The sequence below is a fragment of the Microbacterium sp. NPDC056234 genome (assembly GCF_042267585.1).
GTDB lineage: Bacteria > Actinomycetota > Actinomycetes > Actinomycetales > Microbacteriaceae > Microbacterium.
This window is the reverse complement of record NZ_JBHJTE010000001.1, coordinates 113,666-170,283: the sequence shown is the minus strand read 5'-3', so window position 1 is coordinate 170,283 and position 56,618 is coordinate 113,666. Positions and strand designations below refer to the sequence as shown.

52 protein-coding genes (2 of these 52 running past the window's edge) are annotated in these 56,618 nt (G+C 69.2%); 29 read left to right on the top strand and 23 right to left on the bottom strand.

The genetic code is table 11. From position 1 onward, the window contains the following. Positions 1-387, bottom strand: partial view of a response regulator transcription factor gene (locus ACFCYE_RS00770; protein ID WP_376175638.1) — the 5' portion only. The gene continues 285 nt to the left of window position 1, outside the view; 387 of the gene's 672 nt are visible here — the first part of the coding sequence; the start codon lies at positions 385-387; the stop codon falls past the left edge of the window. Between the two features lie 87 nt (positions 388-474). Here ACFCYE_RS00770 and ACFCYE_RS00765 point away from each other — a divergent pair, with 87 nt between their 5' ends. Genes ACFCYE_RS00765 through ACFCYE_RS00755 form a run of 3 tightly spaced genes read left to right on the top strand, consistent with a single transcriptional unit; the run spans position 475 to position 3,304 of the window. Continuing rightward, positions 475-1,107 carry a M15 family metallopeptidase gene (locus ACFCYE_RS00765; RefSeq protein WP_376175637.1) on the top strand — a complete coding sequence of 211 codons (633 nt, stop codon included), beginning with the start codon at positions 475-477 and terminating at the stop codon, positions 1,105-1,107. Next, positions 1,104-2,312 carry an alanine racemase gene (gene alr / locus ACFCYE_RS00760; RefSeq protein WP_376175636.1) on the top strand — a complete coding sequence of 403 codons (1,209 nt, stop codon included), beginning with the start codon at positions 1,104-1,106 and terminating at the stop codon, positions 2,310-2,312. Before ACFCYE_RS00765 ends, alr begins: the two co-directional genes overlap by 4 nt. Continuing rightward, positions 2,309-3,304, top strand: coding sequence for a D-alanine--D-alanine ligase (locus tag ACFCYE_RS00755; protein ID WP_376175635.1), 996 nt, complete (start codon positions 2,309-2,311; stop codon positions 3,302-3,304). Before alr ends, ACFCYE_RS00755 begins: the two co-directional genes overlap by 4 nt. 170 nt (positions 3,305-3,474) lie before the next feature. On the opposite strand, the gene ACFCYE_RS00750 is transcribed toward ACFCYE_RS00755, so the two are convergent. Then, complete coding sequence (locus tag ACFCYE_RS00750; RefSeq protein WP_376175634.1) at positions 3,475-5,991, bottom strand: DEAD/DEAH box helicase; 2,517 nt, start codon at positions 5,989-5,991, stop codon at positions 3,475-3,477. A 99-nt stretch (positions 5,992-6,090) separates the two neighbouring features. Here ACFCYE_RS00750 and ACFCYE_RS00745 point away from each other — a divergent pair, with 99 nt between their 5' ends. Then, positions 6,091-6,276 (top strand): hypothetical protein, encoded by a 186-nt coding sequence (locus ACFCYE_RS00745; protein ID WP_376175633.1) that lies wholly within the window; start codon positions 6,091-6,093, stop codon positions 6,274-6,276. A 9-nt stretch (positions 6,277-6,285) separates the two neighbouring features. Here ACFCYE_RS00745 and ACFCYE_RS00740 read toward each other — a convergent pair whose 3' ends face one another. Beyond that, positions 6,286-6,948 (bottom strand): DNA alkylation repair protein, encoded by a 663-nt coding sequence (locus tag ACFCYE_RS00740; RefSeq protein ID WP_376175632.1) that lies wholly within the window; start codon positions 6,946-6,948, stop codon positions 6,286-6,288. A 39-nt stretch (positions 6,949-6,987) separates the two neighbouring features. Here ACFCYE_RS00740 and ACFCYE_RS00735 point away from each other — a divergent pair, with 39 nt between their 5' ends. Next, positions 6,988-8,481: a glycosyltransferase gene (locus tag ACFCYE_RS00735; protein WP_376175631.1), complete on the top strand. Its 1,494-nt coding sequence runs from the start codon at positions 6,988-6,990 to the stop codon at positions 8,479-8,481. Beyond that, the gene (locus ACFCYE_RS00730; protein ID WP_376175630.1) at positions 8,478-8,702 is read left to right on the top strand and encodes a hypothetical protein; all 225 of its coding nucleotides are present in this window, start codon (positions 8,478-8,480) and stop codon (positions 8,700-8,702) included. Before ACFCYE_RS00735 ends, ACFCYE_RS00730 begins: the two co-directional genes overlap by 4 nt. Here the strand turns inward: ACFCYE_RS00730 and ACFCYE_RS00725 are convergent. Further along, positions 8,664-9,404, bottom strand: coding sequence for an EAL domain-containing protein (locus ACFCYE_RS00725; RefSeq protein ID WP_376175629.1), 741 nt, complete (start codon positions 9,402-9,404; stop codon positions 8,664-8,666). The genes ACFCYE_RS00730 and ACFCYE_RS00725 overlap by 39 nt on opposite strands. Positions 9,405-9,482: 78 nt before the next feature. Between ACFCYE_RS00725 and ACFCYE_RS00720 the strand changes: the two genes are divergently transcribed. Further along, the gene (locus tag ACFCYE_RS00720; RefSeq protein ID WP_376175628.1) at positions 9,483-10,499 is read left to right on the top strand and encodes a diguanylate cyclase; all 1,017 of its coding nucleotides are present in this window, start codon (positions 9,483-9,485) and stop codon (positions 10,497-10,499) included. A gap of 6 nt (positions 10,500-10,505) precedes the next feature. Here the strand turns inward: ACFCYE_RS00720 and ACFCYE_RS00715 are convergent, their stop codons facing one another. Then, complete coding sequence (locus tag ACFCYE_RS00715) at positions 10,506-11,543, bottom strand: aromatic acid exporter family protein (protein ID WP_376175627.1); 1,038 nt, start codon at positions 11,541-11,543, stop codon at positions 10,506-10,508. 137 nt (positions 11,544-11,680) lie between these two features. Between ACFCYE_RS00715 and ACFCYE_RS00710 the strand changes: the two genes are divergently transcribed. From ACFCYE_RS00710 to ACFCYE_RS00690, 5 genes are read left to right on the top strand one after another with little or no spacing between them, the layout of a single operon-like run. Continuing rightward, positions 11,681-12,712, top strand: coding sequence for an iron-siderophore ABC transporter substrate-binding protein (locus ACFCYE_RS00710; protein WP_376175626.1), 1,032 nt, complete (start codon positions 11,681-11,683; stop codon positions 12,710-12,712). Continuing rightward, entirely contained in the window at positions 12,709-13,755 is a 1,047-nt protein-coding gene (locus tag ACFCYE_RS00705; RefSeq protein ID WP_376175625.1) for a FecCD family ABC transporter permease, read from the top strand. Before ACFCYE_RS00710 ends, ACFCYE_RS00705 begins: the two co-directional genes overlap by 4 nt. Before the next feature lie 5 nt (positions 13,756-13,760). Beyond that, positions 13,761-14,813: a FecCD family ABC transporter permease gene (locus tag ACFCYE_RS00700; RefSeq protein WP_376177110.1), complete on the top strand. Its 1,053-nt coding sequence runs from the start codon at positions 13,761-13,763 to the stop codon at positions 14,811-14,813. After that, positions 14,810-15,610, top strand: a complete 801-nt coding sequence (locus ACFCYE_RS00695) for an ABC transporter ATP-binding protein (protein WP_376175624.1) — start codon at positions 14,810-14,812, stop codon at positions 15,608-15,610. The genes ACFCYE_RS00700 and ACFCYE_RS00695 overlap by 4 nt, the downstream gene beginning before the upstream one ends. Continuing rightward, on the top strand, positions 15,600-16,550 hold the full coding sequence (locus tag ACFCYE_RS00690) for a siderophore-interacting protein (protein WP_376175623.1): 951 nt from the start codon (positions 15,600-15,602) through the stop codon (positions 16,548-16,550). The genes ACFCYE_RS00695 and ACFCYE_RS00690 overlap by 11 nt, the downstream gene beginning before the upstream one ends. 118 nt (positions 16,551-16,668) lie before the next feature. Here ACFCYE_RS00690 and ACFCYE_RS00685 read toward each other — a convergent pair whose 3' ends face one another. Then, entirely contained in the window at positions 16,669-17,802 is a 1,134-nt protein-coding gene (locus tag ACFCYE_RS00685) for an epoxide hydrolase family protein (RefSeq protein WP_376175622.1), read from the bottom strand. 63 nt (positions 17,803-17,865) lie between these two features. Between ACFCYE_RS00685 and ACFCYE_RS00680 the strand changes: the two genes are divergently transcribed. Both ACFCYE_RS00680 and ACFCYE_RS00675 read left to right on the top strand, forming a co-directional pair. Then, positions 17,866-18,855 (top strand): helix-turn-helix transcriptional regulator, encoded by a 990-nt coding sequence (locus tag ACFCYE_RS00680; RefSeq protein ID WP_376175621.1) that lies wholly within the window; start codon positions 17,866-17,868, stop codon positions 18,853-18,855. A 28-nt stretch (positions 18,856-18,883) separates the two neighbouring features. Beyond that, positions 18,884-19,939: a DUF998 domain-containing protein gene (locus tag ACFCYE_RS00675; RefSeq protein WP_376175620.1), complete on the top strand. Its 1,056-nt coding sequence runs from the start codon at positions 18,884-18,886 to the stop codon at positions 19,937-19,939. A gap of 41 nt (positions 19,940-19,980) precedes the next feature. Here the strand turns inward: ACFCYE_RS00675 and ACFCYE_RS00670 are convergent, their stop codons facing one another. Then, positions 19,981-20,823: an alpha/beta fold hydrolase gene (locus ACFCYE_RS00670; protein WP_376175619.1), complete on the bottom strand. Its 843-nt coding sequence runs from the start codon at positions 20,821-20,823 to the stop codon at positions 19,981-19,983. Positions 20,824-20,914: 91 nt separating this feature from the next. On the opposite strand from ACFCYE_RS00670, the gene ACFCYE_RS00665 reads away from it, so the two are divergent. After that, positions 20,915-21,475 (top strand): TetR/AcrR family transcriptional regulator, encoded by a 561-nt coding sequence (locus tag ACFCYE_RS00665; protein WP_376175618.1) that lies wholly within the window; start codon positions 20,915-20,917, stop codon positions 21,473-21,475. 106 nt (positions 21,476-21,581) lie between these two features. Continuing rightward, positions 21,582-23,117, top strand: coding sequence for a sodium/proline symporter PutP (putP, locus tag ACFCYE_RS00660; protein WP_376175617.1), 1,536 nt, complete (start codon positions 21,582-21,584; stop codon positions 23,115-23,117). A gap of 138 nt (positions 23,118-23,255) precedes the next feature. Here the strand turns inward: putP and ACFCYE_RS00655 are convergent, their stop codons facing one another. Continuing rightward, positions 23,256-23,939 carry a rhamnogalacturonan acetylesterase gene (locus ACFCYE_RS00655; RefSeq protein ID WP_376175616.1) on the bottom strand — a complete coding sequence of 228 codons (684 nt, stop codon included), beginning with the start codon at positions 23,937-23,939 and terminating at the stop codon, positions 23,256-23,258. 134 nt (positions 23,940-24,073) lie between these two features. On the opposite strand from ACFCYE_RS00655, the gene ACFCYE_RS00650 reads away from it, so the two are divergent. The 5 genes from ACFCYE_RS00650 (at position 24,074) to ACFCYE_RS00630 (ending at position 31,457) form a co-directional block, all read left to right on the top strand. Then, positions 24,074-24,418, top strand: a complete 345-nt coding sequence (locus ACFCYE_RS00650) for a hypothetical protein (RefSeq protein WP_376175615.1) — start codon at positions 24,074-24,076, stop codon at positions 24,416-24,418. A 65-nt stretch (positions 24,419-24,483) separates the two neighbouring features. Then, positions 24,484-27,312, top strand: a complete 2,829-nt coding sequence (locus ACFCYE_RS00645) for an AAA family ATPase (RefSeq protein ID WP_376175614.1) — start codon at positions 24,484-24,486, stop codon at positions 27,310-27,312. Between the two features lie 196 nt (positions 27,313-27,508). Further along, entirely contained in the window at positions 27,509-28,366 is an 858-nt protein-coding gene (locus ACFCYE_RS00640) for an ABC transporter ATP-binding protein (protein ID WP_376175613.1), read from the top strand. Positions 28,367-28,374: 8 nt separating this feature from the next. After that, positions 28,375-29,409, top strand: coding sequence for an iron-siderophore ABC transporter substrate-binding protein (locus ACFCYE_RS00635; protein ID WP_376175612.1), 1,035 nt, complete (start codon positions 28,375-28,377; stop codon positions 29,407-29,409). After that, a complete protein-coding gene (locus ACFCYE_RS00630) occupies positions 29,406-31,457 on the top strand; it encodes an iron ABC transporter permease (protein WP_376175611.1) in 2,052 nt (683 codons plus the stop codon). The genes ACFCYE_RS00635 and ACFCYE_RS00630 overlap by 4 nt, the downstream gene beginning before the upstream one ends. 24 nt (positions 31,458-31,481) lie before the next feature. Here the strand turns inward: ACFCYE_RS00630 and ACFCYE_RS00625 are convergent, their stop codons facing one another. The 7 genes from ACFCYE_RS00625 to ACFCYE_RS00595 form a co-directional block, all read right to left on the bottom strand. Beyond that, positions 31,482-32,063: a GNAT family N-acetyltransferase gene (locus ACFCYE_RS00625; RefSeq protein ID WP_376175610.1), complete on the bottom strand. Its 582-nt coding sequence runs from the start codon at positions 32,061-32,063 to the stop codon at positions 31,482-31,484. Between the two features lie 124 nt (positions 32,064-32,187). Beyond that, a complete protein-coding gene (locus ACFCYE_RS00620; protein WP_376175609.1) occupies positions 32,188-32,859 on the bottom strand; it encodes a response regulator in 672 nt (223 codons plus the stop codon). Beyond that, a complete protein-coding gene (locus ACFCYE_RS00615; protein WP_376175608.1) occupies positions 32,856-35,396 on the bottom strand; it encodes an ATP-binding protein in 2,541 nt (846 codons plus the stop codon). Before ACFCYE_RS00615 ends, ACFCYE_RS00620 begins: the two co-directional genes overlap by 4 nt. Further along, positions 35,393-36,001 carry a potassium-transporting ATPase subunit KdpC gene (kdpC, locus tag ACFCYE_RS00610; protein ID WP_376175607.1) on the bottom strand — a complete coding sequence of 203 codons (609 nt, stop codon included), beginning with the start codon at positions 35,999-36,001 and terminating at the stop codon, positions 35,393-35,395. Before kdpC ends, ACFCYE_RS00615 begins: the two co-directional genes overlap by 4 nt. Positions 36,002-36,022: 21 nt before the next feature. Then, positions 36,023-38,164: a potassium-transporting ATPase subunit KdpB gene (gene kdpB, locus ACFCYE_RS00605; RefSeq protein WP_376175606.1), complete on the bottom strand. Its 2,142-nt coding sequence runs from the start codon at positions 38,162-38,164 to the stop codon at positions 36,023-36,025. A gap of 1 nt (position 38,165) precedes the next feature. Beyond that, the gene (gene kdpA, locus ACFCYE_RS00600; RefSeq protein WP_376175605.1) at positions 38,166-39,845 is read right to left on the bottom strand and encodes a potassium-transporting ATPase subunit KdpA; all 1,680 of its coding nucleotides are present in this window, start codon (positions 39,843-39,845) and stop codon (positions 38,166-38,168) included. After that, on the bottom strand, positions 39,845-39,934 hold the full coding sequence (locus ACFCYE_RS00595) for a potassium-transporting ATPase subunit F (RefSeq protein ID WP_376175604.1): 90 nt from the start codon (positions 39,932-39,934) through the stop codon (positions 39,845-39,847). The genes kdpA and ACFCYE_RS00595 overlap by 1 nt, the downstream gene beginning before the upstream one ends. Positions 39,935-40,212: 278 nt before the next feature. Between ACFCYE_RS00595 and ACFCYE_RS00590 the strand changes: the two genes are divergently transcribed. Beyond that, a complete protein-coding gene (locus ACFCYE_RS00590) occupies positions 40,213-41,286 on the top strand; it encodes a VanZ family protein (protein ID WP_376175603.1) in 1,074 nt (357 codons plus the stop codon). 3 nt (positions 41,287-41,289) lie between these two features. Here ACFCYE_RS00590 and ACFCYE_RS00585 read toward each other — a convergent pair whose 3' ends face one another. Continuing rightward, the gene (locus ACFCYE_RS00585) at positions 41,290-42,102 is read right to left on the bottom strand and encodes a MerR family transcriptional regulator (RefSeq protein WP_376175602.1); all 813 of its coding nucleotides are present in this window, start codon (positions 42,100-42,102) and stop codon (positions 41,290-41,292) included. Next, positions 42,099-42,629, bottom strand: a complete 531-nt coding sequence (locus tag ACFCYE_RS00580; protein ID WP_376175601.1) for a VOC family protein — start codon at positions 42,627-42,629, stop codon at positions 42,099-42,101. Before ACFCYE_RS00580 ends, ACFCYE_RS00585 begins: the two co-directional genes overlap by 4 nt. Before the next feature lie 103 nt (positions 42,630-42,732). Between ACFCYE_RS00580 and ACFCYE_RS00575 the strand changes: the two genes are divergently transcribed. Further along, positions 42,733-43,428, top strand: a complete 696-nt coding sequence (locus ACFCYE_RS00575; protein WP_376175600.1) for a GTP pyrophosphokinase family protein — start codon at positions 42,733-42,735, stop codon at positions 43,426-43,428. A 136-nt stretch (positions 43,429-43,564) separates the two neighbouring features. Here ACFCYE_RS00575 and ACFCYE_RS00570 read toward each other — a convergent pair whose 3' ends face one another. Together ACFCYE_RS00570 and ACFCYE_RS00565 are read right to left on the bottom strand one after the other, a co-directional pair. Further along, positions 43,565-44,779, bottom strand: a complete 1,215-nt coding sequence (locus tag ACFCYE_RS00570) for an amidohydrolase (RefSeq protein WP_376175599.1) — start codon at positions 44,777-44,779, stop codon at positions 43,565-43,567. A gap of 22 nt (positions 44,780-44,801) precedes the next feature. Continuing rightward, on the bottom strand, positions 44,802-45,446 hold the full coding sequence (locus ACFCYE_RS00565; protein WP_376175598.1) for a TetR/AcrR family transcriptional regulator: 645 nt from the start codon (positions 45,444-45,446) through the stop codon (positions 44,802-44,804). A 158-nt stretch (positions 45,447-45,604) separates the two neighbouring features. Between ACFCYE_RS00565 and ACFCYE_RS00560 the strand changes: the two genes are divergently transcribed. From ACFCYE_RS00560 to ACFCYE_RS00535, 6 genes are all read left to right on the top strand, one after another. Beyond that, complete coding sequence (locus ACFCYE_RS00560; RefSeq protein ID WP_376175597.1) at positions 45,605-47,272, top strand: ABC transporter substrate-binding protein; 1,668 nt, start codon at positions 45,605-45,607, stop codon at positions 47,270-47,272. 70 nt (positions 47,273-47,342) lie between these two features. Further along, positions 47,343-48,167 (top strand): ABC transporter ATP-binding protein, encoded by an 825-nt coding sequence (locus tag ACFCYE_RS00555; protein ID WP_376175596.1) that lies wholly within the window; start codon positions 47,343-47,345, stop codon positions 48,165-48,167. Next, positions 48,164-48,967 carry an ABC transporter ATP-binding protein gene (locus ACFCYE_RS00550; protein ID WP_376175595.1) on the top strand — a complete coding sequence of 268 codons (804 nt, stop codon included), beginning with the start codon at positions 48,164-48,166 and terminating at the stop codon, positions 48,965-48,967. Before ACFCYE_RS00555 ends, ACFCYE_RS00550 begins: the two co-directional genes overlap by 4 nt. Continuing rightward, positions 48,967-50,058: an ABC transporter permease gene (locus tag ACFCYE_RS00545; protein ID WP_376175594.1), complete on the top strand. Its 1,092-nt coding sequence runs from the start codon at positions 48,967-48,969 to the stop codon at positions 50,056-50,058. The genes ACFCYE_RS00550 and ACFCYE_RS00545 overlap by 1 nt, the downstream gene beginning before the upstream one ends. 3 nt (positions 50,059-50,061) lie before the next feature. Further along, a complete protein-coding gene (locus ACFCYE_RS00540) occupies positions 50,062-51,144 on the top strand; it encodes an ABC transporter permease (protein WP_376175593.1) in 1,083 nt (360 codons plus the stop codon). Next, positions 51,141-53,360, top strand: a complete 2,220-nt coding sequence (locus tag ACFCYE_RS00535) for a glycoside hydrolase family 3 N-terminal domain-containing protein (RefSeq protein WP_376175592.1) — start codon at positions 51,141-51,143, stop codon at positions 53,358-53,360. Before ACFCYE_RS00540 ends, ACFCYE_RS00535 begins: the two co-directional genes overlap by 4 nt. Positions 53,361-53,380: 20 nt before the next feature. Here the strand turns inward: ACFCYE_RS00535 and ACFCYE_RS00530 are convergent, their stop codons facing one another. The 4 genes in view from ACFCYE_RS00530 to ACFCYE_RS00515 are tightly spaced (at most 10 nt apart) and all read right to left on the bottom strand, a layout consistent with a single transcriptional unit that may run on beyond the window. Beyond that, entirely contained in the window at positions 53,381-54,295 is a 915-nt protein-coding gene (locus ACFCYE_RS00530; protein WP_376175591.1) for an NAD(P)-dependent alcohol dehydrogenase, read from the bottom strand. Beyond that, positions 54,292-54,936: a response regulator gene (locus ACFCYE_RS00525; RefSeq protein ID WP_376175590.1), complete on the bottom strand. Its 645-nt coding sequence runs from the start codon at positions 54,934-54,936 to the stop codon at positions 54,292-54,294. Before ACFCYE_RS00525 ends, ACFCYE_RS00530 begins: the two co-directional genes overlap by 4 nt. Further along, positions 54,933-56,036, bottom strand: a complete 1,104-nt coding sequence (locus ACFCYE_RS00520; RefSeq protein ID WP_376175589.1) for a histidine kinase — start codon at positions 56,034-56,036, stop codon at positions 54,933-54,935. Before ACFCYE_RS00520 ends, ACFCYE_RS00525 begins: the two co-directional genes overlap by 4 nt. A 10-nt stretch (positions 56,037-56,046) precedes the next feature. Next, a protein-coding gene (locus ACFCYE_RS00515) for a DUF2306 domain-containing protein (protein ID WP_376175588.1) crosses the window boundary here: on the bottom strand, positions 56,047-56,618 show its 3' portion. It continues 106 nt past the right edge of the window; only the last 572 of its 678 coding nucleotides appear in the window; its start codon lies off the right edge, out of view — the gene reads right to left on this strand; the stop codon is at positions 56,047-56,049.

Genomic DNA, 56,618 nt, shown 5'->3' with positions numbered 1-56,618 from the left:
GACCTCGAGCACGGGTGGCCGGACATGGGCGCGCCGGCGATCCAGCGCGCGCAGGCGCAGAACCAGTTCGCGCAGCTCGAACGGCTTGGTCAGATAGTCGTCGGCACCGAGCTCGAACCCTGATGCCTTGTCGTCGAGCCGATCGGCGGCCGTCAGCATCAGGATCGGGATGCCACTGCCGGAACCGACGATCCAGCGAGCGACGTCATCGCCGGACGGGCCGGGGATGTCGCGGTCGAGGACGGCGATGTCGTAGGCGTTGATGCTCAGCAGCTCCAGCGCGGTGTCACCGTCGCCGGCGATATCGGCGGCGATCGCCTCGAGACGGAGACCGTCGCGGACGGCCTCCGCGAGATAGGGCTCGTCCTCGACGATCAGCACGCGCATTTCTGCATCCTACGCAGGCGCGCATATCGGGAGCATATGAGAAATCGCATACGCCCTCGCAACACGGCGGTGCGTTCACTGGTGAACATGAGTCACCCTTCTGCATCTCGCCGCGCTCGCCGTCGAAGAGCGCTCGCTCTGCTCGGAACCGTCGCCGTCGCCTCGGCGGCGACGGTCGCCGTGCTGCAGGCGATCCCTGCGGCGAACGGTTCGGTCCTGGTTCCCACCGGAGCGCCGATCGCCCAGGCCTCGTATCAGCCGACGTCCGCCGACGGGTTCATCCCCGAGAACGGTCGCCCGACGGTCTTCGACGACACGTCGCCGGCCGTCGCCAACCTGAACCGCGAGCTTCTCGACGCCCTCCGTGCGGCTGCCGAGCGGGCGGAGCGAGACGGCGTCGAACTGCGGGTGAACAGTGGGTGGCGGGCTCCGGAGTACCAGCAGTGGCTGCTCGACAACGCGACCGCCGAGTACGGCTCCTCGGAGGAGGCTGCGCGCTGGGTCGCGACCCCGTCGACCTCGGCCCACGTCACCGGCGATGCCGTCGACCTCGGCCCCGACAGCGCACTGGACTGGCTGTCGCAGCACGGCGACCGCTTCGGCCTCTGTCAGATCTACGCGAACGAGCGCTGGCACTACGAACTGCGACCGGATGCCGAGGCGAACGGCTGCCCGCGGATGTATGCCGATCCGACCGACGACCCGCGGATGCAGTCGTGAGCCTCGTCCAGCCCGGCACGGATGCACGACGCGGGAACGGATGCACGACCGATTCGCCGCGCATCGCCGTGCAGGCGTTCCCGCGTCGTGCCGCTGCCCTGGTGCCGTCCAGCCGGATGCAGCCGCCCACTCTTCGGATCGACTCGTCCGCCGTCGCTGCCAACATCGCCCGGGTCCGCCAGGCGACCACGAGCGACATCATGGCCGTCGTCAAGGCGGACGGCTACGGACACGGCGCCGTCGCGGTCGCGCAGGCCGCGGTCGCCGCCGGTGCGACCTGGCTGGGCATCACCGACGTCGCCGAGGCGGTAACGCTGCGCGAGGCGGGCCTGGAGCAGCCCGTCCTCGCGTGGCTGAATCCCGCCGGAGCGGATGCCGCACTCGCCGCCGACCTGCGCGTAGATGTGGCGGTCGGCTCGGCGGAGGAGCTGCGCCAGCTGATCGCCGGTGCCGACCGTCCGCTGCGGGTGCACCTGCAGATGGACACCGGAATGTCGCGTGGGGGAAGCCCTCTGGCGGAGTGGGGCGACCTGTTGCGCATCGCGCGGGACGGCAGGGCGCAGGGACGCATCGCCGTCGTCGGCGTCATGGGGCATCTGCCGCTCGCCGACCGTGCGGATCCGGCGGCGAACGCCCCGGCCGTTCTGCGCATGAGGCAGGCCCGCGACGCGGTTCTGCGGGCGGGATTCGGACCGCTCACGGTGCATCTCGCGGCCACGGCCGGCGCGCTCACCGACTCGGAGACGCACTTCGACCTCGTCCGCGTCGGCGCCGGGCTGGTCGGCATCGACCCGTCGGACACGGTCGTCCTCCGCGGCGCGGGGACGTTCACCGCGCCGGTCGTGCACTCCATCCGCGCCTCGGCCGGGACAGCCGTCGGATACGGCGCGCAGCACGTCGCGCCGGCGGACACGCACCTCAGCGTCATCGGGGCCGGGTATGCCGACGGCATCCCTCGCTCGCTGGCGTCCGGTGCGAGCGTCGAGATCGGCGGGAGGCGGCATCCGATCGTCGGACGCGTCTCGATGGATCAGATCGTCGTCGACACCGGCGCCGTCGCCGTCGCACGCGGAACCATCGCGACCGTGTTCGGCCCCGCGGGCACCGCAGCGCCCACGATCCAGGAGTGGGCCCATTGGGCGGAGACCATCCCGCACACCATCGTCACCGGCATCGGGCCGCGAATCAGAAGGAGCACATCATGAACCAGCACGTCGTCGTCATCGGCGGGGGAGAGAGCGCGGAGCACGACGTGTCGCTCGCATCGGCGGCCGCCGTCGCTCTGGCGTTGCGCACGCGCGGCTGGGCGGTGGACGCCCTCACGATCGGACGGGACGGCATCTGGTGCTCGGAAGCCGGTCCGCTCGGACTCGGCGTCGCGGATTCGGTGGCCGCGGCGGTGGCCATCATGGGACGAGCGGATGCGGTCTTCCCGGCAGTGCACGGCGAAGTCGGAGAGGACGGGGCGCTCGCCGCGCTGTGCGCGCTGGCGCACGCACCCGTGGTCGGGTCGGGGCTGGGGGCCGGCGCGATCGGCATGGACAAGTGGGCGACGAAGCTCGTCGCCGACGCGGTCGGCGTCCGCACCGCGCGGGGGCGGCTCATCTCGGCATCCGATATCGGCGATGAGGAGTTCGAGGGGCCGGTGGTCGTGAAGCCGGTGTCGGCCGGGTCGAGCTTCGGGGTCTCGCTGGTGCAGGATGCCGGTGATCTGCGTCACGCGCTGCACACCGCGGCGGAATTCGATCGGCGGATCCTCATCGAGGAGGTCGTACGGGGGCGGGAGGTCGATGTGGCCGTTCTGCGAGAGGCGGACGGTACGCGCTGGGCCGCGCCGCCGCTCGAGATCCGCACGAGCGGCCTGTTCGACACCGCGACGAAGTACGACGGTTCGGCGCAGTTCACCGTGCCGGCGGTTCTGGATGCCGCGGAGCACGCGGCCCTGGTCCAGGCAGCGCTCACGATGTTCGACGCGCTCGGCTGCTCTGGCGTCGCGCGGATCGACTTCTTCCTCACCCCGGACGGCCCGGTGCTCAACGAGGTGAACGCCATGCCGGGGATGACGGCGGCCTCTCAGGTGCCGCGGATGTTCGCGGCCGCAGGCGTCGGCTACGAGGAACTGGTCGAGCGGTTGGTCGCGGGAGCGCGGGTCCCGGGCGGACGACGCATCCCGGCAGCGGCGGACACCGCGCGCTGACGGGACGTCGCGCCCTGCTGAACGGGCGATCGGGTGCGGCTTTGGGGGCCGACACGCCAGATGTCGGACGTTTTCGTCCGAACGGTCCGACAAGTGGTGTGTCGGCCCCCATTCCGGCCGGCCGCATTGCGCAGCTGCACCGCGCCCTTCGGCCCGGCCGGCGCTCCGGACTACAGGCGGTCGACCGCCGTGACCCTGACCACGGCCTCGCCGGCCTCGTCGGAGGCGGCGAGGTCGATCGTCGCGGCGATGCCCCAGTCGTGATCGCCGGCCGGGTCGTCGAGGATCTGGCGGACCGTCCACTCGGTGCGCCCCTCCGTGATGAGCAGCAGCTTCGAACTGCGGGCATCCCCGCCGGTGAGGATCTCGTCGTGATCGGCGAAGTAGCCGTCGAGCGCGGCATCCCACGCGGCGGCGCCGAAGTCCGGATCCAGCTCGACGAGAGCATCCACGTCCTCGCGGGCCGCCAACTGGACACGGCGGAACAGCTCGTTGCGCACCAGGATGCGGAAGGCGCGCACATTCGACGTCAGACGCTTGGGCGCTGGGGGGACGATCGGCTCGTCGTCGGGGCGATGGAGGTCCACGATGCCGTTGTCCGTACCGGCGCGCAGCTCTTCCCACTCGTCCAGCAGGCTCGAGTCGACCTGGCGCACGAGCTCGCCGAGCCACTCGATGAGGTCGCGCAGATCCTCGGTCTTGAGGTCCTCCGGAATGGTCTGGGATGCTGCGCGGTACGCATCCGAGAGATAGCGCAGGACGACGCCCTCGGAGCGGGCGATCTTGTACTGGGCGACATATTCCCCGAACGACATGGCTCGCTCGTACATGTCGCGCACGACCGACTTGGGCCGCAGATCGAAGTCCCTGATCCACGGCTGCGCCGCGTTGAACGTCTCGAACGCGGCATCCAGAAGCTCCTCGAGGGGCTTCGGATACGTGATTTGCTCGAGCAGCTCCATGCGCTCGTCGTACTCGATGCCCTCGGCCTTCATCGCCGCGACGGCCTCGCCGCGCGCGAGGAACTCCTGCTGACTGAGGATCGCCCGCGGGTCGTCGAGCGTCGACTCGACGATCGAGATCATGTCGAGCGCGAACGTCGCGGATTCGGGATCCAGCAGCTCGAACGCCGCGAGGGCGAACGGCGACAGCGGCTGGTTGAGGGCGAAGTTCGGCTGCAGGTCGACGGTCAGGCGGATGCCGTCCGCATCGTCCTCGACGATGCCCGACTCGCGCAGCGTCCGGTAGATCCCGAGTGCGCGGATCGCGAGCACCCGCTGCTTCGCACGCGGCTCGTGGTTGTCGAAGATCAGCGAGCGCACATTCGCGAACACGTCGCCGCCTCGGCCGATCACGTTGAGCATCATGGCGCTCGTGATCTGCATGTGCGAGGTCAGCGTCTCGGGTTCGGCGGCGACGAGCTTGAGGAACGACGGCTCGCCCCACGACACGAAGCCGTCCGGCGCCTTCTTGCGGACGATCTTGCGCTTCTTCTTCGGGTCGTCTCCGGCCTTCTTGATGGCGGCGACATTCTCGGACTCGTGCTCGGGCGCCTGCGCGACCACTGTCCCCGCTGTGTCGTACCCCGCGCGCCCTGCGCGCCCGGCGATCTGGTGGAACTCGCGGGCGTTCAGCTGACGCATCCGGGTGCCGTCGAACTTCGTCAGCGCCGTGAGCAGCACCGTCCGGATCGGGACGTTGATGCCGACGCCGAGCGTGTCGGTACCGCAGATGACCCGCAGCAGCCCTCGCTGGGCGAGCTGCTCGACCAGGCGCCGGTACTTCGGCAGCATCCCGGCGTGGTGCACCCCGATGCCGGCCCGCAGGAATCGTGACAGGGTCTTGCCGAACGACGTCGTGAAGCGGAACTCGCCGATCAGATCGGCGATCTCGTCGCGCTGCTCGCGGGTCGCGATCTTGGTGCTCGACAGCGCCTGCGCTCGCTCCATGGCGGCGGCCTGCGAGAAGTGCACGACATAGATCGGCGCCTGGCCGGTCGACAGAAGCTCTTCGACCGTCTCGTGGATCGGCGTCGTCTCGTAGTAGAAGTGCAGCGGGACGGGGCGCTCGACACCGGTGACCGTCGCGGTCTGGCGGGACGTCCGACGTGTGAGATCCTCTGCGAGCGAGGTGACGTCGCCGAGCGTCGCCGACATCAGGATGAACTGCGCCTGCGGCAGCTCCAGCAGCGGCACCTGCCACGCCCAGCCGCGGTCGGGGTCGCCGTAGAAGTGGAACTCGTCCATCACGACCTGGCCCACTTCGGCATCCGCACCCTGTCGCAGCGCGAGGTTCGCGAGGATCTCGGCCGTGCAGCAGATGATCGGCGCATCGGCGTTCACCGCCGAGTCGCCGGTGACCATTCCCACGTTGTCGGGTCCGAAGATGTCGACGAGCGCGAAGAACTTCTCGCTCACCAGGGCCTTGATGGGTGCGGTGTAGTAGCTGCGGCGTCCGTCGACGAGGGCGGCGAAGTGCGCGCCGATCGCGACGAGCGACTTCCCGGTGCCGGTCGGCGTCGACAGGATCAGGTTGTTGCCCGAGACGATCTCGATCACGGCTTCGTCCTGCGCCGGATACAGCTGGATGCCGGAGGACTCCGCCCACTCGACGAACGCCAGGTACACGGCATCCGGATCGGAGCCGTCCGACAGGACAGCGGGGTCGAGCCGCGCAGAGGAAGTCATGGTCCTTCGATCATCCCCTACCGTTGGCTTCCGCTATCACGGTCCCGTCCGCGTTTCAACGGTCTGTGCGCCTTCCTGAGCCCGCGGGAGAGTCGGCGCATGAGCACCAACGACACCTTCACCCCAGCCGCAACCACCGACGGACAGGCGATCTGCGAGCGCCTGGATGCCATCCACGCCGATCTGCAGACTCTCATCGCTCAGCAGGGCAATCAAGGGCTCGGATGGGACGGCGCGCAGACGACCACCGACCCCGAGCGCCGCCCGGACGGCACCCCGGTCTGACCCGGGCTCTCAGCCTTCGCGGCGGCGGACGATCTCGTTGATCCAGATCGGCGCGAACGGCGACGTGCACCCGGGGGCGGTCGGATAGTCGGCGAGGACCTGCAGCTCCTCGCCGATGCCCAGCGCTCGCGTGCGCAGCGCCGGGTGGTGGATCCCGATCTGCGCGAGCGTCTCGTTCATCGCCCACTGCAGACGAGACGGGGCATCCTTCATGTCGCGCTCGATGATGTCGAGCAGGTATCCGAGATCGAGGCCATCCGGGTCCTTCGCGACCCGCACGCTGGTCAGCGACCAGGCAGCCGCGGCGACCGTCGGGTCGGCGTCGTCGAACCAGCGCAACCGCAGCTCTTCGGCGTGCGGGGACTTCTTCGCGAGGTAGTTGACGAACCAGTCGTTGACCTTCGGCACCTCGGTCTCGCGCACCATCGCGTCGAGCTCGTCGGCCGTGAACGCCTTCACCGTGCAGATGAGCATCGACAGCAGCCGCGGCGCCGTCTCGCCGGTCTCCCACAGCTCGACGGCGAGCTCGTGGTCGGTCTTGATCCGCTTCGCGAGCGCGCGCATCTGCGACAGGTTGATCCCGTGATCGTCGCCGCGCTTCTCATTCGCGGCGCGCATCTTCGGGTCCTCGAGAGCGGCGAGATCCGCCAGCGCCTGGTCCAGTCGGGTCATGATCCCAGCGTACGTCGCCGACATCACAGGAAGCGGGCAATGCGCAGCAGCTCAGCACCTGTGGCAAGGTGGGACCAGGGAACAGACGTCGGAGGGGCGCTTGTGAACAGGGTCTTCCAGCGAACCGTCGGGCTCGCGGTCATCGTCATCGTCGTGCTCGCGGCGGGGTTGCTGTGGTGGGGGATCGCCGCGACAGACCCGCCGACGCTGTGGGCCCCGGCGCAGCTCACGCTCGCCGGTGTCTGGGAGGTGATGTACAGCACCGAACTGCCCAACCTCGCCGTGCTGGCGACCGCCCTCGGAATCGCTCTGCTGCTCGTGCTGCTGGTCGTCGTCAGCGAACGCATCGTGGCGAGCCGCTACCGCCGCGCGGGTGCTGAGGTGACGAAACTGACCCTCGCTCCCCGTGCCGTGATGGCCCGAACGCGGGGAGTCTTCGCCGGAGACGTCACCGTCACGGTCCTGATCCCGGCGCACAACGAAGAGGCGTCGCTCCCGGAGACCCTGCGCTCCCTGCGGCAGCAGACCACTCCGCCCACGCGTGTGATCGTCGTCGCGGACAACTGCACCGACGGCACGGTCCGCGTCGCGCGGGAGCACGGCGCCGACGTCTTCGAGACCGTCGGCAACACGCACAAGAAGGGCGGCGCGCTGAACCAGGCGCTCGCCGATCTTCTTCCGGTCCTCGGCGACAACGACGCCGTCATGGTCATGGATGCGGACAGCCAGATCGGCGCCGGATACCTCTCCGAGGCGATCCGCCGCTTCACGAACGACCGCGCACTCATGTCCGTCGGCGGCCTCTTCTCGGGCGAACAGGGACACGGCATGCTCGGCCAGTTCCAGCGCAACGAGTACTTCCGCTATCAGCGCGAGATCCAGCGTCGTGAGGGGCGCGTGTTCGTGCTCACCGGCACCGCTTCGGTGTTCCGGGCCTCCGGTCTGCGTGCGGTCGCGGAAGCACGCGGCACGCAGTTGCCCGGTCGGCGCGGCGACGTCTACGACACCTTCGCGCTCACCGAGGACAACGAGCTCACGATCGCACTCAAGTCGTTGGGCGGCCTCACGATCTCGCCGCCGGAGTGCAGTGTCGTCACCGAGCTCATGCCCACCTGGCGGATGCTGTGGGCTCAGCGCCTGCGCTGGCAGCGCGGCGCCCTGGAGAACCTCGGCGCCTACGGCGTGACGCCGCAGACTCTGCGCTACTGGGCGCAGCAGATCGGGATCGGGTACGGCGTGCTGGCGCTGTTCTCGTACTTCGCGCTCATCCTGCTGATGATCATGTCGATGGACACCTGGGTGTGGTTCCCGTTCTGGCTCGGCATCGGTGTGCTCTTCGCCGTGGAACGCGTCGTCACCGTATGGCGCGGCGGATGGCGTGCCAGGATCGTCGCCGCCCTGGTGATCCCCGAGCTCGTCTACGACTGCTTCCTCAACCTCGCCTTCCTGAAGGGCGTGTTCGAGATCGCCTTCGGACGCAGCGCGACCTGGAAGCACGTCGAGCACGGCTCCGCGAGAGGAGCGACGGCATGATTCTGCAGGCGATGGATGCTGTGCGCACCGGCTTCCTGCTCCCCGAGTCGATCCTGCACACCGAGTGGTTCAGCGTCTTCGCGACGTTCGTCGCGATCAACACCGTGATCTACGTCGTGCTCGGCGTCATCAAAGTGCTGCCGAAGGTGCGCCGGCGGAGCCGTGGCGGTGCGAGCCGACGCTCAGAGACCCGGAGCATCCACCCCGACGCTGCGGCGTAGCTCGCGCAATGCATTCGCCATCTCCGGCGCGGGGGTGGGCATGCCGAGATGGAAGCCCTGCGCGAGGTCGGCGCCGATCTCGCGAGCCAGATCGACGTGATCGGGCTCGGACACGCCCTCTACGAGCAGACTGGCCTGCGCCTCCCGCGCGGCGGCGACGAGAGGGCGCAGACGCGCGCGAGCATCCGGGTCCGAGCGCAGCTCCCAGAACAGGGCGCGGTCGATCTTGACGACGTCGGGCCGGAGTGTCGCGATCCGGGCTTCGTCCGCCTGGGCGGCCCCGGCGTCATCGACGAGCAGCTGACCCCCCAGACGCGTGATCAGCTCCCGGATCATGGTCAGATCCGCCGGCGTCTCCCCCTCGAACAGTTCCATGCCCCACGGGCGGTCGGATGCGGCAAGCAGAGCCGGGAGCTGGTCGTGCAGCATCGTCGTCCCCGAGGCGTTCATCGTGATGAACAGTCCAGTCGGCAACGGCGCAGCCTCGGCGACGGCGAGCTCGATCAGGTGCAGCTCGAGCCACTCGCGTCGCCCCGCGGCTTCGGCATCGGCCAGGCGCACCAGCGGGGCGGTGCCGTCACGGAATCGGGCCAGTGCCTCGAAGCCCACGACGGACCAGGACGCCAGATCCACGATCGGCTGGAAAACGATCTGCGCGGTCGGGTCGTCCGGAACGGGGGACAGCGGGCCGCGTGAGGTCACGATTCAGTGTAGCCCCGGCCGAAAGCCGTACTCTAGAGGCGGAGGGCTCTGGGGAGGGTCCCTTGAGAGGACTCGATCATGGTCGTACAGGGGATTCGCGCCTCGGACGCCGAGGAGCTGCGCTGGCTCAGGACCGGCTGGCTGCGGCACGCTCGTGAGCGGACATCCATCTACTCCGTGGTCACCGCCGGCTTGACGCTCCTGTTCTCGATGCTCGGCGCGCTCGAGCTGTTCGAGACCGATCTCACGCCTTTCGAGGTGGGGCTGTCGATCGGCATCCTGGTCGCAGGGCTGTCGGTCACCGCCGCCGTCGTCTTCCTGGGCGTCGAGCTGGTGAGCTGGCTGGGGCTGCTCCTGGTCGGGTTGCATGCGGTCGTGTCGGTGTACTACCTGGGCTTCTCCGACGAACGGCAGAACGCGATCGCGGCGCTGCAGGAGCTGCCGATCATGGCGATGTACTTCTCCTGGTTCTACGGTGCGCGGATCGCCCGCGTCGGCGAGCTCGCGATCCTTCTCATCGTCGGAGCCGCGGCCGTCTCCGGACCGTTCACGGGGGAGATCGGCGGCCCACCGGGTCCGATCGGACCGGCGAACCTCATCGGCGCCGCGCTGTTCACCTGGCTGTGCCTGGAGGCCGGACTCTACGTCCGCCACCGCATCCGCCTGGAGTCGAACACCGACGAGCTGACGGGCGTGCTCAACCGTCGTGGGTTCATGGCGAAGGCGCAGATGGAATTCCGTCGCGGCGCGCGTCACTCGCGACCCGTCGCGATCGCGGTGCTCGACCTCGACAAGTTCAAAGAGGTCAACGACACCGCCGGCCACGCGGCAGGCGACGACGTCCTGCGCGTGCTGACGGCCCAGTGGATGTCGTTGTCGCGCACGACCGACATCGTCGGCAGGCTCGGTGGGGACGAGTTCGCCATGGTGCTCCCCGAGACGGACGCGGAGCAGGCGGAGGCCGTCCTGCGTCGGCTGCGTTCATACGCGACGCACCCGTGGTCATGGGGCGCGATCCTCGTCGAGCCGGGTGAAGCCGTCGAAAGCGCTCTGCAGCGGGCGGACGCGGCGATGTACGACAACAAGCGGCGCTGATCGGGACTAATCGTCCCCGACGAGCTCCCCGCGGATGCGGCGGAGATCCTCCAGCAGCGATCCGATCAGGATCCAGTGCGCCGAGGCCGGGGGTGCCACCTCGAGCGGGGCGGTGAGTGCGGGGATCGCCGAGGTCAGGGCATCCGGTTCCGTGGCGACGTCCGCGATCTGCACGGCCAGACGCACGTCGTGCCCCGCACGGCGCAGCTGCTCGGCGATCGCGTGCACGGTCGGCTCGTCGCCGAGCGAGTCGTCGTAGTGGTCGAAGTAGGCCCGCGTCATCCCGATCACCTGCGTCACGATCGGCGAGAGCCGCGTCAGCAGGTCGCGCATCTCCCGGAACTCGTCTCGATGCGACGAGCGGCGCGGATTGAGCGTGAGCGATTCCTCGCCCGCGGCGATGGAGGCCTCAGCGGCAACCTGCATGGGGCGCAGCAATCGTGCCTGGAGCATGAGCTCCTGCAGTTGCGCCGGCGTCCGCGCGATCGACAGGCTCTCGGCCAGCCGGTCGAGGCTCGCCGCAAGCTCCCCGCCCAGCAGCCCCAGGTCGCGCCGGGCCGGCGCGACGAGCACCGGCGGGACGATGAGCGCATTCACGATGATGCCGATGACGACTCCGATCAGCGTCTCGACGATGCGGTCGAGCGCGTACTGCGGACTGTCGGAGCCGAGTGCGAGCACGAGCATCGCCGAGATGGCTACCTGGTTGCCCGTCCCGGGTGTCGCACGGAACGCCCAGGCGACCAGCATCGCGACGACGATCGCGAGCAGCACCACCCAGCTCTGCGGACCCAGCACCAGCGTGAGAGCGACCGCGATCAGCACTCCGGCGATGACGCCGATGCTGCGCTCGAGCGCCTTGGCCAGCGACTGATTCACGCTCGGCTGCACGACCAGCAGTGCGGCGATGGCGGCGAAGACGGGCAGCGGCCCGGGGATCAGCCATCCGGCGATGAGCCAGGCGGCGAGCGTCGCGACGGCCGATTTCACGACCTGCAGCAGAGGTCCGCGCTTCGCACTGCGTACCGCCGCCGTCATCCGCATGGCTCCACGGTAGTCCGCACGCTCTGTGACGTCTCGAACTGAGGACACCCTAACCATCTGTTAGATTAGGGCAGGCTTACCAAAGCATCCGGCGCATTCGCGCCTCACCCGAATCCTCGCACCCGAAAGGGAATCCTGTGCGCACCTCTCGACTTCTCGGCCTCGGCGCCGCGGCGGTGCTGGCCGTCGGCCTCGCCGCCTGCTCGTCGTCCGCCCCCACCAGCACGGATGCGGGCGCCGATGCCGCCGCAGCATCCGACGGCACCTTCCCCGTCACGATCGAGCACGTCTACGGCGAGACGACCATCACGGAGAAGCCCGAGCGGGTCGCCACCGTCGCCTGGGCGAACCACGAGGTGCCGCTGGCCCTCGGAATCATCCCGGTCGGCATGAGCAAGGCCACCTGGGGAGACGACGACGGCGACGGCGTCCTGCCCTGGGTCGAGGACAAGCTCGAAGAGCTGGATGCCGAGACCCCGGCGCTCTTCGACGAGACGGATGGCATCGACTACGAGGCCGTGGCCGACACCCGGCCCGACGTCATCCTCGCTTCGTACTCCGGCCTGACGCAGGAGGAGTACGAGACGCTCTCCAAGATCGCACCGGTCGTCGCACAGCCCGGCATCGCCTGGGGCACGTCCGTCGAGGACATGGTCACGCTGAATTCGACCGCGCTCGGTCTCGCCGAAGAGGGTGCGGCGCTGAACGCCGACCTTCAGGCGCAGACGGATGCCGCACTCGAGGCGCATCCGGCGCTGAAGGACGCGACGCTGCTGTTCGCGTACATCGACCCGAGCGACCTCAGCCAGATCAGCTACTACACGGCCGCCGATACCCGACCCGGGTTCCTGCACGAGAACGGCCTGCCGCTGCCTGCCATCGTCGAGGAGAACGCCGACAGCACCGAGTTCTCCCTCACGATCAGCTCCGAGGACGCCGACGCGCTCGCCGACGTCGACGTCTTCGTCTCCTACGGCGACGAGTCGATCATCCCGGTGCTCCAGGCCGACCCGCTGCTGTCGAAGATTCCGGCGATCGCCGCAGGGCATATCGCCGTCCTCGGCGACGCGACTCCGCTCGCGGCATCGGCCAACCCTTCTCCGCTGTCCATCCCGTGGGGCATCGACGAGTACCTCGCCGTCCTCGAGGCCCCGCTCGTCTCCGAGTGAGTTCAACAGCCGTCACCTCGCCACCGGGCGCCGTCGATCTTCGGCGCCCGGTGGTGGTGCGCGTGCTCTGGCTGCTGGCCGGCTTCGGCGTCATCGTCGTCCTCAGCATCCTGTCGCTCTCCTTCGGAATCAAAGCCGTGACGATCGACGACATCACGGCCGCGCTCTCCGGTCACGACGACACCGTCGCCCAGGCGGCTGTCATCAAGCGCATGCCGCGCACGGTGCTCGCGATCCTCGTCGGCGCGGCTCTCGCCCTTTCGGGGGCCACGATGCAGGCGATCACCCGCAACCCGATCGCCGACCCCGGCATCCTCGGCGTCACCACCGGCGCCTCGCTGGCCGTCGTGATCGGCATCGCCTTCCTCGGGCTCTCCGACGCGAACGGCTACCTGTTCTTCGCGATCCTGGGTGCCGCGATCGCCGCCACGTTCGTGTACACGGTCGGCTCGCTCGGCCGCGGCGGCGCGACCCCGCTCAAGCTCGCGCTCGCCGGAGCCGCCACGTCGGCGGCGTTCGCCTCCCTGATCAGCGCCATCATGCTGCCCCGCGTCGACCTGCTGCAGTCGTTCCAGTCCTGGCAGGTCGGCGGCGTCGGCGGCGCCGAGTGGTCGCGCATCGCCGTGACCGCTCCTGCTCTCGGCATCGGTGCACTCATCTGCTTCGCCTCCGCGCGGGGCATGAACTCGCTCGCCCTCGGCGATGACATGGCCGCCGGCCTCGGCGAGCACGTGTTCCGCACCCGGCTGGTCTCGGCGGTCGGTGCGGTCATCCTCGCCGGAGCAGCGACGGCCATCGCCGGTCCCATCGGCTTCGTCGGCCTCGTCATCCCGCACTTCTGCCGGATGCTGCTGGGCACCGACCACCGTTGGCTGCTGCCGTTCTCGGCCGTCGCCGGGGCCGTGCTGCTGCTCGCCAGCGACATCATCGGCCGCGTGATCGCGCCGTCGTCGGAGGAGATCCAGGTCGGCATCATCACGGCGCTCGTCGGCGCCCCGTTCTTCATCTGGATCGTCCGCCGACAGAAGGTGCGCGAACTGTGAGCATCATGGACACCGCCGTCGCCCCCACGCCTTCGGACGTCGCCGCCGTCATCTTGGGCCGCCGAGCCCGCCGTCGACGCCACGCGACGGCGACCATCGCGCTCGCCGTGCTGCTGTTCGCCCTCGCCTCGGTCGCCCTCATGGTCGGCGACACCTTCTACACACCGAGTGAGATCATCCGCGTCATGCTCGGCGAGACGGTGCCGGGTGCATCCTTCACAGTGGGCGAGCTCCGTCTGCCGCGCACGTCGCTGGCGATCCTCGCGGGGATCGCGTTCGGCATCGCCGGCGTCTCGTTCCAGACGCTGCTGCGCAATCCGCTGGCGTCGCCCGACATCATCGGCATCACCGACGGCGCGAGCGTCGCCGCGGTCATCGGCATCATCGTGCTGTCCCTGGACGGCCCCGTCGTCTCGATGTTCGCACTCGCCGGAGCGCTCGTCACCGCCGTCGCGATCTACCTGCTCTCGAACAAGGGCGGCTTCGCCGGCACGCGGTTGATCCTCATCGGCATCGGCGTCGCCGCCATGCTGCAGAGCGTGATCTCGTATCTGCTGTCCCGCGCGGCGCAGTGGGACATCCAGACCGCGATGCAGTGGCTCGCCGGCAGTCTGAACAACGCCTCGTGGGAGCGGGTCGTCCCGCTCGCGATCGCGAGCCTCGTCATCCTGCCGGTGATGTTCGCACAGGCCCGCTCGCTGGGGATGCTGCGACTCGGCGACGACTCGGCCGCCGGCCTCGGCGTGCGGGTGACGGGCACGCGGATGCTGGTCATCGTCTGCGCCGTCGCGCTGCTCGCCTTCGCCACCGCCGCGACAGGACCCATCGCGTTCGTCGCGTTCATGGCCGGTCCCATCGCGGCCCGCATCACGGGGCCCGGGGCGAACCTGCTGCTGCCCTCGGCGCTGATCGGCGCGCTGCTCGTGCTCGGCGGTGACCTGATCGGGCAGTTCGCCCTTCCCGGTCGCTACCCGGTCGGCGTGATCACCGGCATCCTCGGGGCCCCGTACCTCATCTATCTGCTCATCCGCACGAACCGACAGGGGGCATCGCTGTGACCGCGACCCACCAGCTGAGCGCCGAGGGCGTCACACTCGCCTACGGTGACCGCACGATCATCGACGGACTGGATCTGGCGATCGCGCCGGGGAAGATCACCACGATCGTCGGCGCCAACGGATGCGGCAAGTCGACGCTGCTGCGCTCGCTGGCGCGGCTGCTGTCGCCGAAGGACGGGCAGGTCGTGCTCGACGGCAGATCCGTGCACGCCCGCCCCACCAAGGAGGTCGCCCGCATCCTCGGGCTGCTGCCGCAGTCGCCGGTCGCGCCGGAGGGCATCGCCGTCGCCGACCTCGTCGGACGAGGACGGCACCCGCACCAGAAGGTGCTCGCACGCTGGAGCGCCCGTGACTACGAGGCCGTCGCCGATGCGCTCGCCGCCACCGGGACGGCCGATCTCGCCGACCGCAGCGTCGACGAGCTGTCCGGCGGCCAGCGCCAGCGCGTCTGGATCGCCATGGCGCTCGCGCAGGAGACCGACATCCTGCTGCTGGACGAGCCGACGACCTTCCTCGACGTCGCGCACCAGGTCGAGGTGCTCGACCTGCTGACCGACCTCAGCGTCTCGCGCGGCACCACGATCGTCATGGTGCTGCACGACCTCAATCTCGCCGCCCGCTACTCCGACGAGCTCGTCGCGATGAAGAGCGGACGCGTGCATGCCACCGGAGCCCCGACCGAGGTCGTCACCAGCGATCTCGTCGAATCCGTGTTCGGCATGGCCAATCAGATCACCATCGACCCGGTCTCCGGCAAGCCGATGGTCACACCAATCGGGAGGCATCATGTCCGCTGAGACCACCACCAAGCCCAAGTCGTCGTACGTCCTCGGACGCGCCGAGGTGCGTTCCGTCGAACGGGTGTCGCCGAACTTCGTCCGCATCACCTTCGGCGGCGAGGAGATCGCCGACTTCGGCACCCCCGGTGACGTCCACGACGCGCGCATCAAGCTGATCTTCCCGCCGGCATCCGGCATCCTGGCTCCGCTGGATCGCGACACCGACGACTGGTGGGGTTCGTACCTGGCCGTCCCGGAGGACGAGCGCGGCTCGATGCGCACCTACTCGATCCGGGAGCTGCGGGTGTCGGATGCCGGAGACACCGAGGTCGTCATCGACTTCGTGCTGCACCTGGCACCGGGGCTCACCGGCCCGGCATCCCTGTGGGCGAGCACCGCGTCGGTCGGCAAGGAGCTCTTCCTCATCGGCCCGCGGCGCGGCCGTGAGGACCGCGGCGGCATCGAATACGCACCGGGGGGCGCGTCGCAGGTGCTGCTCGCGGGGGACGAGACCGCCGCGCCCGCGATCGCCCGGATCCTCGAAGACGCACCGCGGGACCTCCGCGGTCACGCGTTCATCGAGGTTCCGGATGCCCAGGACATCCTCGAGATCGACGCACCGCAGGGGGTGGAGGTGCACTGGCTGCCGCGTGGGGGCGCGAACCACGGCCTGCGCCTGATCCCCACGGTGCTCGACTACCTCGGGGATGATGACACCACGGAGATCACCGTCACCGATATCGACGGTGAGGACCTGGTGTGGGAGACGCCGGCGTACTCGGGGCTTGGGGAGGACTTCGAGGACGCCGGCGTCTCCGCCGACCGCTACTTCTGGATCGCGGGGGAGAGCGGCGTCGTCACGACGCTGCGACGCCACCTCGTGAAGGACCTCGGGATCGACCGCTCGCAGGTCGCCTTCATGGGGTACTGGCGCCGCGGCGTCGCGATGCGCGGCTGACGGTTCCCGGGGGCCGCGGGTACAGACGCACGACCAGGGAACGTCGGCACGATCCGCGCGGTGAATCGGTCGTGCATCTGTTCCCGGGTCGTGCATCTGTTCTCCTGAGATCGGCGGCTCAGCCGATCGAGCCGAAGAACGCGCGGATGTCGTCCGCGAGCAGCGCCGGCTCCTCCATCGCGGGGAAGTGGCCGCCCTCGGCGAAATCGCTCCACCGATTGACCGCGCCCCACGGGTCCATCGTGCGGCGCAGGAGCGGGTGCGTGTCGAACGCCACCCACGCGGACGGCACCTGCGCCATCACGAAGTCCAGGTCGGCATGCTCGCCCTCGTAATAGAACTGCGCGCTCGATGCGCCGCTGCGGGTGAACCAGTACAGGCTGATGCCGGCGAGCAGCTGGTCGCGGTCGACGGCGGGCGGCCGGTACCCGGCATCCGTCCTGCTCTTGAACTTCTCAGCGATCCACGCGAGCAGGGCGACGGGTGAGTCGGTCAACGCCGGGCCGATCGTGTCAGGGCGGTGGTTGTGCATCTCGAGGTATCCGCGCTCCGCTGCGCTCGACGCCTGCACCACGGCGAGCTCCGCGGTCTCCTCCTCGGAGAGCCCTTCGGAGGCGGGGAACACCGTGCCGACGAGCCCCAGCACGGCGCGGTCGATGGCGACGTGAGTGCCGATCACGCGCTCAGAGTGGACCGCACCGAGACGCCCGGCGATGCCCGATCCGATGTCGCTGCCGTGGACGGCGAAACGCTCGTAGCCGAGGCGCGTCATGATCTCGGCGTAGGCATCCGTCGTCCGTGCGAGCTCCCAGCCGGTCCCCGACAGAGGAGTGGAGAAGCCGAAGCCCGGCGGCGACGGGATGACCACGTGGAAGTCGTCGGTGAGCAGCGGCAGGAGTCGCTGGTATTCGACGAACGAGCCGGGCCAACCGTGGGCCAGGAGCAGCGGCGTAGCCTCCGTATTGGCGGAGCGGGCGTGCACGACGTGGAAGGTCTGCCCGTCGATGACCGTCGTGAACTGCTCGTGCTCGTTGAGGGCGGCTTCCTGCGTGCGCCAGTCGAATCCGTCGCGCCAGTACTCGGCGAGTTCAGTCAGGTACGACTGCGGGATGCCGCGGCTGAAGTCCGCGCGATCGTCGCGACCGGGAATGGGGAGCGGCCAGCGCGTGTGCATCAACCGGGCGCGCAGGTCGTCGAGATCGGCCTGCGGGATCTCGATGCGGAAGGGGGTGAGGGTGTCGGTCTGAGTCATGGCTTCAACACTCGCTGGGATTGCGGCAGGTTCGCTTCCGCAATCGGTGGAATGATCGAGCACATGTTGGAGACGTCCGCGCGGTTGCTGGAGCTGCTGTCGCTGCTGCAGGTTCGCCGCGACTGGACGAGCGTCGAGCTCGCCGACCGGCTCGCCGTGAGCACCAGGACAGTGCGTGCGGACATCGGACGGCTCCGATCACTCGGGTATCCCGTGGACGCGCGCCCCGGAGTTGCGGGCGGGTACCGTCTGGCCGCGGGTTCGGCGATGCCGCCGCTGCTGCTCGATGACGAGGAGGCCGTCGCGGTGGCGGTCGGGCTCGGTTCGCTCGCGACGGGACGGATCGGTATCGAGGAGACGGCGCTCACGGCGCTCGCGAAGCTCGAGCAGGTGCTCCCCTCGCGTTTGCGGCCGCGGGTCGCGGCCGTGCGCGAGGCGACGAGCGCCGTCCCGGGGCTCGAACCGCCACTCGACCTCGCGGCCCTCGGAGCGGTTGCCGCGGCGATCCGTGGTCATGAGCGGTTGCGGTTCGGGTACACCAAGCCCGGCGGCAGCGAGGAGCCACGCCACACCGAACCGCAGCGGCTCGTGAGCTGGGGCCCGTTCTGGTACCTGCTCGCGTGGGACCTCGACCGCGATGATTGGCGCGTCTTCCGGGTCGATCGCATGGTGCCGCGCGCACCGACAGGCGTGCGCTTCCGGCCACGCGCGATCGCGGAGGACGACGTCGTCCGGTTCGTCGTCGAGCGGGTCAGCAAGGCGGCGTGGAAGTACCGCGCGCGGGTGCTCGTGCACGCATCCGCTGCCGAGTTCGCGGCGAAGGTCGTGCCCATCCCCGTCGAGATCGAGGCGATCGATGACTCCACATGCCGCGCCGAGGTGGGCTCGGACAACCCCGACCGCCTCGCGCTGTGGATCGCGCAACTGGATGTCGACCTCGAGATCATCGACGGCGACGAGCTCGCGGCCGCCTTCGAGCGTCTCGCGGCGAGGTTCCGGAGGGCGGCGGGCGGGGGCGCCGAGATCCGGAGCCCCGCTGCGGGCGGCCGGTGACGTCGGCGGGCCATGGTTCGATGGACGCATGAACGACGGAAAGCGAATGCGGCAGGAGACCCGAGCGATCTGGGTCACCGCCCTCAGCTTCCTCGTCGGAACGGTCGTGGGCACGATCGTGCTGTGGGGGAACGCTCGGCCGATCGCGGGGGACGGTTCCGTCGGCATCCCCGCGGCGATCGTCGCCGGGCTGATCGCCGCAGCGGCCTTCGTCGTCAGTACGTTCCTGCATCGCCGAGGGGAGACGAAACCCATGCCGCGCTGGCAGGCCGCCGTGTCCGACGTCTCGGCTGTCGCGCTGACCATCGCGTTCGCGGGCGTCACCGCGCTGGGCGTGCTGCTCGCCGGAGAGATTCTGGGGATCGGGCTTCAGGGGCTCGAGCTTCCCGCCATCGGCGGTGGCATCCTCACCGGTGTGGCCTCGGCTCTCAGCGGACGACTGGCCTTCGGCGCGGGCATCGGGCTCGACACCGGTGACCTCTCGGGCCTGCTGTTCACCTACCTCATCATCGGGACGCTGTTCGCGATGCTCACGGCCGCCGACCCTGCCTGGTGGGAGGTGAACTTCTCGCAGCTCGGGATCGGCGCCGGCTCGTGGGCGTTCAACGGGACGCTCGTCGTGGCCGGGCTGCTCGTCGCCACTGTCGGCTCGTACATCGGACGGGATCTGCATCGCATCCTCGGTGACGAGGATCTCCGGCGGATCGGGTGGGTCGTGGTGCTCTGGGCGGCCACCGGCGTCGCACTGGCCTGCGTCGGACTCTTCCCGATCCACCGCATCGTCATCGCGCACAACATCGCAGCCACCGCGACGCTGGTGCTGTTCGTCGCGGCCGCTGTGATGACCACCGTTGCGATGCCCGGTCCGCCGGTGCCGCTGCTGTTGACGACCGTCGTGGTCGGGGTGCTCGTCGCCGTCGCGGTCGTGCTGTGCATCCCGTTCGCGCTCTACTCGGTCACGGTGCTCGAGGCGATCGTCGTGGGCCTCGGCCTGCTCTGGATGACGACGCTCGTGCGGGTTCTCGCCGTGCTGTCACCCGAGCAGTCGCGACCTTCGGCTCGCACGACGCTGCTGCGCCGGTAGTCCCGGCATCCGGATCCCGCTCCGGATGCCGGGGGCTCGCGTCACTTGGCCAGGAACGCGGTCAGCGCCGTGTTGACCTCGTCGGCGTGTGTCCAGAGCAGGCCGTGCGGAGCGCCCTCGACCTCGATGTAGTCGGCGGCGGGGACCGCGTCGTGGAAGCGACGCGCGGTGGCGTCGATCGGAAGGATGTTGTCCTTCGTTCCGTGCAGGATCAGCGTGGGCTTTCCGGCGTCGCGGACGGCATCCAAATCTCCGCGGAAGTCCTCGATCCAGGCCGGCACCACCGCGTAGGCCGCGACCGGAGCGCTGGTGACCGAGAGGTTCCAGTTGGCGGTGACGACTTCCTGGCTGATGCGGCTGCCGAGGTTCTCGTCGAGGTTGTAGAAGTCGTTGTAGAACTGCGTGAACCAGGCGTAGCGGTCGCCCTTGGCTGCGGCGGCGATGCCGTCGAAGACCTCCTGCGGCACACCATCCGGGTTGTCGTCGCGGGCCACGAGGAAGGGCTCGAGCGAGGCGAGGAAGGCGAGCTTGGCCACGCGCTCGTGTCCGTAGCGGGCGACGTAGCGGGCGAGCTCGCCGGTGCCCATCGAGAAGCCGACCAGGACGACATCGCGCAGGTCCAGGGTCTCCAGGACCGTGTTCAGGTCGGCGGCGAACGTGTCGTAGTCGTAGCCGGTGCCGACCTTGGACGACTGGCCGAATCCGCGGCGGTCGTAGGTGATCACGCGGTAGCCGGCAGTCAGCAGTTCGCGGGTCTGACGCTCCCAGCTGTGGCCGTTGAGAGGGTAGCCGTGGATGAGCACGACCGGCTGTCCGGCGCCCTGGTCCTCGTAGTAGAGCTCGATCGGTGCGCTGTTCTCCTGGCCGACGGTGATGTAACCCATGATGTCTTCCTCTCTCCGATGAGAACGGTCGTTCTCGCTGATGAATCCGACTGTAGAGAACGATCGTTCTCGTGTCAAGTAGGATGGTGCCATGGACGAGAACGAAGCGCGCGAACGCATCCTCTCCGCCGCGGAGGAGCTCTACTACCGCAAGGGATACGCCGCCGTCGGCATGGATGAACTGCGCGCGGCGGCCGGCGTGTCGCTGCGCCGCCTGTACGCGCTGTATCCGTCGAAGAACGAGATCGTGTCCGCCGTGCTGGAGCGCAAACACGGCGAGTGGGAGTCCGGGCTCTCCGAGGCCGTATCGCGCGCCGGGGGCGACCATCGCGATCGACTGCTGGCCGTCTACGGCTACCTGGAGGACTGGTTCTGCACCGACGGGTTCCGCGGCTGCGCCTTCATCAATGCGTTCGGAGAGCTCGGCGGGACCCACCCGGAGGTCGCGCGCCTCGTCCGCGATCACAAGGCCTCGTTCCAGCGTTCGATGGCAGAGCTGGTGGCGGATGCCGGCGGATCCGAGGCGCTCGCCGCGCAGCTGTCCATCCTCGCCGAGGGGGCGCAGAGCACAGCGGCGATCTCCGGTGACCCGCAGGTGGCGGTGCAGGCGCGCCGCGCCGCGGAGGTGCTCATCACTGCTGCGCTCGCCTGACGTTTCGTCCACCGGCGCCGCATTCGCTGCTGTCCGGTGGGGGTGGTCCTCGGCATCCGGCCCTGACAGGATCGGAAGCACTCACCGCACGACGGAAGGGACGACGATGTCCGACCAGGTGTTCATCTACATCGCGCTGGGGCTGTACTTCGCAGCCATGCTGCTGATCGGGTACGTGGCGTTCCGGCGCACGACCGATCACGAGGATTACATGCTCGGCGGCAGGAATCTGCCGCCGTGGGTGGCGGCGCTCAGCGCCGGCGCATCCGACATGTCCGGCTGGCTCGTCATGGGCCTGCCGGGGGCGATCTACCTGTCCGGGTTGATCGAGGCGTGGATCGCCGTCGGCCTGACGATCGGCGCCTACCTGAACTGGCTGCTCGTCGCGCCGAGACTGCGGGCGTACACCCAGGTGTCGCGCAACTCCATCACCGTGCCGAGCTTCTTCGAGAACCGGCTGCGCGACTCGTCGCGGCTGCTGCGGATCCTCGCCGGCGTCGTGATCCTGGTGTTCTTCACGCTGTACATCTCGTCCGGGATGGTCGCGGGTGGTGTGTTCTTCGAGAGCTCGTTCAACTCGGACTACCTGCTCGGGATGGCGCTCGTGGCCGGGGTCACCCTGCTGTACACACTGTTCGGAGGCTTCCTCGGGGCGTCCTTCACCGACGTCGTGCAGGGGCTCATGATGGTCGTCGCGCTGATCGTCGTCCCGGTGTCCGCGGTCGTCGCCGTCGGCGGGTTCGGAGAGGTGGGCGCGTACGTCCAAGAACTCGCGCCCGACCACATGTCGCTGCTCGGAGGCACGGCGCTGACGGGCGGTACCGTGCTCGCGATCATCTCGTCGCTGGCATGGGGGCTCGGATACTTCGGTCAGCCGCACATCATCGTCCGGTTCATGGCGCTGCGCAGTCCGCGTGAGGCCAAGAGCGCTCGCCGGATCGGGATGACCTGGATGATCGTCTCGCTGGTGGGCGCCGTGTTCTCGGGCTTCGTGGGCATCGCGTACATGGCTTCGCAGGGCATCGATCTGGCGAACCCGGAGACGGTGGTCCTGGTCATGTCGCAGACGCTCCTGCATCCGTTCGTCGCCGGCCTCGTCCTGGCGGCCGTCCTCGCGGCCATCATGTCCACGATCTCGAGTCAGCTGATCGTTTGCTCCTCGGCGCTCGTGGAGGACCTCTACAAGGTCATGCGCAAGACGCCGCCCGACGGCAAGCGCATGGTGCTGCTCGGACGGATCGCCGTGCTGGCGGTCGCGATCGTCGCGGCGATCCTCGCGCTCGTGCCCGACGACACGATCCTCGGACTGGTCTCGTTCGCCTGGGCCGGCTTCGGCGCCGCATTCGGTCCGCTGATCCTGCTCAGTCTGTTCTGGCGCAAGCTCACCAACTGGGGCGCGCTCGCGGGCATGTTCGTCGGCGCCGCCGGCGTGTTCATCTGGGATGCCGTATGGCCCGAGATGTACGAGCTGCTGCCCGCGTTCATCTGCGCGACGATCGCCGCCGTGGTGGTGAGCGTGCTCACGCATCGGGAAGGTTCTGAGCGCCAGCAGGAGATCCTGCAGGAGTTCAGCGACACCGGCGCGCTGCTCGTGGTCAACGGCGTCGGTCGCGGTGCGCGCGGGGATCGCATGACGCCCTGATGCGGAATCCGATGTCGCTTGGCCGCGGGCGTGCGGTCTCACTCTCTGTCGTTCGGCCGCGGTGTCGGCCGCTCGGGTCGCCGTTCGTGTCGCGTGCGCGTGGTCTTTCCGACACGACGTGCGACCGGAAGACGCGGGTCAGTGTACGAGCGAGCCGCCGCGGGGCGGCAGGTCGCCGTCGCGGCGTTCGATCCCACGCAGGGATGCCGCGACGAACGCCGCGATCTTGCGAGCCCCGTCGATGCGGAAGTGCGTATCGTCCGTGAGCCCATCCGGCCAGGCTGTCGTCTCGCCCGGCGCGTAGTGCGAGAGCAGCCGGGCCGACCCCTCGTCGCCGAGGTCCTCGTACAGCCATGTGGTGAACACGGACAGGTCGATCAGCGGAACGTCGAGTTCGTGGGCCAGGTCGCGGACCGCGTTGGGGTAGTCGCCGTGCGTCGGCGTGACGCGATCGCCGTCGAACCAGCGGCGTGCGCACGACGTGCACAGCACGGGGGAGGCCGCACGGGCGCGGACGTCTGCGACGAAGCGGCGCAGGCGATCCTGATAGCCGCCACGGGAAGCGAGCAGTTCCGGCTGCTTCTGGTCGTTGTGCCCGAACTGGATGAGGACCGTATCGCCCGGCTGGACGTCGGCCAGCAGGCGTTCCCAAGAGCCGGTCTCGAGGAACGATTCCGTGGTCGCGCCCCCGAACGCATGGTTGCGGGTCGGGATGCCGGATGCCTCTTCGAGGAAATGGCCCCATCCGCTCATGGGCTCTTCGGCTGGCTTCATGGGGGCGACGGTCGAGTCGCCCGCGAGGTGGTAGGTCGCAGAGGTCACGGAGCCAGTGTGCCACGGGAAACGTTTTCTTGCGAGCGCGCCTAAGGCGGAGGAAAGCGAAGATAGGGCATTCGCCCGATGTCGTGGGGGTGCCTTAGAGCGGAGTGTGGAGACATCCCAACCGAGGAGTCACCATGTACGAGCACCCGTCACTCACCATCACTGCCATGCTCCACGAGCAGGAGATGCTGAACCGTGCGGTCGAACGGCGCCGCGCGATTCTCGAACGGCTCGAGACGCAGTCGGTGCCGCGGCGCGGCTGGTTCGTCCGGGCCAAGGCAGCGCTCGGGGTTGGGCCGCGGCGGACGGTCGCCGCGGAACGTCCGTCCGCAGGAACCACCGAGCGCGCGGCTTCAGCCGCGGCGGAGCGTCCGACGGCGTGTGTCCCGTCGGTCGCCGCGTCCGACCGCTCCGCGCGGCGCATCCTGGCCGAGTGCGCGCCGGCGGACGCGGGGGTCCTGATGGCGCCGGCCCGGTGACGCCCGCACCGGACATCGTCCTGATTTCCACGCCCGATGTCCGTGGGGAGTGGCACGATGAAGACATGTCACTCGCGACGTTCACGTCGACGATGGTCGGCCGTGACGCCGATCTCGCCGATCTGATGCGTGCGTTCGAAAGGGCCGATGGCGGCGAGCCGACCGCAGTGCTCGTCGAGGGCGAAGCCGGCATCGGCAAGTCGCGGCTGGTGCGGGAATTCGAAGCGTCCGTCTCGCCGCAGGCCGATGTCCACGCCGGGTGGTTCCTCGACCTCGGATCCGCACGCACGCCGTTCGGCCCGCTGATCGGCATCCTCCGGTCGCTCGTGTCGGTGCTCGGTCCCGACGAGGCGCTGACGGCCGTCGGCGCCGGCGGCGAGGCGCTGCGCATGCTCCTTCCAGAGCTCGCCACCGAGGCGGTGCGGCGCGATCGGACCAGTCCCGAAGCGCTGCGCGACGCGATCGCCACGCTGATCGAGGCCGCAGCGGTGCACCGCCCGCAGATCATCCTCGTCGAAGACCTGCACTGGGCCGACGACTCGACTCTGGCGCTGCTGGCCTTTCTGCTGCGCACGCTCGACCGGGGGCGCGTGTTCATCCTGCTCACCTGCCGCACCGAGGACGTCCGCCGCGGTGACGCCACCAGCCGGTTCATCGCGGACGTCCGACGTGCGCGCCTGGTCGAGCGGATCGTGCTCGATCGGCTGGATGCCTCAGGTACCCGCGCCCTGGCCGAGCAGCTGTCGGGCCGAAAGCTGAGTGACGCGGCGCTGGAGCGCATGCACGAGCGTGCCGAGGGTGTGCCGTTCTTCATCGAGGAGCTCGCATGCTGCTCGGATGCGCCCCTGCCCGAAAGCCTGACCGGGCTGCTGCTCACGCGCTTCGACCGGCTCGGCGACGACGCCCGCGCGGTCGTGCGCACCGCGGCCGGAGCCGAGCGGGCACTGTCGCATCCCTTGCTCACCCGGCTGACCGGATACGACGACGATCGACTCGACACGGCGATCCGCGAGGCGACCATCAGCGGCATCCTGGTGGTCGACGACGAGCACTACCGGTTCCGCCATGCGCTGCTGCGCGAGGCGGTGCACGACGATCTGCTGCCAGGCGAGCGGGCGCGCCTGCACCGCTCGTACGCCGAGGCGCTCGAAGAGCACGGTTCCCGCAATCACGCGTCACTCGCGTACCACTGGCGGCTCGCGCAGGACCGCCGGCGGGCGCTGGCGTCGGCCATGGCCGCGATGTGGCAGGCAAAGGCCGGTTACGCCTTCGCCAGCGCCGCTCGGTTCGGTGAGCTGGTGCTGGAGCTGTGGGAGCAGGTGCCGGATGCCGAGGACGCGGCGGGCATCGACCGTGTCTCGCTGCTCATCACGCTCGGATCGGTCCTGCGCAACGCCGGCGATGACGAGCGTGCGCTCGCCGTCGTGCAGCTCGGGCTCGACGAGCTCGACGAGCAGTCGGTCGATCCGGTGCAGCACGTGCGCCTGGTGCGGGACCGGGCCAACTACCTCGCCAATCTCGGCCGTCCCGGTCCGCTCGAAGGCTACGAACGTGCACTCGCGCTCCTCGAGGAGCATGCGATCGACGACGGGCATGTGCGTGCCACCGTGCTCAATGGTCTCTCCAGCAGGCACATGCTCGCCGGACGCCTGATCTCATCGGTGATCGCGGCCACCGCCGCCGAGCGGGCGGCCGTCGCGGCGAGCGACGAATCCGAACGCGCGATCGCGCTGACCAACCGGGCGTGCTCTCTCATGCTCTTGGGCGAGGTGGCGCATGCGCAGCACGCGTTCGATGAGGCTGAGCGGCGTGCGAAGGACGGTCGGGCCGTGGTCAAGCTCCGCGTGAACCACTCCGATTCGCTGACGTTGCGGGGGCACTACCGCCGCGCGCTGCGCGTCGCGGAGGACGGATTGCGGCGCGTGCGCGAGATGGGGGTGCTGCGCAGCTCCGGCGGCGGACTCACCCAGAACATGGTCGAGCCCCTGCTCGCTCTCGGAGACATCGACGAGGCGGAGCGTCTGCTCGCCACCGTGCCGATCGGTCATGGCGTGCAGCGATCGGGGCTGTACCTGTCGACGTCGCGCATTCGTGCTCTCGCCTGGCGGGGGAGTGTCGACGAGGCCGACCAGATCAGAGACGAATGGATGCCGGCACTCCTGCGTGCGGCGGCGATGGAACGGCAGGTCTGGTATTACACGATCGAATCAGATTTCGCGCTTGCGATCGCCAGGGGTGATTGGGTTGGTGCCGTCGACGTGATCAGCCGGATGGTGGCCGACGACGACGTCGCACTGGCGAATCAGCGTCGTCTCCTGCTCGAGGGCTCCTGGGCCATCGCCGAAGCGCGCGCCGCAGGAGTCGAGGTGGGCGCCGAAGCCGCCGGAATCCGGCAGGCGTGGGACACCCAGCCTGCGGCCCTTCAGGACGCGGCCTGGACGATCGTGCTGCATTCGATGCTGGATGGGGGCGCCGCGGAGCTCGAGGCGGCGCTCGTCGCGAGCGCGGCAGACGACATGCCTGCCATCCTGCGGACTGCCGTCCGCCTCGAGCTCGCACGGGCGCTGCTGGCGGGCGGCGACCGGGCGGCCGCAGCGGGTCACCTCGCGGATGCCGAGCGCATCGCCGCCGAGATCGGCCATGACCGGCTGCAGCGGTCCGCGGCCGAACTGGCCGCCAGGACCGGTGCGCACGCGGCCGCGCCGGAGGACTCCGAGCTCACGGCGCGAGAGCGTCAGGTGCTCGAGCTCGTCGCCGAGGGGCTCAGCAACCGGCAGATCGGCGAGCGGCTGTTCATCAGCACCAAGACCGCGAGTGTGCATGTGTCGGCGATCCTTCGCAAGCTCGGCGTCGCCAGCCGAACCGAGGCCGCGCTGGTTCTCGCGCGCCGCTGAGTCGTGCGTCCCGCGGCACGGGCGACGGTGGATGAGACTCGAGGCCCGAGGGCCGGACGAGCGACCTGACACGCGCCGGAGCAGCGGACGGTCACGAGTGCCGAGATTCGCGGACCTGCCGGATAGAACGAAGATCGGCGTCTTCTGACGCAACCGAGGTTGGCGAGCCTGCGTCTATAGGTTAGGCTCTCCTAACGTGAACGCCCCCGAACCTCACGTCCCCGTCAGCGCGCTGCGCGGCGACAACCTGGCACTCGGGTACCGCAGGGATCGTGTGGTGCACGACGTGTCGTTGCAGTTGCGCCCTGGCGCCGTCACCGCCCTCATCGGTCCGAACGGCAGCGGCAAGTCCACCGTTCTGCGTTCACTCGCGCGTCTGCACCCGATCGACGAGGGCACCGTGCACATCGGTGACGCCGAGTCCCGCGCTCTCAACGCGAAGGATTTCGCCCGCACCGTCGCGATGCTGTCCCAGTCGCGTCCGCATCCGTCGGGACTCGAGATCCGTGACGTCGTCGCATTCGGGCGCCACCCGCACCGCGGCCGGTTCTCCGGAATGAGCGCTGCCGATCGCACCGCGATCGACGGCGCACTCGCGCTCACCGGCCTCACCGAGATGGCGCACCGCGCAGTCGATGAGCTCTCCGGCGGCGAGCTGCAGCGCGTATGGCTGGCCACCTGTCTCGCGCAGGACACCGGCATCCTGCTCCTGGATGAGCCCACCAACCATCTCGATCTGCGCTACCAGATCGAGACTCTCGAGCTCGTGCGCGACCTCGCCGATCGCGGCACCGCCCTCGGCGTCGTGCTGCACGATCTCGACCACGCGGCATCCGTCGCCGACGAGGTCGTGCTCGTCCACCGTGGCCGCGTGCGCGCGGCCGGTTCCCCTGAAGACGTGCTCACGTCCGAGAACCTCTCCGAGGTCTACGGATTGCGTATCGACACCGTCGTCGACGCCGAGACAGGCCACGTCCGCGTGTACCCGCGCGGGCGTCACCAAGAGCGGCGCCGCCGGGCATCCGATGCCCTGGTCGCCGCCTCGACGATCTGAACAGAGGAATGATGAAGAAGGCTCCCCTCGCCTCCCTCGCGGCGCTCGGCGTCCTCGCGCTCGCACTGTCCGGCTGCGGAACGACCGATGTCGCCGCCGAGGACACCGCGGGCCCGGAATCCGCCACCAGCGCCGAATGCTCGGCGGACGACACCGCGACCTCCACCGACCCGGTCACGCTGACCGACGACTACGGTCGCACCGTCGAACTCGACAAGCCGGCTGAGCGCGTCGCCATCCTGGAATGGCAGCAGATCGAGGACGCGCTGACGCTGTGCGTCACGCCCGTCGCCGTGGCGGATGCCGATGGCTACTCGACCTGGGACACCGCAGAGGTGCTTCCCGACGGCGTCGCCGACGTGGGAACGCGCCAGGAGCCGAACCTCGAAGCGCTGTTCGCCACCAACCCCGACCTCGTGATCGTCGAGGCATCCAGCGCGGACGATGAGATCATCGCCCAGCTCGAGGCATACGACGTTCCCGTGCTCGCCACGATCGGCGCCGACGCTGCCGACCCGATCGCGAAGATGCTCGCCACGTTCGATCTCATCGCCCAGGCGACCGGACGCGAAGAGCGCGCCGAGCTCGTCAAGGACGAGTTCGACACCTACCTCGCCGACGCCAAAGGCGAGCTCGCGGACGCCGACCTGGCCACCACCGATTTCGTCTTCTTCGACGGCTGGGTGGACGGCGGCAACGTCGCGATCCGTCCGTTCGGTCAGGGATCGCTCATCGGCGAGATCGGGGAGGAGCTCGGGCTCACGAACGCGTGGACCGGCGAGGTCGACCCGGCCTATGGCCTCGGGCAGACGGACATCGAGGGCATGGTCGCCGTCGGCGAGGCGAACCTGCTGCACACCGGCACGGTCGATGACGCCGAGGATGACTTCGTCACCGCGCTGGACAGCAACAGCGTCTGGGAGTCCCTCCCGGCGGTTGCGGAGGAGCGCGTCTACAGCTTCCCGGCCGGAATCTGGACCTTCGGCGGCCCCCGCTCGGCTCAGCAGATCATCGACGCGTACGTCGCGGCTCTGAGCAAGTGACCGTCACCGAGACGCGCGGCACGCCGGTCGAGGCGGACGCCGCGACCGGTCGGCGTGCCGCGCGCCTCGGACCGGTGGCGGCGCTGCTCGCGCTCGCCGTCCTGCTGGTCCTGGTGTCGCTGTGGCACCTGACCCAGGGCACCAGCGGGGCCGTCTTCGCGGACGAGACCGTGCTGTGGGGATCCCGCATCCCGCGACTCGCCGCCGGTGTCACCGTCGGCCTCGCCCTGGGCGTTGCCGGAACCCTGCTGCAGTCGCTGTCGCGCAACTCGCTCGCCTCGCCGGACACGCTCGGCGTCACCGCCGGCTCCTACCTCGCAGTCACGGTCGTGGCGGCGTTCGGCATCGCCGTTCCGATCTGGGCATCCGGCACGGTGGCGTTCGCCGGCGGACTCGTCGGCGCCGTGATCGTGCTCGGGCTCGCGGGCGGCGCGGCCTCCTCGACCACCCGCCTCGTCCTCGCGGGCTCCGCGCTCGCGATGGCGTTCCAGGCCGGCACATCGACGCTGCTCATCCTCTTCTCCGAAGAGACCAAGGGCCTGCTCGCCTGGGGCAGCGGCTCGCTCACCCAGCTCAATCTGGATGCCTTCCTGCAGGCCGCGCCTGTCGTCGCCCTCGTGCTCGCCGTCGCGATCCTGATGGGCCGTCGGTTCGACGTGCTCGCCCTCGGCGACGACACCGCGTCATCGCTGGGTGTTCCGATCCGCTCGACCCGAGCCGTCGGCATCCTGTTCGCCGTCGCGCTGACCGCCATCTCTGTGACGCTCGCCGGCCCACTCGGGTTCGTCGGTCTCTGCGCTCCCGTGCTCGCGCGCCTGCTCACCCGTATCGTCCCCGGACTCGCGCGCCACGTGTTCCTGCTGCCCGCCTCCGGTCTGATCGGCGCACTGGTCGTCATCCTCTCGGACGCCGTGCTTCGCGCCCTGCTCGGTGCCGAAGCGGCCATCAGCATCCCGACCGGCGTCGCCACGACGCTGCTGGGAGCCGTCGTCCTCGTGCTGATGGCGCGGAAGCTGCGGGATGCCGGGCCCACCCGTGAACCCCCGAAGGTGCGCTTCGGCGTCCGCAGTGGTTCTCGTTTCTCGACCGTCCTCGTGCTGTCGATCATCGGTGTCGGCGGGATCGTCGTGGCCGGCCTTCTTCTCGGTACGAGCATGCTGCGCACCGGCGATGTCGCGCTGTGGCTGCAGGGCGACGCCCCGCCGCAGATCGCGTTCGCGCTGTCGGAGCGTGCGCCGCGCATCACCGCGGCCATCTGCGCGGGGGCCGCCCTGGCGCTGTCAGGGACGCTCATCCAGGCCGTCAGCCGGAACCCGCTGGCCGACCCCGGCATCCTCGGGGTGACGGGTGGGGCCGGCCTGGGGGCCGTGCTGGTGGTCACGAGCGCTGTCGCCTCGACGGCCGGCATGATCGCCGCGGCCGTCGTCGGCGCGCTGCTCGCCTTCGCGCTCGTCTACATCCTGGCGTGGAAACGGGGGCTCAACGCAGACCGGTTCATCCTCATCGGCATCGGCGTCTCGTACGGAGCCACAGCGCTGACGACATTCGTCCTGCTGCGGGCGAATCCGTGGGATACCCCGAAGATCTACACCTGGCTGTCCGGAACGACCTACGGGCGGGTGTGGGAGCAGATCATCCCCATCGCCATCGTGCTGCTGATCGCTCTGCCGCTCGCCTTCGCGCTGCGCCGCGAAGAGGATGTGCTCGCGCTGGACGAGGACACCCCGCGATTGGTGGGCATCGGTCTCGAGCGCACGCGACTCGTGCTGCTCGTGACTGCCGCTGTGCTGGCGGCGTTGAGCGTCACGGCCGTCGGCGTGATCGGCTTCGTCGGGCTCGTCGCGCCGCATGCCGCTCGGGCGCTCGTGGGGGCGAAGCACTCGCGGGTGATCCCCGTCGCCGTGCTGCTGGGGGCACTGCTGGTGGGAGCGGCGGACACGATCGGGCGGACGATCATCGCCCCCGAGCAGCTGCCGGCCGGCCTCGTCGTCGCGCTGCTGGGCGCTCCGTACTTCGTCTGGCTGCTCTGGCGCTCGCGCGACGCGTAGGCGGTCACGGCGGGTGCAGCGACGTCATCCTGCCGGGGGCCACTCCTCCGCGAGGATGCCGTAGTTCATGCCGTCCATCCATTCGCCCGAACGATGCAGCGCCGTCTTGCGGCTGAACTCCTCGCGGCGCATGCCGAGGCGTTCCATGAGCCGCCACGACGGCTCGTTCGCGGCGAAGCATCCCGCGTGCACGCGGCGCAGGCCGAGACGGCCGAAGCAGACGTCGATCGCGGCACGGACGGCTTCGGTCGCATATCCACGGCCGGTGAACTCGGGCGCCAGCGCCCAGCCGAGCTCGGCTTCGACTCCCGCCGCCTGATCCGCGACCTCTCGTTGCGACCACCCATCGCCGATGCGCACCATGATGTCGCCGATGATCGGCGCATCGCCGTCCCCGCGGGGGAGGAGCGCGATCGCGAAGAGCGTGCTCAGTCGGTCGGGATCCTGAAGCCGCTCCCGGAACGAGTCGAGCGATCCGGAACCTCCGCCGAGCCAGTTGTTCACCTCGGTGAGACGGCGGTATGCCCAGATCGCGTCGAGGTCGTCCGGGCTCGCGCGGCGGATCTCCAGTCGAGCGGTGCGAACCGGCCAGGCGTCATCGGTCATCGCATCAGATTACGCGGACCGCGCCGACGGGTGTCGCATCCGGTCGCCCTCGAGCGTGCTGACGAGGCGATTCGCGCCGCCTCCCGGCATCCGCCACCGCGCACTCGGGGCGAAGCGGGCTGCGTCACAGAACCAGCCGGTAGCCCATCCCTGACTCGGTGAGCAGATGCACGGGCGCGCTCGGTTCGCGTTCGAGCTTCCTGCGCAGCTGCGACATGTACAAGCGCAGATAGCCGGAGTCGGACACCTGCTCGCTGCCCCAGATCTCCTTGAGCAGCTCCTGCCGGGTGACCAGAGCGCCGGGATGCCGCGACAGATGCTCCAGCATCCGCCACTCGGTCGGGGTCAGGTGCACCCGTTCGCCACCGCGCGTCACGGAACGCGTCGACAGATCGACCACGACATCTCCGAACGACACCATCGACTCGCCCGCAGACGGCGTCGACCGCCGCGAGAGCGCCCGAAGGCGTGCGAGCAGTTCATCCACCTGGAACGGTTTGGTGACGTAGTCGTCGGCCCCGGCATCCAACGCGTCCACCTTGTCGGCGGAGCCGGTGCGACCGGAGACGACGATGATCGGGACGGTCGTCCATCCGCGCAGCGCCTGGATGACCTCGATTCCGTCCAACCGCGGCATCCCGAGGTCCAGGAGGACGATGTCGGGGTGCGTCTGCGCCGCCAAGGCGATCGCTGCCGCTCCGTCCGCTGCGGCGACGACGTCGTACCCGTGCGCCCCGAGCGTTATACGCAGCGCACGGACCATCTGCGGATCGTCGTCGGCGATGAGCAGTTTCATCCCGCTGTTCCTCCTCCGTCGACGTCCGGCGCGGCAAGGGGGAGCGCGACGACCATGGTCAGACCACCGCCCGGGGTGTCCTCGGGGCTCAGGGTACCGCCCATGCCCTCGGTGAATCCGCGCGAGAGTGCCAGGCCCAGTCCGAGTCCGGTCGAGTTGTCCGTGTCGCCGAGACGCTGGAACGGCTGGAACATGGTCCCTTGGCGCTCGTGCGAGACGCCCACCCCGCGATCGACCACTCGGATCTCGGCTCGGCCGCCCAGCCGGCTCGTCGACACGAGCACCCGTTCGCCCTCCGGCGAGTGGCGGAACGCGTTCGCGAGGAGATTGACCAGGACGCGCTGCAGCAGCACGGGGTCCGCCTCCAGCGGCGGCAGCGCCGGATCGAGCGCGAGTTCGACGTCCGCCGGGCCGAGCGAGAGCTCGTCGAGTGCGGCGAGGATGCTTCCGCCGGCGTCCACCGACGTCGTCGACACCGCCAGAACTCCGGCCTGGACACGGCTCACGTCCAGCAGATCCGTGACGAGCGTCGTCAGCGTCGCGAGGCTCTCGTCCGCGGTGGCGAGCAGCTCTGCGCGATCAGAGGCGGAGAGCGACCCCGCCCCGCGCAGTCCTCCGATCGCGGCGACCGCTGATGCGAGCGGGCGGCGCAGGTCGTGGCTCAGGGCCGACAGCAGGGCGCTGCGCACCTGGTCCGTCTCGGCCAGCGCCTCGGCCTCGCGGGCTGTCGCGCTCAGGTCGGTGTGCTCGATGGCCGCGGTGAGCTGCGCGATGATCACGTCGAGCAGGCGTCGCGACGGCGCATCCAGCGGGCCTCCGTGCAGCTCCAGCGTGGCGCGGGGCTCACCGTTCACGCCGGCGCCGACCGGGTAGGCGGTCGATCGACCGTCCCGCAGCGGCTCGCCGTCCCGCGCGATGACATCCCCGTCGGCGGCGACCAGACGCACCCCGCTCAATCCGAACGCCTCTCGTGTGCGCGAGACGAGCGCGAGCACCGCACTCTCACCGCGGAGCACGTTTCCCGCCACCGAGGCGAGCAGCTCGGCCTCGGCCGTGGCGCGCTTCGCATCGCGGGCACGACGGGCCGCCTGATCCACGATGATGCTGACGAGGATCGCGATGATGACGTACAGCCCCAGCGCGATGGCGTGCAAGGGGTGAGCCACCGTCACCGTGTACAGCGGTGCGACGAAGAGGAAGTCCAGTGTGACGCCCGACAGGACGGCGGCGAAGACCGCGGGGCGGATGCCGCCGATGAGCGCGACGACCACGACGAGCAGCTGGTAGGCGAGCACCTCGGATGTGATCGATTCGGGGCTGCGGAGCGAGAACAGCAACCAGGAGAGCAGCGGCCCTCCGATGAGCGCGACGGCGAATCCGAGCAGCTGGCGACGCCAGCCCAGAGCGCCGCCGGTGATCCGGGGGAGCGCGGTTCGGCCTCCGGCTGCCGCGTGAGTGACGATGTGCACATCGATGTCGCCGGAGCGGCGGATGACTTCGGTGCCGACGCTCGGACCCGTCAGAGCCGCGGCGAGGCGGCCGCGCCGGCTGACGCCGATCACGAGCTGAGTGGCGTCGACCGTGTGGGCGAACTCCACCAGGGCCTCCGGCACGTCGTCGGAGACGATCTGGTGATAGGTCCCGCCCAGCGTGTCCACCAGTGACCGCTGGGCGGTCAGCGCACCGGGCACGTCGCGATGCAGCCCGTCCTGGGAGGAGACGTGAACAGCGAGCAGTTCGCCACCGGCGGACCGGGCCGCGATCCGCGCACCGCGGCGCAGCAGCGTCTCGCCCTCAGGGCCCCCGGTGAGCGCAACGACGACGCGCTCGCGCGCCTGCCAGCTGCCCTCGATCCCCTGCTCGGCACGGTAGCTGCGCAGGGCGCTGTCGACTTCATCGGCGAGCCACAGCAGCGCCAGCTCACGCAGCGCCGTGAGGTTTCCGAGGCGGAAGTAGTTGGACAGCGCCGCGTCGATGCGCTCGGCCGGATACACCAGTCCGGCCGACAGCCGATCGCGCAGCGTCTGAGGAGCCAGGTCGACGACCTCGATCTCGTCCGCGCCGCGCACCACTGCATCCGGGATGGTCTCCTGCTGCGCGATCCCGGTGATCTTCTCGACGACCGCGTTGAGAGACTCGATGTGCTGCACGTTGACGGTCGTGATCACATCGATTCCGGCATCCAGCAGCTCGTCGACGTCCTGCCACCGCTTGGGATTGCGCGATCCGGGGGCGTTCGTGTGCGCGAGCTCGTCGACCAGTGCTATCTGCGGTGCGCGCGTGAGGACGGCAGCGACGTCCATCTCGGTCAGCTCCACGTCGCGATGTCTTTCGGCCCGCCGCGGGATCAGCGGCAGCCCGGCCGCCTGCGCAGCCGTCGCAGTCCGGCCATGCGTCTCGACGAGAGCGAGGACGACGTCGACGCCTTCCTCGCGGAGCCGATTGCCCTCCGCGAGCATCTCGAAGGTCTTGCCGACGCCGGGGGCCGCCCCGAGCAGGACTCGGAGGCGGCCGCGACGCGCCGTCCGCTCGGTCATGAGCCCTCCTGCTCGTCGAGTGCGAGATTCAACTCCAGGACGTTGATGCGCTCTTCGCCGAGGAATCCCAGGTCCCGCCCTTGAATCCTAGACTCCACGAGTGCACGGACCCCCGCCTCATCCAGCCCCCGCTCGTCGGCGACGCGCGGCACCTGCAGCAGGGCGTACGCGACGCTGATGTGCGGGTCGAGGCCCGACCCCGATGCCGTCACGGCGTCGGCCGGTACGGCCTCGGTGCTCACCCCCTCCCGCGCGGCGATCGCTTGTCGCCGCTCGTCGATCGCACCGACGAGGTCGGGGTTCTCCGGGCCGAGGTTGCTCCCGGTCGAGCCGCGCCCGTCGTATCCCGCGGCAGACGGGCGGGACTGGAAGTATGCCGGAAGCGCCTCCCCATCGGCATCCGCGAAGGACTGTCCGATGAGCGCGCTGCCGACGACGGCGCCCTTCTCGTCGGCGACGGGTGATCCGTTCGCCTGCCACGGCAGCGCGAGCTGGCCGATGCCGGTGATGACGAGCGTGTAGCCGACGCCCAGGATGAGCGTGAAGACGGCCATCGCGCGGATCGCGACGCCGATGGTGCGCACGGCGGTACGGGTCGGAGACATGGGGTTCCTTTCCTGGGGACGTCAGAAGCCGGGGAGCAGGCTGACGACGAGATCGATGAGCTTGATGCCGATGAACGGCGCGATGACGCCGCCGAGGCCGTAGACGAGCAGATTGCGCTGCAGGATCTGTGCGGCACCGGCCGGCCGGTACGCGACGCCGCGCAGGGCGAGCGGGATGAGGAAGACGATGACGATCGCGTTGAAGATGATCGCGCTCGTCACGGCCGAAGCGGGGGAATGCAGTTGCGTGACGTTGAGCACCGCGAGCCCAGGGAACACCCCCATGAACATCGCCGGGATGATCGCGAAGTACTTCGCGATGTCGTTGGCGAGCGAGAAGGTCGTCAGCGCACCGCGCGTGATGAGCAGCTGCTTGCCGATGCGTACGATGTCGATGAGTTTGGTCGGATCCGAATCGAGATCGACCATGTTGCCTGCCTCTTTCGCCGCCGACGTTCCCGTGTTCATCGCCACGCCGACGTCGGCCTGCGCGAGGGCAGGCGCATCGTTCGTGCCGTCGCCGGTCATCGCGACGAGCCGTCCGCCCTCCTGCTCACGGCGGATGAGCGCGAGCTTGTCCTCGGGGGTCGCCTCCGCGAGGAAGTCGTCGACGCCGGCCTCCTGCGCGATCGCGGCGGCGGTGAGCGGATTGTCGCCCGTGATCATCACGGTGCGGATGCCCATCGAACGCAGTTCCTCGAATCGCTCGCGCAGACCCGTCTTGACGATGTCCTTGAGATGTACGACGCCCAGCACCCGCCCGACCCCGTCCGCCCCTTTCACCGCGACGACCAGGGGGGTGCCTCCGCTACCGGCGACGGCATCCGTCGTGCGGGTGAGCCCGGCATCCGCGTCGTCGAGTCCGAGCCAGGCGCTCACGGCGGAGCCGGCGCCCTTGCGGATCTGCGTTCCATCGGCGAGGTCCAGTCCGCTCATCCGGGTCTGCGCGGTGAACGGCACCACGGCGGCATCCTGCGGTGCGTCGACGTGGATGCCGCGCGCGGCGGCGAGGTCGACGATCGACGCGCCCTCCGGAGTCGGATCGGCGAGTGAGGAGAGAGCCGCCGTGCGCAGCAGGTCGTCGGTCTCGACGCCGGCGAGCGGAAGGACCTCATCAGCACGACGATTGCCGTAGGTGATCGTGCCGGTCTTGTCGAGGAGCAGCGTCGTGACATCGCCTGCCGCTTCCACGGCGCGCCCGGACATCGCGAGGACGTTGCGCTGCACGAGGCGGTCCATGCCGGCGATGCCGATCGCCGACAGCAGCGCACCGATGGTCGTCGGGATGAGGCAGACGAGCAGGGCGATCAGCACCGGGATGCTCACCGGGGAAGCCGTGTAGGACGCGATCGGATTCAGCGTGAGCACGGCGACGACGAAGACGATCGACAGGCTCGCGAGCAGGATGTTCAGCGCGATCTCGTTGGGAGTGCGCTGCCGGTTCGCGCCCTCGACGAGGGCGATCATGCGATCGACGAACGTCTCGCCCGGCTTCGACGTGATGCGCACGACGATCCGGTCCGAGAGCACGCGCGTCCCGCCGGTGACGGCGCTGCGATCGCCGCCCGATTCGCGGATGACGGGTGCGCTCTCTCCCGTGATCGCGGATTCGTCCACGGTGGCGATCCCGGCGACGATGTCTCCGTCGCCCGGGATCAGCTCGCCGGCCTCGACGACGACCACGTCATCGCGTTGCAGCTCCGCGGATGCGACGTCGGCGGTCGCGGCGCGAACCGCCCCGGCATCCGTCGTCGCTTCGTAGTCGACGACCCGACGCGCGAGGGTGCTCGTCCTGGTCTTCCGCAGCGTCGCAGCCTGCGCCTTGCCTCGGCCTTCGGCGACGGACTCCGCGACATTGGCGAAGAACACGGTCAACCAGAGCCACGCGGCGATGCCCCACGTGAAGCCCGCCGGGATCGGGGTGCCGCCGGACTCGGCATCCCCGGCCAGGAGCGGCTCCGCGACGGCGAGGATCGTGGTGAATGCCGCGCCGACCCAGACCAGGAGCATCACGGGGTTGCGGACCAGCGTCGCCGGGTTGAGCTTGCGGAACGCTCCGGGCAGCGACTGGAGGAGGGGACGCCAGCCGAACGCGCGGCGTGGGACGGAGGGCGCGGATGCCGTGGCATCCGACGGCTCAGGGGTGGATGTGAGCAGTGCCATGTCAGACGAGTCCTTCGGCGAGGGGGCCCAGAGTGAGGACCGGGAAGTAGGTGAGCGCCGTCACGATGACCGCGACGGCGGTGAGCAGGCCGACGAACTGCGGTCGGTGGGTGGGCAGCGTCCCGGTGGTCGCGGGGATCCGATCCTGCGCCGCGAGGGAGCCGGCGAGGGCCAGCACGAGCACGATAGGCAGGAACCGGCCGAGCAGCATCGCGACGCCGAGGGCGGTGTTGAACCACGCCGTGTTCGCGGTGAGGCCGGCGAAGGCGGAGCCGTTGTTGTTCGCAGCCGACGTGAAGGCGTAGAGCACTTCGCTCATGCCGTGCACCCCGGGATTCAGGATGCTCGTCGACGCGACATCCTCCCGGATGCCGGGGATCGCGAAACTCAGCGCGGTACCGCCGAGGACGAGGATCGGCGTGACCAGGATGTAGAGGCTGGCGAGCTTGATCTCGCGCGGGCCGATGCGCTTGCCGAGGTATTCCGGAGTCCGGCCGACGAGCAGGCCGCCGATGAACACCGCGACGACGGCGAGGACGAGCATGCCGTACAGCCCGGAGCCCACGCCGCCCGGTGCGACCTCGCCGAGCATCATGTTGATCATCGGCATCATGCCGCCGAGGGCCGTGTACGAGTCGTGCATCGAGTTCACCGCGCCCGTCGAGGTCAGCGTCGATGCACTGCCGAACAGGGTGGAGCCGAGGATTCCGAAGCGCTGCTCCTTGCCCTCCATCGCGGCACCGGCGAGCTCGGGTGCGGTTCCTCGGCCCGCGAGTTCCAGTGCCGACAGCGCGAACGTGGACACCAGGAAGATCAGGCCCATCACAGCGACGATCGCGTACCCCTGGCGGTCGTCGCCGATCATGCGTCCGAACGCACGGGGCAGCGAGAACGGGATGGCGAGGATCAGGACGATCTCGAGCAGGTTCGTCCATGCCGTCGGGTTCTCGAACGGGTGCGCGGAGTTGGCGTTGAAGAAACCGCCGCCGTTCGTGCCCAGCAGCTTGATCGCCTCCTGCGAGGCGACCGGCCCGCCGGGGAGCGTCTGCGTCGCGCCCGACAGTGCTGTCGCTTCCGTGAATCCGGTGAAGTTCTGCACCACGCCGCCGGCGATCAGCGCCAGTGCGCCGAGCGCGGCGATCGGGAGCAGGATGCGCCCGAGACCGCGAGTGAGATCCACCCAGAAGTTCCCGATGGTCGTCGAGCCGCGTCGCGCGAAGCCGCGAATGAGGGCGACGGCCACCGCGAGGCCGACCGCGGCCGACACGAAGTTCTGGACCGTGAGTCCGGCGAGCTGAACTGTGTACCCCATCGTCTGCTCGGGCGAATACGACTGCCAGTTCGTGTTCGCGACGAACGACGCCGCCGTGTTGAACGCCAGTCCTTCCGGCACGGCCGGGAGGCCCAGTGATGCGGGGAGCACGGCCTGCACGCGCTGGAGCACGTAGACGAGAAGGAGTCCGGTGACGGAGAAGACCAGCACGCTGCGCGTGTACGCCCGCCAGGTCTGCTCCGCCGTCGCATCGACGCCGATCGCGCGGTAGACCAGTCCTTCGGCACGCAGATGCCGTGCCGATGCGTAGGTGCGCGCGATGTAGTCGCCGAGCGGGCGGTACAGCACCACGAGCACAGCGACCAGCGTCGCCGCCTGCAGCAATCCGAGCCAGATCGTGGCGGTCATCAGAAGCGCTCCGGGAGGACGAGGGCGACGACGAGGTAGACGACCGCCGCGATCGCCAGAGCCGCAGCGGCGATCTCGAAGACGATCATCCCCTTCTCCTCTCCACCCATCGCTTCGCGCTGGGTGGAGCCTCGGGAGCGGGGTCCCGCCTCTCCACCCCCTTCGCGACGAAGGAGACGACGGCGAACAGCGCGAGTGTCAACGCGAGATAGAGAAGATCGAGCACGAGACCTGATACAACTCCGGTGCCGGGCGGCCGTGGCAGATCCTCACGACTTCCCTACGAGATCGGGCGAGAACCATGCGCGATGCTCACACGTCGAGGGCGACGGCCGGCCGACCGATCTGCGCGGTACACTTTCCCGCTGTGGGAGATCAGGTTCTGCTGGCGTTCATCGCCATTGCGATCGGCGTCGGCTTCGGCATCCTGCTCTTCGTCCCGTTCGTCGCGATCAGTTACCGGCGCCGGGGGCGGCTGAGCCTCGGACGCACGCTGCTGTGGCTGGCTGCGCTCGTCTACTTCTGGGCGATCTGGACCTACACGCTTCTGCCGCTGCCCGACCCGGATGCGATCCGCTGCGTCGGAGCGATCACCGATCCGATGTCGGTGGTGCGCGACCTGCAGAAGGCGTTCGCGGCACCGGGCAATCCGCTCACCCAGCCCGCGCTGCTGCAGCTCGTGTTCAACGTGCTGCTTTTCGTCCCCCTCGGAGCATTCCTGCGCGTGCTCGGTGCCCGAGGCATCCTCACCTCGTTCTTCGTCGGCCTCGCGCTGTCCTTGCTGATCGAGACGACGCAGCTGACCGGCGTGTGGGGGCTGTATCCGTGCGCGTACCGCTTCTTCGACGTCGGCGACCTGATGACGAACACGCTCGGCGCCGTCATCGGCTCGGTGCTCGCGCTGGTCGTACCGCGTTCGATGCGCGGCATGGCGGCCACGGCGGATGCCGCTTCGCCGCGGCCTGTGACACGAGGGCGTCGCGCCGTCGCCATGCTGTGCGATGCGCTCGGGTACGGATTCGTCGCGACCGGCGTCGCCGTCGCCACCCAGGTCTGGCTGCAGTACGTCGTGCAGGACCGCCAGGCGGTGCTCGACGGCCGGATCGCCGAGGTCCTGAGCGTGACCGCCGCGGCCGGACTCTGGCTCGCGGTCGTCCTCGTCACCGGCCGGTCGATCGGCGACCTCGCCGTGCAGCTGCGCTATCGCGGTTCCCGCTTGCCTGTCCCGCTCGCTCGCGTGCTGCGCTGGGCGGGCGGCATCGGCGGGATCGGCGCGCTGCAGCTGCTGGGCGGCCTGTTCGACACCCTCTCGTCCGCGCTGATCCTGCTCGCCGTCGTACTGCTGTTCACGACTCGTCGCGGACGTGGGCTGCCCGGACTGCTCTCCGGTCAGGAGCTCGAAGACGCGAGGGCGGATGCCGCAGCCTCCGCCCCGCGGTGATGCCTACTCCCACGTGGCGGTCTCCGGATCGATGCCGTGGTGGCGCGCCGATTCGTCGATGCTCTGACGGAACCACGAGGCCAGGCCGTCACCGATCCCGTCGTAGTAGGACGAGAACCCCGGATCGGCCTCGAACATCCGGCCCAGGCACACCTGCATCTGCCGTGTCAGCGGGAAGAAGTGGGAGAACACCTCGCGGTGGCGCTCGACGAGTGCGTCCGCTTCCGCGCTACCAGGCTCGACTCGTCGGCTCACCGCTTCGGCGAGGTCGCGCTGGAGAGCGGACATGGCTTCGGAGAGCTCGCGCCACTGGCTCGGTGAGCGGGACGCGGAGCGCTCGGCGAACTGCGCCCACTGCCTCGATCCGCCCCAGACGTAGCGCGCCCCGCGCGATTGCTGCGGATCCCAGCCTTCGCCGAAGATCTCACGCTGCTCGTCGTCGCCCATCAGGATGCCGCGCTCATGCGCGTCGGTCATGCGCTCGAGCCGTTCGTCGAGCCGCTGCAGATCGTTGATCCGTTCGGCCAGCTGCGCGCGCTGCTCGCGCAGCGTGTCTCCGATCTCCGTGCTCGCGTCGTCCAGGACATCACGAATCGCGTCGAGCGTCAGACCGGCCTCACGGTACGCCACGACCCGGCTCAGGCGCTCGAGGTCATCCCACGTGTAGAGGCGATACCCGGCAGGCGTGCGACGGGACGGCGATGCGAGGCCGATCTCGTCCCAGTGATGGAGGGTGCGCACGGTCAGACCGAGCAGGTCGGCGGCGACGCCGACCGTCGCATCCTCATCGAGCGCCTCGTCGACCATAGATGTCATTGTGCTCCTCCTTCGGCGGCTTCCGGCGCGAAGATTCCGACGGACGCGAAGTCCCGCCCTACGTCGCTGTCGGGAGTGAACGGCGTCGCCGCCGTGAACGTGACGTGCGCACCCTCCGGTGTGATGATGTCTATATCGCGCGTTCTCCATGCCGTGTCGTACGGGCCGGTCACCGAATCCGGGGACAGCTCCCGACAGGCATCGGCCACGGATTCGAGCTGGTCGAGCACGCAGGAGACGAAGACCTGGACCGCGGATGCCGCCGACGGGGCCGTGTCGTGGTCCGAGGGAACGAGCAGAACGTCCTGGAACGCCCACCGCCGCAGGTGCACGATCTGCCCGGGAATGTGGAAGAAATCGACGAAGCCCAGTCCGCGGACCCAGAAATCCGTCGACGCCGCGAGATCCTTCGACGGGATCTTCACGAACATCGGCATCGCGTAGATGCCGAGGAACGGATCCGGCGCGACAGCGTCGGGGCCGTCGGGGACGGGGCTCATCTCGAATGCATTGAAGTGATCAGTCATGTGAGCAAGCGTGGGTCCTCACGTCGCGTGAGGGTCAAACTCCCGCGCACGCTCATCGCGAACGCACAGCCCATTCCGATCACGAACCCGTAACGTCGATCGCATGACGACCGTTGACGTCTCCGAGGATGCGATCCGCCAGACCAAGGAGCTCCGTGACGAGTTCCAGCGATTCCTGCGCGAGTACGAGTTCGGCATGCGCGAAGTCGAGACCAAGATCTCGATCCTTCGGGACGAGTTCACGCACGACCACGCGTACAACCCGATCGAGCACGTCAAGAGCCGGTTGAAGTCGCCGGACAGCATCGTCGAGAAGATCGCCCGCAAGGGCATCGCGGAGCCGGACTTCGACCGCATCCGCGCCGAGATCACCGACATCGCCGGTGTCCGCGTCACGTGCAGCTTCGTCGCCGACGTCTACCTGCTCTTCGATCTGCTCACCGCGCAGGACGACGTCGCGGTCCGCGTCGTGAAGGACTACATCGCCGATCCGAAGCCGAACGGGTACAAGAGCCTGCACGCCATCCTCGAGGTACCGGTCTTCCTGTCCACAGGGGCCCTGTCCGTCCCGGTCGAGGTGCAGTTCCGCACCATCGCCATGGACTTCTGGGCGAGCCTGGAGCACAAGATCTACTACAAGTTCTCCAATCAGGTGCCGTCGCACCTGGTGAGCAGCCTGTCGGATGCGGCGGACGCCGCCGCCGAGCTCGACGTCCGCATGGAGCGGTTGCACCGCGAAGCGCACGGTTCGCCCAACCGTCAGCTCGCGCAGGCCCCGCCGCGCATCGTCCAGGTCTGAACGGACGTCACGGGCTGCCCGCAGCGCCCTCGCCCGGCTCGCGACTCGGTACGGCTGCACGATCCGGGAACAGATGCACGACTGAGAATCGATTTCCGGCCCGGCAGTCGTTCCCCGGTCGTGCAGATGTACCGCCTCAGGCCAGGAACTCCCGCGCGGCCGTCGTCATCGCGGTCACGCCGACCTCGATGGTCGGGTGGATCTCCGGCGCGTAGAACGGGGAGTGGTTGGTGGGGACGTCCGCGTCGGCGGTGCCTCCCGCGATGGCCTCCGCGAAGCGGACGGGGTCGAATCCGCCCCAGAACCAGAACACCAGCGGGGCTCCGGAGTCCCGCGCGAACCAGGACACGTCCTCGCTGCCCGTGAACATCCCTGGATCGATCACGGACTGCTCGCCGAGTGCTCGCTGCAGCGCGGCCGTCACTCGCGCGGTCGCGTCCACGTCGTTGATCGTGGGCGGCAACGTGTGATCGGTGCGGATCTCCGGCTCGCGCTCGGCGCCGGATGCCGCGGCTTCGGCCCGAACGATCCGCTCGACGCTCGCGAGCACCTTGTCGCGCATCTCGTCGTTCGGGTAGCGCAGGCTGAGCTCGAGCTTGGCCTCGGTCGGGATGATGTTGTTCTTCAGTCCCGCGTGGATCGAGCCGACGGTGACGACTGCGACCTCCTGCGGGTTGACCTCTCGCGAGGTGATCGTCTGCAGCCGCATCACGGTCGCCGCCGCCATCACGACGGGATCGATCGTCGTGTGCGGGCGCGAGCCGTGCCCGCCACGGCCGTGCAGCGTGACGGTCAGGCCATCGGATGCCGCCATCTGGGTGCCGCTGCGGACGCCGATGATCCCGGCGGGCAGGGGAGTGACGTGCTGTCCGAGCACGACATCGGGCTTCGGGTAGCGGACCAGGATCCCGGCATCCAGCATGGCCCGGGCACCGGCACCGTACTCCTCGGCCGGCTGGATCAGCACGACGACCGTTCCCGACCATTCGTCGCGGGTCGCGACCAGCTGCTCGACCGCACCGATCATGGCGGTGACATGCATGTCGTGACCGCACGCATGCATGACGGGCACCGTCGTCCCCGACGGATCGACTCCGGTCGCGGTGCTCGCGTACGGCAGGCCGGTCTGCTCCTCGACCGGGAGCGCATCCATGTCGGCGCGCAGCCACACGGTCGGACCCTCGCCGTTCGCGAGCAGGCCGACGACGCCGGTTATCCCGACGCCCTCTTCGACGTCGAGTCCGAGGTCGCGCAGGTGCTGGGCGGCGATGCCCGCGGTCCGCGTCTCCTGGAAGGACAGCTCCGGATGCCGGTGCAGATCGATGTACAGCGCCTCGAGGTCGATGGTCATGCCCTCACCCTAGCCGCGTCTCTCAGCGCTGCGCATAGGTGGACAGCTCGGGTCCGGGGTGCAGCACGGCGTTCACGATCGCACGGATCGCGAACTCGCTCGCCGCGCCGAGATCGATGACATCGGGGTGCAGCAGCCACTGCAGCTGCAGGCCGTCCATGACCGCAAGAATCGACGCGGATGCCGCGGCGACCGTCTCGGTCTCGGTCACGCCCTCTTGCGCGCACAGCTGCGCGAATGCATCGCTGACCTCGCGACGCAGCGTCGTGTAGCGGTCCTCGAAGTACTCCCGGCCGGGGTGCTCATCGGTCACCGACTCGGAGGAGAGCACGGTGTAGGCCTGGACGATCCCCGGGCGCTTCTCGTTCGCGAAGGCGGTCCTGACCAGGTGCAGGAACAGCTCCGGTCCGCCGGGAATGTGCTTCTTCTCGAGATCCTGGACGTCTGCCTGATCACGGAACGCGAGAACCTCGAGCAGCAGCTTCTGCTTGGAGCCGAAGTGGTGCAGCACGCCGGCGTGGGTGATGCCGACCTGCTCGGCGACATCGGCGAGTGTGCCGTTCGTCGAGCCCTTGTTGCCGAAGATCTCGACGGCCGCTTTCAGAATCTGTTCACGCTTCGCGCGCGTCGCGGGGCGGGTGCGCACGGCATCCTCGCTGGTGGCCACGATGCCTCCTTCCGTTGCGGTTCTGTGACTTGCCTTCGAACTTACCGGTGGGTAATCTCACATCAGCTTACTTTCTAGCCAGTAAGTTGGGAATCCCCCACCGCCCCGTGAAGACGACCGGTGGTCCACAGCACACAGACCGTGCCCAAGGAGAAGCAATGAAGCTCAGAAAGTCCCTCATCGCCGCGTTCGCCGTCGCAACCCTCGGTGCGACCGTGCTCGCCGGATGCTCGGCCGGCGGTGGTGACGCCGGAGACAACGACGGCGGCGATCTGCCCGCCCTGACGATCGCGAAGCCGGACGGCGCGATCACCACCGAGTCGCACAACCCCTACCTCGGCGACTCGTCGGCATCGAAGTACGGCTACGCCAAGGTCATCTTCGAGCCCCTCGCACTCGTGAACCCCACCGGCGATCTCGGCACGACGCCGTGGCTCGCCGAGTCGGTCGAGTGGAACGACGACTACACCGAACTCACGATCGTCCCGCGCGCCGACGTCACCTGGAGCGACGGCGAGCCGTTCACGGGCGATGACGTCGTGTTCACGTTCGACCAGTTCCTCAACGGAAAGCTCACCGATTCGTCGGGGCTGAAGTACGAGGGGGCGACCGTCGACGGCGACAGGATCACCCTGAAGTTCGCCGACTCGAAGTTCACCTCGCAGTCGCGCGTGCTGCACACCCCGATCGTGCCCAAGCACATCTGGGAGAACATCGCAGACCCCAACACCGACCCGCTGACCGAAGAGGGTCTCGCCGTCGGCACCGGCCCCTACACGCTCACGAACTGGACGACGGAGTCCGTCACACTGACGGCGAACGACGAGTACTGGGGCGGCGAACTTGCCGTCCCCGAACTGCACTACGTCTCCTACGGTGACAACGCAGCCCTCACCACGGCACTCGCCTCCGGCGACGCCGACTGGGCGCAGGCGTTCATCCCGCAGGTCGAGGAGAGCTATCTCGCCGCCGACGAGGACAACCAGTTCCTCGTCTCGCCGACGGCCGGCGCAGGCACCCTGTTCTTCAACCTGCAGACCAAGCCCTTCAACGACCCTGCGCTGCGCCAGGCGCTCGCCTGGACGATCGACCGCGACGCATACGTCGACATCGCCCGCGAAGGCGCGAGCGACCCGATCTGGAACGTGACCGGCCTCGGCACTCTCCTCGAGGACGAGATCATCCCCGAGTACAAGGACCAGAACTACGAGATCGACGTCGACAAGGCCAAGGAGGTCCTCACGGACGCCGGCTACACCTGGAAGGACGAGAGCCTGATCGACCCGGATGGCGAGCCCGTCTCGTTCTCGATCTCCGTTCCCGCCGGATGGAGCGACTGGAACACCGAGCAGGCGCTCCTCGCCGAAGAGCTCGACGAGGCCCTCGGCATCGAGGTCAAGGTCGACCAGCCCGACTGGGGCGGGTGGGACGCGGCCCGTCAGGAGGGCACCTTCCAGGCGATCATCCACTGGCTCGAGGACACCGGGAACGTCTACGGCCTGTACACCTCGACGATGGATCCGAAGTGGATCGTCGACGACAAGGCGCAGTTCAACTTCGGCCGCTTCGAGGACCCGGCGGTGACCGAGGCGCTGAACACCTACGCCAACGCCTCCTCCGATGAGGAGCGCGCGGCGGCGTCCGCGACGATGCAGAAGGCCTTCGCCGAGAACGTGCCGGCCATCCCGCTGGGTGCGCACCCGCTGCTGGGCGAGTTCAACACCCGCAACTACGTCGGATGGCCGAGCGAGGAGGACCAGTACGCGTCCGGTGACCCGACCCAGCCGGCCGTCGTGCAGGTGCTGAAGAATCTGACCGCCAAGTAACCTCTCCTCGCTCGTCGGGCGGGGTCCTCCTCGGACCCCGCCCGACGAGCGAGAGGCGGAAAGGAACCCCATGCCAGACCCCCTGCTCACCGTTCACGACTTCTCGGTCGTGTACGACGTCGATCCGCCGGTCGCGGCGGTGAAGAACGTCACCCTCGAACTGCAGCGCGGCGAGATCCTCGGCCTCGCCGGAGAATCCGGCTGCGGCAAGACGACGCTCGCCTACGGCGTCCAGCGCCTGCTCAAGGCCCCGGCGGTGATCACCAGCGGCTCCGTCACCTTCCATGACGCGACCGGCGAGGACATCGACGTCGGATCCCTGGATGCCGAGCAGATGCGGCGCTTCCGCTGGGACAAGATCTCCATGGTGTTCCAGGGCGCGATGAACGCGCTCAACCCGGTCGCCACGATCGGCGCGCAGCTGTCCGATGTGTTCGAGGTGCACCGCCCCGGCATGAACAGGAAGCAGCGCGAGGCGGCCGTCAAGGAGCTGCTCGAGATCGTCAAGGTGGGCGCGCAGCGCATGCGCTCCTTCCCGCACGAGCTCTCCGGCGGCATGCGCCAGAGGGTCATGATCGCGATGGCGCTCGCGCTCCGTCCGCAGCTGATGGTGATGGACGAGCCGACGACCGCGCTGGACGTCCTCGTGCAACGCGAGATCCTCCGCCAGATCTCGCAGCTGCGGGCCGAGTTCGGCTTCTCGGTGATCTTCATCACCCACGACCTGCCGCTGCTGCTGGAGATCAGCGATCGCATCGCGATCATGCGAGACGGACAGATCGTGGAGTTGGACACCGCCGAGCGGATCTGGAACGCTCCTCAGGACGAGTACACCAGGACCCTGCTGTCCTCGTTCCCGCGTCTCACCGGAGAGAAGGGGGTGGTCGTCCGATGAGCGTGCTCGAGGTGCGACACGTCACCAAGACCTACAACGTCCGCGGCGCCGGTCAGCTCACGGCACTAGACGACGTGAACTTCACCCTGCGGTCGGGGCAGACCATCGGCCTGGTCGGTCAATCCGGCAGCGGCAAGTCGACGATCGCGAAGATCCTCACGCAGCTGGAGACGCCCACCAGCGGTGAGGTGCTGCTGGACGGACAGCCCATCCCGCGTCGCGGTCGAGGCCTGCGAACCTATCGGCAGCAGCTGCGCATGGTCTTCCAGGACCCGTTCGCGTCGCTGAATCCCTACCACTCCATCCGCTACCACCTCGCGCGCCCGCTGCGGCTGGACGATGTCGTCCCCAAGGCCGAGACCGAAGCCGAGGTGCGTCGCCTCCTCGAGCGCGTGCGCCTGATCCCGGATGCCGTGATCGACCGCCGCCCGCACGAGTTGTCCGGCGGTCAGCGACAGCGCGTCGCGATCGCCCGCGCGCTGGCCTCCCGGCCGGCCATCCTCGTCGCCGACGAACCGGTGTCGATGCTCGACGTCTCCATCCGCCTCGGCGTGCTCAACCTGCTCGCCGACCTGCAGCGCGAGGAGGGCCTCGGCGTGCTCTACATCACGCACGATCTCGCCACGGCCCGTCACTTCAGCGACGAGATCATGGTGCTCAACCAGGGCCGCATCGTCGAGCACGGTCCGGCGGACGACGTGATCCTCCGCCCGCAGGATCCCTATACACAGGAGCTCCGCGCAGCCTCCCCGGACCCGGAGCGACACTTCGCGTCGACATCCCCCCTCGGAGGTGCCTGATGACCGCCATCGAACCACAGCTCCGCAGTGCGGAGGACCCGCCTGCCGTCGACGCCGTCGAAGCCGGAACCACCGCGACGAAGGTCGTCGCCGGCCGCTCCCGCATCCCGTGGCGCTTCCTCGGCGGGCGTGCCGCGTTCTACCTCTTCACGCTGTGGGCAGCGCTGACGATCAACTTCTTCCTGCCCCGCATGATGAAGGGCGACGCGGTCAGCCAGTACCTCGCCCGCAACCGCAACGTCTCGCCAGAGGCCGCGGACGCGCTGCGATCCCTGCTCGGCCTCGACACCGACAAGTCCCTCTGGCAGCAGTACCTCGACTACTGGGCCCTGCTGTTCCAGGGCGACCTCGGCGTCTCGCTGCTGCACGGACTGCGCCCCGTCACCGAGGTCGTCGCGCAGGCGCTGCCGTGGACGGTCGGACTGGTCGGCTTCGCGACGATCGTCTCGTTCGCGATCGGCACGATCGGCGGCGCGATCATCGGATGGCGCCGAGGCAGCCGGTTGGACGGGCTCATCCCCATCACCACCTTCCTCAGCACGATCCCCTACTTCTGGCTCGGTCTGCTCGCGATCGCGGTCTTCTCGGTCAACCTCGGCTGGTTCCCGATCGGCAAGGCCTACGGCGTCGGGATGTCCCCGGGGTGGGACATCGAGTTCGTCGGACAGGTCATCCATCACGGCACGCTCCCGGCCGCGACCATCATCATCGCCTCCCTCGGCGGCTGGATGCTCGGCATGCGCAACATGATGCTGACCGTCCTCGACGAGGACTACATCACCGTCGCCCAGGCGAAGGGCATGCCCAACCAGCGCGTGCTGTGGCGATACGCCGCGCGCAACGCGGTCCTGCCGCAGATCCAGAGCTTCGCGTTGTCGATCGGCTTCATCGTCGGCGGCACGATCGTGATGGAGATGGTCTTCAGCTACCCCGGAGTCGGCAAGCTGCTGCTGGATGCGACGAACGCCAAGGACTACGCGCTCATGCAGGGCGTGTTCCTGGTGATCACCCTCTCGGTGCTCGTCGCGAACATCCTCGCGGACATCGCGTACGCATTCCTCGACCCTCGCACGCGCCAGACGGAGGCCTGAACGATGACCCCCACTGTGAAAGACACCGACGACCTCCGCGCCCAGACGGGCGCCGGCGCCCCCGAGACGTTCCTCATCCGCACGAGTCGCGCAGCCGGCGACGGCCAGGCGAAGCAGAGCCTGTGGGCGAAGACCGTGTCGGCGTTCGCGATGTTCCGCAACGGCAAATCGCTCACCGGCCTCGGCATCCTGGCGTTCTTCGTGCTGATCGCGATCTTCGCCGACTTCCTGGCGCCGTATTCGCCGACGAAGGTCGACAACTCGGCCCGGCTTCAGCCGCCGTCCGCCGCGCACTGGCTGGGCACGACCCACATCGGCGAGGACGTGCTGAGCCAGGTCATCCACGGGACGCGCGGCGTCATCGTCGTCGGGTTCCTCGCGGCGCTCATCGCCACGGTGATCGCGATCACGGTCGGCGTCATCGCCGGGTATCTGACGGGCTGGAAGAGCGAGGCGCTCTCGGCACTGACCAACGTGTTCCTGGTGATCCCCGGACTTCCGCTGATCATCATCGTCGCCTCGATGTTCGAGGAGCCGCCGCTCGTGCTGATCGCGGCCGTGCTGGGACTCACCGGATGGGCGTGGGGTGCCCGCGTCCTGCGGGCGCAGACGATGTCGCTGCGCAACCGCGACTTCGTCCAGGCGGCCAGGGCGAACGGCGAGCCGCTGCGGCGCATCATCACGGTCGAGATGCTCCCGAACCTGATGGCGCTGATCGCGGCCAGTTTCGTCGGAACCGTGACCGCGGCCATCCTGGGTCTCACGACGCTCTCGTACATCGGTGTGATCCCGGTGACCACCTACAACTGGGGCACGATCCTGAACTGGGCCTCGGCGCAGGGGGCCTTCGGACAGAACCAGTGGTGGTGGTATCTGCCCCCAGGGCTGTGCATCGCGGCCATCGGCGTCGCCCTGTCGCTGATCAACTTCGGCATCGACGAATACGTCAACCCGCGGTTGCGTTCGGCCGGCGAGCGCGCCCGCGCCATGAAGAAGAAGGGGCTGGACGTCAACGACGCCGTCACCGTCGTCCGCACGGCCCCCGCCACGAAGACTTCCGAGACGAACACGAACACCGAGAAATGACGCTGCAGACTCAGACCCTTCCGTACCTCGATCCCTCCCTCCCGGTCGCCGACCGCGTCGCCGATCTCCTCGGGCGCATGACGCTCGAGGAGAAGGTCGGACAGATGCTGCAGCTGGATGCCCGCGACGACCTCGACGATCACATCCTTCGCCGGAACGTCGGCTCGATCCTGCACACGTCGCCCGAGCGCATCATCCGCGCGCGTGAACTGACGCTGGAGACCCGCCTCGGCATCCCGCTGCTGGTAGGCGAGGACTGCATCCACGGCCATTCGTTCTGGCCCGGCGCCACGATCTATCCGACGCAGCTCGGCATGGCGGCCTCCTGGGATGCGGAACTGGTCGAGAAGGTCGCCCGCGCCACGGCCGTCGAGGTCGCGGCGACCGGCATCCACTGGACCTTCTCGCCGGTGCTGTGCATCGCGCGGGACCTGCGCTGGGGGCGCGTGAATGAGACCTTCGGAGAGGATCCGTTCCTCATCGGCGAGCTCGCCAGCGCCATGGTGCGCGGGTACCAGGGCGAGGGGCTCGACGATCCGACCGCGATCCTGGCCACCGCGAAGCACTTCGCGGGATACTCCGAGACGCAGGGCGGACGGGATGCCTCCGAGGCCGACATCTCGCCCCGAAAGCTGCGCAGCTGGTTCCTGCCGCCGTTCGAGCGCGTCGCCCGCGAGGGGTGCCGCACGTTCATGCTCGGCTACCAGAGCACGGACGGCGTGCCGATCACGGTGAACGACTGGCTCCTCAGCGACGTGCTGCGCGGCGAGTGGGGGTACACCGGCACGCTCATCACGGACTGGGACAACGTCGGGCGCATGGTCTGGGAGCAGCGCGTCCAGCCGGACTACACGCACGCGGCGGCCGCTGCGGTGCGGGCCGGCAACGACATGGTGATGAACACCCCCGACTTCTTCGAGGGTGCTCTGGATGCCGTCGCGAAGGGGCTCCTCTCGGAGGATGCCTTCGATGCGGCCGTGGCCCGCATCCTCACCCTGAAGTTCGAGCTCGGGCTGTTCGAGGATCCGCGTCTCCCCGATGGCGATGTGAGCGCCGTGGTCGGAAGCGCCGCGCACGCCGATCTCAACCTCGAGGTCGCCCGACGCTCGATCGTGCTGCTCGAGAACGACGGGACGCTGCCGCTGTCGGCGGCTGCGCCCTTGCGCGTGGGGGTCGTCGGGCCGCTGGCGGATGATGCGCAGACGCAGCTCGGCGACTGGGCAGGCGGCTCTGGTCAGGCGGGGTGGCTCGACGGGCAGCCGCGCGAGATGATCACCACGGTGCTCGACGGGCTGCGCGCCGTCGACGGCTGGTCGGTGAGTGCGGTCTCAGGCGGCGACATCATCACGTACGACAACGAGGCCGAGGCGCTCAACCCCGTGCCGTGGGAGCGGGCGTTCGTCCCGGCGGCGCCCGACCCGGTGCAGATCGCCGAAGCCACCGCTCTCGCCGCCGAATCCGATGTGGTCGTCGCCGTCGTGGGCGACCGCATCGAACTGCATGGCGAGGGCCGCTCCACGGCGACGCTCGAGCTCATCGGCGCGCAGATCGCGCTGCTCGACGCCGTGATCGCGGCGGGGAAACCGGTGGTCGTCGTGCTGCTCGCGTCGAAGCCGCTCGTGCTTCCGGCATCCGTGTCGCAGGCGTCCGCAGTGATCTGGGCGGCGAACCCGGGGATGCAGGGCGGCCGAGCGCTCGCCGAACTGATCACCGGGGCGATCGAGCCTTCCGGACGTCTGCCGATCTCGTTCGCCCGTCACGCCGGGCAGCAGCCGACCTACTACAACCAGATCCGCGGCCAGCATGGTGACCGCTACGCCGACCTGACCCAGGCGCCCGCCTGGGCGTTCGGCGACGGACTGTCGTACACGACCGTGGAGTACTCGGACCTGTCCGTCGTGGTCGAAGGCGCCGTGGTGGTGGCCGACGTGACGGTGGCGAACACGGGCGATCGGCCCGTGCGCGAGACCGTGCAGGCGTACGTGCGCGACGAGGTCGCGTCGGTCAGCTGGGCCGACCGCGAACTGAAGGCCTATCGTCAGATCGATCTCGCACCGGGACAGTCCTCGCGCGTGCGCATCGAGCTTCCGGTTGCGGACTGCACGATCGTGGATGCCGCGGGCACCCGGATCGTCGAGGCGGGCGAGTTCAGCCTCCTCGTCGGACCCTCGTCGCGCGAGGAGACGCTGCTGTCGGCATCCTTCGTCCTGGACTGAGTCCCGCCCTGGGGCGAACATCACATCGTCAGCACGACATGACCGCGCTTGCGGCCCGTCTCGACGTAGCGGTGCGCCTCGACGACGTCGTCCAGCGGCAGGACACGGTCGATGACCGGCCGCAGCGCCCCCTGAGCGGCGAGGTCGGCGATGTGCGTCAGATCGTCGTTCGTGATGCGGGCGAGCCCCGCGTTGCGCACGTGCACGCCACCGGGCCGCAGCAGTCCTCGGCACGCGCGCGGGGACGACTGCATCACCGCGTCGTAGACGACGTCGAAGCGCGGTCCGAGACGCGTGAAGTCCTGGGCCTCGTAGTCGACCACGGCATCGGCGCCGAGCCCGGCGACCAGGTCGCGGTTGCGCGCACTGCAGACGGCCGTGACCTCCGCGCCGAGATGCTTCGCGAGCTGGATCGCGTACGTCCCCAGGCTTCCCGATGCGCCGTTGATGAGGATGCTCCCGCCGGCGCCCAGGCGCGCCTTCTGCAGGTTCTTCAGCGCGGTCAGCGCCCCGGTCGGGAGCGCCGCCGCCTCCGCGAAACTCAGCGATGCGGGCTTGCGCACGACCGCGCCGTGCTTCGGCAGGTTGCCGCCCTCGGCGGGCAGGCAGCGGTACTCGGCGTTCCCGCCGAGGCGGCTGAACCCGCAGAACGCCAGCACCTCGTCGCCGGGCGCGAACGCCGAGACGCCTCGACCCACGGCATCCACGGTGCCGGCGAGTTCCAGCCCGAGGATCAGATCGCGTCGCGGTCGCAGCAGGCCGAACGCCAGGCGGGCCGCGAACGGGTCGGCCCGTCGGATGCGCGTATCCCCGATGTGAGCGGTCGTCGCGACCGTGCGGATGCGGACCTCGCCGTCGCGCGGCTCGGGGACCGGGACGTCGCGGATCGTGAGGACCTCAGGGGAGCCGTACGCGCGCCAGGTCACTGCCCTCATGACTGCGCCCGCCCGGTGTCGTAGGCCCACATCGCCGCCTCGACACGGTTGCGCACGCCGAGCTTCAGCAGGATCGCGCCGATGTGCGCCTTCACGGTTCCCATCGACACGAACAGCCGTTCGCCGATCTCGGCGTTCGTGAGCCCGGCGCTCAGCAACGAGAGCACCTCCTCCTCGCGCGGCGTGAGCGGCTCGGACGGAGCCGTCGTCGGGCGACGCGTCGCGAAAGCGGACAGCAACCGGGTGGTGACCCGTGGCGACACGAGGGAGTCGCCGGCGGCGGCGGCACGGATCGCCTCGCCGATGAGTGCGCCACCGGCATCCTTCAGCAGGAAGCCCTTCGCGCCGGCGCGAAGCGCGCCGTGCACGTACTCGTCCAGGTCGAACGTCGTGATGATCACGACCGCGATGGGGTCCTCGATGCCGCGTCCGGCGAGCATCTCGGTGACCTGGATGCCGTCCATTCCCGGCATCCGGATGTCCACGAGCGCCACGTCGGGGCGCAACCGCCTGGCTGCCTGCACGGCGCTGAGGCCGTCGACCGCTTCGCCGATGACCTCGATGTCGGGGATCGTCTCGAGCAGCAGCCTCAGCCCGGTCCGCACGGCTTCCTGATCATCCGCGATCAGCACCCGGATCATGTCGCGCTCCTCGGGATGCGCGCCCGCAGCGTCCAGCCGCCGTCCTCGCCAGGACCGGCGTCCAATCGACCGCCGAGCAGCGACACCCGCTCGGTCATCCCGCGCAGCCCGTACCCGTCACCGGTCGCCGAACTCGGGCGGCCGTCGTCGATCACCGACAGCACGACGTCGTCGTCGTCCGTGCGGACGTCGACCTCGATCCGACGGGCGTCGACCGCATGCCGCCGGGCGTTGGTGACCGCCTCCTGGGCGACGCGATAGAGCGTGAGCGCGACGAGCTGTGGCAGCGTCGGGGGCACGTCGATGCGCACTGTGACGGGCGGCGGACCATCGGTCGCGAGAGCGGCCACATCGTCGAGGCCACGGGCGGGGGCGTATTCCGCGGGCTCTCGAAGCGTGCGCACGATCGTCCGCATCTCGCCCAGAGCGGCGCTCGCCTCCTGCTCGATCGCGGCGAGCGACTCGGTGACCTCGGCGGAGTGCGGACCGCGGGCGGTCGCCGCCTGCGCGCGTATCGCGATCGCCGAGACGTGATGGGCGACCGTGTCGTGCAGATCGCGCGCCAGGGCCGTGCGCTCCTGGACGCGCGCCATCGCGATCTCGCGTTCCAGGGACGCCGCCCGTTCACGCCGCAGCGCCCCGATCAGGCATGCGGTGCCGACGAGCAGGAGGCCGACCACGGCCCCGATGACCCGGTCGGTCGTCGAGCCGGTCGCGAGGGCTGCCGAGGTGAGGACGCCGGCCCCGAGTGCGATCGATCCGACGATGCGCTCGACGCGCGTGGCCCAGCGGAAGAGCGCATAAGGCACGAGCAGCAGCGGGAACATCGCCGCCAGGCCGGACTGCGGGACGCCGGCTGCCGCCTGCGCGATCGCGAAGCCGGTCGTGATGACGGCCATGGCAAGCACGAGGACGAGCGGGTGACGGCGTCGCCACGGGAGCCCCGCGAGCAGGACGACCGTGACGCCGACGGTCGCCCACGGCCAGAGCAGATCGCGGCGCAGCATCCCCTCGGCCACGGCCAGCGCGATGAGCACGAGTGCGAGCACCGCATCCCGTCGACGTGGTGCGCGCGGGTCTGCGGCGCGAAAGGTGTGCACGCCACGCATGCTACGCGACCCCGACCACTCGACGGTGGCGTCCGCGGCGGATGATCATCTCGGCCACGACGATGTTGATCAGCCAACCGGCATCCATCTGCACGAGCCGCCAGAACTCGTCGGGCGCCCCGAACGCGATCGCGAAAGGTGCCGACGTGAGCACCTGCGTTCCGGCGCCCATCGCCAGAGCGTAGGCGCGGATCATCCAGCCGCGGTGCGCGCCGATGTCGCGGCGCAGCACGGCCCGCACGCCCAGCACGAGGAACAGCAGCATCAGGATGCCGACCGCGAAGCGCGACAGCTGCAGCGCGAGACCATCGATGGGAGGGACGTCGTAGAACGCGGTCATCCACAGGCCGCTCAGCGCGACGGCGACTCCTGCCGGTACGAGCAGGGCTCGGCCGGCGAAGCGATGCCATCCGATGCGACGGGAGCGCAGACCGGGAAGGAACTGGAAGGCGCCGATGAGGGAGTACACGAGCGCCGCGACGATGTGCACGACGACGGGCAGCGGCATCTCCATGAAGCGGGCGTTCGCCTCGGTCGTCGGTGCGTCCGCGGCGATCTCGCCGATCCGAAGGG

Bases quoted from the DNA above. Each gene is read 5' to 3' on its own strand.
- ACFCYE_RS00535 (WP_376175592.1), top strand. From the start codon at position 51,141: ATGACGCTGCAGACTCAGACCCTTCCGTACCTCGATCCCTCCCTCCCG.
- ACFCYE_RS00550 (WP_376175595.1), top strand. From the start codon at position 48,164: ATGAGCGTGCTCGAGGTGCGACACGTCACCAAGACCTACAACGTCCGC.
- ACFCYE_RS00755 (WP_376175635.1), top strand. From the start codon at position 2,309: ATGAACCAGCACGTCGTCGTCATCGGCGGGGGAGAGAGCGCGGAGCAC.
- ACFCYE_RS00560 (WP_376175597.1), top strand. From the start codon at position 45,605: ATGAAGCTCAGAAAGTCCCTCATCGCCGCGTTCGCCGTCGCAACCCTC.
- ACFCYE_RS00740 (WP_376175632.1), bottom strand. From the start codon at position 6,948: ATGACCCGACTGGACCAGGCGCTGGCGGATCTCGCCGCTCTCGAGGAC.
- ACFCYE_RS00745 (WP_376175633.1), top strand. From the start codon at position 6,091: ATGAGCACCAACGACACCTTCACCCCAGCCGCAACCACCGACGGACAG.
- ACFCYE_RS00715 (WP_376175627.1), bottom strand. From the start codon at position 11,543: ATGCGGATGACGGCGGCGGTACGCAGTGCGAAGCGCGGACCTCTGCTG.
- ACFCYE_RS00645 (WP_376175614.1), top strand. From the start codon at position 24,484: ATGTCACTCGCGACGTTCACGTCGACGATGGTCGGCCGTGACGCCGAT.
- ACFCYE_RS00525 (WP_376175590.1), bottom strand. From the start codon at position 54,936: ATGATCCGGGTGCTGATCGCGGATGATCAGGAAGCCGTGCGGACCGGG.
- ACFCYE_RS00585 (WP_376175602.1), bottom strand. From the start codon at position 42,102: ATGACATCTATGGTCGACGAGGCGCTCGATGAGGATGCGACGGTCGGC.
- ACFCYE_RS00720 (WP_376175628.1), top strand. From the start codon at position 9,483: ATGGTCGTACAGGGGATTCGCGCCTCGGACGCCGAGGAGCTGCGCTGG.
- ACFCYE_RS00730 (WP_376175630.1), top strand. From the start codon at position 8,478: ATGATTCTGCAGGCGATGGATGCTGTGCGCACCGGCTTCCTGCTCCCC.
- ACFCYE_RS00595 (WP_376175604.1), bottom strand. From the start codon at position 39,934: ATGATCGTCTTCGAGATCGCCGCTGCGGCTCTGGCGATCGCGGCGGTC.
- ACFCYE_RS00625 (WP_376175610.1), bottom strand. From the start codon at position 32,063: ATGACCGATGACGCCTGGCCGGTTCGCACCGCTCGACTGGAGATCCGC.
- kdpC (WP_376175607.1), bottom strand. From the start codon at position 36,001: ATGTCTCCGACCCGTACCGCCGTGCGCACCATCGGCGTCGCGATCCGC.
- ACFCYE_RS00665 (WP_376175618.1), top strand. From the start codon at position 20,915: ATGGACGAGAACGAAGCGCGCGAACGCATCCTCTCCGCCGCGGAGGAG.
- ACFCYE_RS00750 (WP_376175634.1), bottom strand. From the start codon at position 5,991: ATGACTTCCTCTGCGCGGCTCGACCCCGCTGTCCTGTCGGACGGCTCC.
- ACFCYE_RS00765 (WP_376175637.1), top strand. From the start codon at position 475: ATGAGTCACCCTTCTGCATCTCGCCGCGCTCGCCGTCGAAGAGCGCTC.
- ACFCYE_RS00580 (WP_376175601.1), bottom strand. From the start codon at position 42,629: ATGACTGATCACTTCAATGCATTCGAGATGAGCCCCGTCCCCGACGGC.
- ACFCYE_RS00530 (WP_376175591.1), bottom strand. From the start codon at position 54,295: ATGAGGGCAGTGACCTGGCGCGCGTACGGCTCCCCTGAGGTCCTCACG.
- kdpB (WP_376175606.1), bottom strand. From the start codon at position 38,164: ATGGCACTGCTCACATCCACCCCTGAGCCGTCGGATGCCACGGCATCC.
- ACFCYE_RS00735 (WP_376175631.1), top strand. From the start codon at position 6,988: ATGCGCAGCAGCTCAGCACCTGTGGCAAGGTGGGACCAGGGAACAGAC.
- ACFCYE_RS00650 (WP_376175615.1), top strand. From the start codon at position 24,074: ATGTACGAGCACCCGTCACTCACCATCACTGCCATGCTCCACGAGCAG.
- ACFCYE_RS00570 (WP_376175599.1), bottom strand. From the start codon at position 44,779: ATGACCATCGACCTCGAGGCGCTGTACATCGATCTGCACCGGCATCCG.
- ACFCYE_RS00555 (WP_376175596.1), top strand. From the start codon at position 47,343: ATGCCAGACCCCCTGCTCACCGTTCACGACTTCTCGGTCGTGTACGAC.
- ACFCYE_RS00690 (WP_376175623.1), top strand. From the start codon at position 15,600: ATGTCCGCTGAGACCACCACCAAGCCCAAGTCGTCGTACGTCCTCGGA.
- ACFCYE_RS00685 (WP_376175622.1), bottom strand. From the start codon at position 17,802: ATGACTCAGACCGACACCCTCACCCCCTTCCGCATCGAGATCCCGCAG.
- ACFCYE_RS00575 (WP_376175600.1), top strand. From the start codon at position 42,733: ATGACGACCGTTGACGTCTCCGAGGATGCGATCCGCCAGACCAAGGAG.
- ACFCYE_RS00700 (WP_376177110.1), top strand. From the start codon at position 13,761: ATGGACACCGCCGTCGCCCCCACGCCTTCGGACGTCGCCGCCGTCATC.
- kdpA (WP_376175605.1), bottom strand. From the start codon at position 39,845: ATGACCGCCACGATCTGGCTCGGATTGCTGCAGGCGGCGACGCTGGTC.
- ACFCYE_RS00545 (WP_376175594.1), top strand. From the start codon at position 48,967: ATGACCGCCATCGAACCACAGCTCCGCAGTGCGGAGGACCCGCCTGCC.
- ACFCYE_RS00620 (WP_376175609.1), bottom strand. From the start codon at position 32,859: ATGAAACTGCTCATCGCCGACGACGATCCGCAGATGGTCCGTGCGCTG.
- ACFCYE_RS00680 (WP_376175621.1), top strand. From the start codon at position 17,866: ATGTTGGAGACGTCCGCGCGGTTGCTGGAGCTGCTGTCGCTGCTGCAG.
- ACFCYE_RS00635 (WP_376175612.1), top strand. From the start codon at position 28,375: ATGATGAAGAAGGCTCCCCTCGCCTCCCTCGCGGCGCTCGGCGTCCTC.
- ACFCYE_RS00670 (WP_376175619.1), bottom strand. From the start codon at position 20,823: ATGGGTTACATCACCGTCGGCCAGGAGAACAGCGCACCGATCGAGCTC.
- ACFCYE_RS00615 (WP_376175608.1), bottom strand. From the start codon at position 35,396: ATGACCGAGCGGACGGCGCGTCGCGGCCGCCTCCGAGTCCTGCTCGGG.
- ACFCYE_RS00675 (WP_376175620.1), top strand. From the start codon at position 18,884: ATGAACGACGGAAAGCGAATGCGGCAGGAGACCCGAGCGATCTGGGTC.
- ACFCYE_RS00540 (WP_376175593.1), top strand. From the start codon at position 50,062: ATGACCCCCACTGTGAAAGACACCGACGACCTCCGCGCCCAGACGGGC.
- putP (WP_376175617.1), top strand. From the start codon at position 21,582: ATGTCCGACCAGGTGTTCATCTACATCGCGCTGGGGCTGTACTTCGCA.